Source organism: Streptomyces sp. NPDC052109, from assembly GCF_040680195.1.
Lineage (GTDB): Bacteria > Actinomycetota > Actinomycetes > Streptomycetales > Streptomycetaceae > Streptomyces.
This window is the reverse complement of sequence record NZ_JBFAWF010000039.1, coordinates 1-47,501: the sequence shown is the minus strand read 5'-3', so window position 1 is coordinate 47,501 and position 47,501 is coordinate 1. Positions and strand designations below refer to the sequence as shown.

21 protein-coding genes are annotated in these 47,501 nt (G+C 73.4%); 16 read left to right on the top strand and 5 right to left on the bottom strand.

Annotation, left to right across the window (positions count from 1 at the left end; genetic code table 11):
* Positions 1 to 85: 85 nt before the first annotated feature.
* The 4 genes from AB0L59_RS40530 to AB0L59_RS40515 are packed head-to-tail and all read right to left on the bottom strand — an operon-like array spanning position 86 to position 6,973.
* A complete protein-coding gene (locus AB0L59_RS40530) occupies positions 86 to 3,241 on the bottom strand; it encodes an amino acid adenylation domain-containing protein (RefSeq protein WP_365592754.1) in 3,156 nt (1,051 codons plus the stop codon).
* Positions 3,238 to 4,461: an ATP-grasp domain-containing protein gene (locus AB0L59_RS40525; protein ID WP_365592751.1), complete on the bottom strand. Its 1,224-nt coding sequence runs from the start codon at positions 4,459 to 4,461 to the stop codon at positions 3,238 to 3,240. The genes AB0L59_RS40530 and AB0L59_RS40525 overlap by 4 nt, the downstream gene beginning before the upstream one ends.
* On the bottom strand, positions 4,458 to 5,927 hold the full coding sequence (locus AB0L59_RS40520; RefSeq protein ID WP_365592748.1) for an argininosuccinate lyase: 1,470 nt from the start codon (positions 5,925 to 5,927) through the stop codon (positions 4,458 to 4,460). The genes AB0L59_RS40525 and AB0L59_RS40520 overlap by 4 nt, the downstream gene beginning before the upstream one ends.
* Positions 5,924 to 6,973: a cysteine synthase family protein gene (locus AB0L59_RS40515; protein WP_365592746.1), complete on the bottom strand. Its 1,050-nt coding sequence runs from the start codon at positions 6,971 to 6,973 to the stop codon at positions 5,924 to 5,926. The genes AB0L59_RS40520 and AB0L59_RS40515 overlap by 4 nt, the downstream gene beginning before the upstream one ends.
* A 129-nt stretch (positions 6,974 to 7,102) precedes the next feature.
* On the opposite strand from AB0L59_RS40515, the gene AB0L59_RS40510 reads away from it, so the two are divergent.
* From AB0L59_RS40510 to AB0L59_RS40465, 10 genes are all read left to right on the top strand, one after another.
* Entirely contained in the window at positions 7,103 to 7,342 is a 240-nt protein-coding gene (locus AB0L59_RS40510) for an acyl carrier protein (RefSeq protein ID WP_365592743.1), read from the top strand.
* A gap of 11 nt (positions 7,343 to 7,353) precedes the next feature.
* The gene (locus AB0L59_RS40505) at positions 7,354 to 8,307 is read left to right on the top strand and encodes a chlorinating enzyme (protein WP_365592740.1); all 954 of its coding nucleotides are present in this window, start codon (positions 7,354 to 7,356) and stop codon (positions 8,305 to 8,307) included.
* A 96-nt stretch (positions 8,308 to 8,403) separates the two neighbouring features.
* On the top strand, positions 8,404 to 9,258 hold the full coding sequence (locus AB0L59_RS40500; RefSeq protein WP_365592737.1) for an alpha/beta hydrolase: 855 nt from the start codon (positions 8,404 to 8,406) through the stop codon (positions 9,256 to 9,258).
* Between the two features lie 38 nt (positions 9,259 to 9,296).
* Positions 9,297 to 30,590, top strand: coding sequence for an SDR family NAD(P)-dependent oxidoreductase (locus AB0L59_RS40495; RefSeq protein WP_365592734.1), 21,294 nt, complete (start codon positions 9,297 to 9,299; stop codon positions 30,588 to 30,590).
* Entirely contained in the window at positions 30,587 to 31,486 is a 900-nt protein-coding gene (locus AB0L59_RS40490) for an LnmK family bifunctional acyltransferase/decarboxylase (protein WP_365592731.1), read from the top strand. Before AB0L59_RS40495 ends, AB0L59_RS40490 begins: the two co-directional genes overlap by 4 nt.
* Entirely contained in the window at positions 31,483 to 31,743 is a 261-nt protein-coding gene (locus AB0L59_RS40485; RefSeq protein WP_365592728.1) for a phosphopantetheine-binding protein, read from the top strand. The genes AB0L59_RS40490 and AB0L59_RS40485 overlap by 4 nt, the downstream gene beginning before the upstream one ends.
* A gap of 1 nt (position 31,744) precedes the next feature.
* Entirely contained in the window at positions 31,745 to 32,965 is a 1,221-nt protein-coding gene (locus AB0L59_RS40480; RefSeq protein ID WP_365592725.1) for a hydroxymethylglutaryl-CoA synthase, read from the top strand.
* 24 nt (positions 32,966 to 32,989) lie between these two features.
* On the top strand, positions 32,990 to 33,229 hold the full coding sequence (locus AB0L59_RS40475; protein ID WP_365592723.1) for a phosphopantetheine-binding protein: 240 nt from the start codon (positions 32,990 to 32,992) through the stop codon (positions 33,227 to 33,229).
* On the top strand, positions 33,226 to 34,488 hold the full coding sequence (locus tag AB0L59_RS40470; RefSeq protein ID WP_365592720.1) for a beta-ketoacyl synthase N-terminal-like domain-containing protein: 1,263 nt from the start codon (positions 33,226 to 33,228) through the stop codon (positions 34,486 to 34,488). The genes AB0L59_RS40475 and AB0L59_RS40470 overlap by 4 nt, the downstream gene beginning before the upstream one ends.
* Before the next feature lie 5 nt (positions 34,489 to 34,493).
* Entirely contained in the window at positions 34,494 to 35,357 is an 864-nt protein-coding gene (locus AB0L59_RS40465; protein WP_365592717.1) for an alpha/beta fold hydrolase, read from the top strand.
* A gap of 362 nt (positions 35,358 to 35,719) precedes the next feature.
* On the opposite strand, the gene AB0L59_RS40460 is transcribed toward AB0L59_RS40465, so the two are convergent.
* On the bottom strand, positions 35,720 to 36,016 hold the full coding sequence (locus AB0L59_RS40460; RefSeq protein ID WP_365592715.1) for a hypothetical protein: 297 nt from the start codon (positions 36,014 to 36,016) through the stop codon (positions 35,720 to 35,722).
* Positions 36,017 to 36,479: 463 nt separating this feature from the next.
* On the opposite strand from AB0L59_RS40460, the gene AB0L59_RS40455 reads away from it, so the two are divergent.
* The 6 genes from AB0L59_RS40455 to AB0L59_RS40430 all read left to right on the top strand — a co-directional run.
* Positions 36,480 to 37,460, top strand: a complete 981-nt coding sequence (locus tag AB0L59_RS40455; protein ID WP_365592713.1) for a LuxR C-terminal-related transcriptional regulator — start codon at positions 36,480 to 36,482, stop codon at positions 37,458 to 37,460.
* A gap of 84 nt (positions 37,461 to 37,544) precedes the next feature.
* Positions 37,545 to 37,952 carry a DUF3224 domain-containing protein gene (locus tag AB0L59_RS40450; protein WP_365592710.1) on the top strand — a complete coding sequence of 136 codons (408 nt, stop codon included), beginning with the start codon at positions 37,545 to 37,547 and terminating at the stop codon, positions 37,950 to 37,952.
* A 928-nt stretch (positions 37,953 to 38,880) separates the two neighbouring features.
* The gene (locus AB0L59_RS40445; RefSeq protein WP_365592708.1) at positions 38,881 to 40,101 is read left to right on the top strand and encodes a peptidase S8; all 1,221 of its coding nucleotides are present in this window, start codon (positions 38,881 to 38,883) and stop codon (positions 40,099 to 40,101) included.
* Positions 40,102 to 40,239: 138 nt separating this feature from the next.
* Complete coding sequence (locus AB0L59_RS40440; protein ID WP_365592705.1) at positions 40,240 to 40,950, top strand: DUF429 domain-containing protein; 711 nt, start codon at positions 40,240 to 40,242, stop codon at positions 40,948 to 40,950.
* A 209-nt stretch (positions 40,951 to 41,159) separates the two neighbouring features.
* Positions 41,160 to 42,464 (top strand): cytochrome P450, encoded by a 1,305-nt coding sequence (locus AB0L59_RS40435; RefSeq protein WP_365592702.1) that lies wholly within the window; start codon positions 41,160 to 41,162, stop codon positions 42,462 to 42,464.
* Between the two features lie 346 nt (positions 42,465 to 42,810).
* Positions 42,811 to 47,501, top strand: a 4,691-nt coding sequence (locus AB0L59_RS40430; RefSeq protein WP_365592699.1) for a type I polyketide synthase, incomplete at its 3' end; no start/stop codon positions are given.

The following is a 47,501-nucleotide window of genomic DNA, read 5'->3' as shown; positions in this document are numbered from 1 at the left end:
GCCATGCCCTTGCCCTCGGGCAGCGTGCTGTCGAGAGTGAGCACTCCGCCGACGGGAGCGGTGGTGCGGCTGGGACCCACGCGCGTCACCGCCGCGGGCAGCGGGCGGCGATCAGCGAGGCCACCTCCGCCGCACGGGTCCGGGCGAAGTAGTGGCCCCCACCGTCGAGGGCGACCAGGGACACCGTGGCGGCGACCCGTTCCCACAGCTTGTACCGCTGTGCGTGCTCCGCGGTCCGGGTGTCGTCGGCGGCCACCACGACGTCCACCGGAGTGCCGAGCAGACCTTCCCGCGGAGTGCTCTGGAGACCGGTCAGATACGCGTTGGTCGAGCACACGTCGTGCCGGTAGGCCCGGCCGACCAGGTCGGAGCGCTCCGCGCGCATGCGGTCCAGCTCCACGTACGCACTGTCCTCCGCGAGCAGGGCGGTGACCTGCCGGTCGTCCAGAGCGGACACCTGCGCGCTCTCCTCGGCCAACTCCGAGGGATCATCAAGGAGTTGAGCCGCGAGAAAGAGACGCTCGGCCGGCCGGCCTGCCTGCTGCAGCAGCCGCGCCAGCTCCACCGCGTAGGCGGTGCCTGCGCAGTGCCCCCACAGCAGGACAGGACCGTCCGGCAGCTCCTTCAGCACCCTGCGCGCGACGTCGGCCACGTCGGCGAGTGGCTCGTCCGGCCGGCTGATGTCGTGCCCGGGCAACTCCACGCCGAGCACCCGGACCCCCGAGGGGGCGAGCTCGCGGGCGAGGGCCTGGAAGTTGAGGGCGTTTCCGCCGGCGTAGGGGAAGCAGACCAGGGTGCTCCGGGCGCCGTCGGAGGGAGTGCCCAGGCGCTGCAGCAGTTCCTCCGACCCGGTCGGCGCGGCCGCGTCGAGCACCGTGGCCAGGTCGCGCAGTACCGGGTGGGCGGTGATGTCCCGCAGCGAGATCCGACGGTCCAGCCGCACCACCAGCCGTACCGCCGCCAGGGAGGTGCCGCCGAGCGCGAAGAAGTCGTCGTCCCGCCCGATCCGGCCGACCAGGACGCCCAGCACCTCGGCCCACGTGAGGGCCAGGCGGCGCTCGGTGTCGGTGGCGGGCGGCACGTACGCGCTGGTGCCCTGCGCCAGTTCGGCGGCGAGCCCGGCCAGGTACTTCTTGTCGGTCTTGCCGTTCTCGGTCAGCGGCAGGGCGTCGAGCCGGTGGAAGTACGACGGCACCATGTATTCGGGCAGCGCGGCCGAGAGGAAGTCGCGCAGATCGGCCGACTGCAGGCTGTCCGATCCGGTGTGGAACGCGACCAGGTGCTTGGTCGCGTCACCGCTGCCGACGATCACCACGGCGGTCTCGGCGACGCCCGGCATCTGCAGCAGGCGGTTCTCGATCTCGCCGATCTCGATCCGGTAGCCGCGGACCTTCACCTGCTCGTCGCGTCGTCCCAGGAACTCGATGGTGCCCTCCGGCAGCCAGCGTCCGTAGTCGCCCGTCCGGTACAGCCGGGTGTCCGGCAGATACGGATCGGAGGTGAACGCCTGCGCCGTCCGCTCCGGATCGTTGATGTAGCCACGGCCCACGCACACCCCGGAGAAGGCGATCTCGCCGGGTGCGCCGAGCGGCACGATCTGCAGCCGTTCGTCGAGGATGTAGGTGTTCACGTTGCGCAGGGACCGGCCGACGTGGACCACGGGCAGGTCCCGCTCGGCCCTGCCCCGCAGCACCGCGTGCATGGTGTCGTCCGACACCTCCGTGGCGCCGTAGGCGTTGACCAGGGCGATGTCCGGAAAGAGCGCGAACCACCGTTCCACGAGGCGCGGTTTGAGCGCTTCCCCGGTCACCGAAAGCGAGCGCAGTTCGCCGAGCGCGCGCGGACCGCTCTCCAGACGGGAGAGCATCACGTCGAGAAAGGCGGGGACGACCTGGGCGACCTGGACGCCGCCGTCGGCCAGCAGCTCGATGAACCGGTCGACGTCGAGCTGGTCCGCGGTGTCGACGATGAGGGTGGAGCCGCCGACCAGCAGCGGTGCCAGAAGCTGCCACAGCGAGATGTCGAAGCACTGCGAGGCGGTCTGGGTGACCGTGTCCCCGGCCCTCAGCTCCAGGTCGTCGATCTTGGCGTACAGATGGTTGAGCATGCCCGCGTGCTCGCACATCGCGCCCTTGGGCGCGCCCGTGGAGCCGGAGGTGAAGTAGATGTAGGCGAGCTGTCCCGGCGCGATGGGCCGCCCCGGTGCGGCGGTCCGTCCGGTCCGGTAGGCGTCCTCGACGAGCAGGGCACGGCACTCCTGCCCGCTCTCGGCGATGGCCGAGGTGAGCAACGCCCGGCCGCCGGGCCCGGCCAGGGCGTGCCGGCAAGCGCTGCGCCGCAGTTGATCGGCGACCCGTGCGGCCGGGAAGTCGGGACGCACCGGCAGATAGACGCCGCCCGCCTTGAGCACGCCGAGCGTGGCGGCGAGCCAGTCCAGGGTGCGGTCCGTGACGACGGCCACCACGTCCTCGGTGTCCAGGCCGCCGTCCAGCAGGGCGTGCGCGATCCGGTTGGACCGCTCGTCGAGTTCGCGGTACGTCCACCGCCGCTCGCCGTGCGCGGCGGCGACCGACACCGGACGACGGCGCACCTGCTCCTCGAACAGCTCCACGAACAGCGCGTCCGGCAGCGGTGTGTGCGGACCGCACAGCGTGTCGCGCTGGAAGGCCAGCTCCTCGGCGGACAGCAGGGACTGGCTGTGGTGGTCGGCGCCGGGATCGGCGGCGAGCAGTTCCAGGGCGGTCAGGTGGTAGCCGGTCAGGCGCTCGGCGTGCTCCAGGGTGAGCACGTCCTGGCGGTATGTCAGGGTCATGGTGAGGTCGGCATCGTAGTGCAGCGAGGCCGCCGTGGTGGGGTCGAGTGCGCCGTCCCGGCCGGGGCGCAGGTCGAGCATCGTCTCGGCCGGGGCGGTGACCGGGGCGGCCAGCGCGCGGGCCGCCTCGGCGACCAGCTCCCGCCACGGTCCGTCGGACACGGTCGCGGCGTGTGTGCTCTGCCCGGTGTTGGTGTGGCGGCCGGTCACGAGGCTGCGCTCGGAGGTGACGGCGGCCAGCACCTTCAGATGGACGGCGAACAGCAGGGCCGCCAGGTCGACGCCGAGTTCGTCCGCCCGCCCGCACAGCGCGGCCGACAGCCCGGGCGGGACGGCCCTGCGGTGCTGCACGAAACGGGGCTCGACGACGGCGCCGGCGATCGTCCATCGGGGAAGCCGAGTGCCGGTGGGCCGGTGCGGGTCGCTCATCGGGTCTCCTGGGGTTCGGCGGTGAGTATCTGCAGGTGTGCCGCCGCGCGCTCGGCGCGGGCGGTGGCCGTGGCGGCGTCGGGGCCGGTGGCGACGGCGTAGCCGAAGCGGTCCCGGAACGAGTGGGTGATCTCCAGCTCGGACGTTCCCGGGGACACGGTGATCTCGGCCAGCTCCACACCGGGCACAGCACGCGCGGCCCCGGTCCCGCGGACCTCGGTGACGGCGCCCGCCCGGGCGGCCAGCGCGAAACGGATCGCGGCATGGCCGGACCGCGCCGCCCGGGTGCGGGCCCGGCGGCCGGCCGCCCGGGCCACGGTGGCGGCCACCAGGTCCACCCCCGTGGCCAGCCGCACCAGGGTCGGGATCATGCCTCCGGCCAGTCTGGGATTCACCTCGATCACGACCGGCCCGTCCGGGCTCTGGCGCAGCTCGGTGTGCGCGGGTCCCCAGCCCAGCCCCAGAGCGGACAGCGCGCGCAGTGCGGTGTCCGTGACACCGTCGGGCACATCGGGTGCCGGGAAGTCGTGTCCTGTCTCCACGAAATACGGGGCCGGGCCGAGGTGCTTGGCGACCACGCCGACCACCGTGTCGTCGAACGTCTCGACCGACAGCTCCGGCCCGGTCACGTACTGCTCGACGAGCACCAGCCGTGGAGTCGCCTGGCCCCGCTCGTTGACCGGCGCGTCGAGCAGCGCCGCGGCGTGTTCGCCCACCTCCTCGGGGGTGGCGCACAGCCGGACGCCCACGGAGCCGGAGCCGGTGGTCGGTTTCACCACGACGGGGAGGCCGATGCGCGCGGCGGCCGCGACCGCGCCGGCCGCCTCGACCGCCGTTCGGAACCGCGGCACCGCAACGCCGGCGGCGGCCAGCGCGGCCCGCTGCAGGTCCTTGTTCCGGCAGCGGACGAGCGCGTCCGGGACGGGCGCCGCAAGCCCCAGCCGGGCGGCGGCGGCGGCCGCCGTCGCGACGAAGTACTCCGAGCTGGACGTGACACCGGCGAGGCCCGCGCCGTCGGCCAGACGCCGGCAGACCGCCAGCACCGCCGCGGCGTCGCCGGTGTCCACCGCCAGGTGGTCCACACCGTCTTCGGCCAGGTAGGGATAGCGCTCGGGGGCGGCGGTCAGCACGACGGGCCGCAGCCCCAGTTCCCGCGCCGCCGAGCAGAACTGGCGTCCGGAGCCCGTGGTGTTGCTCTCCACCAGCGCGAACCAGGTCATCGGGCCTCCTCCTGCGGGGCCCGCGCCTCGGTCGCCGTCCGTCCGACGATCGAAGCGGTGGCCGCGGCGAGTCGGGTCCGGGCGGCCGCCTCGCGCCGCTCGGCGCGCGCCAGCCAGTCACGATGGGCGACCAGATCGTCGTACGCGGCGGCGAACACGGCGTCGAAGTCGCCCGGGCCGCCCCCGCTCACCTGTGCGGCCACCAGCGCCGGCAGGGAGACGTCGGCGTCCCGCAGACCGGCGGGCAGATCCTCGGCCGACAGCCGGGTCGCACCCCGCTCGACGGCACGCCGCACGGCACCGCCCACCAGCTGGTGCGCGGTCCGGAACGGCACGTCCTGCCGGACCAGCCGGTTGGCCAGCGCGGTCGCGCCCACGAAGCCCTCCTCCGCGCGCGCGAGCATGCGGTCCGGCACGGGGCGTGCGCCGCTCACCAGCGCCCGCACCAGGATGGCCCCGTCGCGCACGGCGTCGAGGCCCGGGCGGACGGCCGCCACCGCCTCGGTCCCCACCTCGATCGAGTTCGTGAACGGTGTCGATCGGGTCATCGCGGCCGCGGCCGTCCAGGCCCCGATGGCCGTGCCGGCCTTGGCCCTGACGTGTTCGAGGAGAAAGGCGTTGCGCTTCTGCGGCATGGCCGAGCTGCCGCCCACCAGCCGGTCCGGGAAGCCGATGAAGCCGAACTCGGCGCTGCTCCACAGCTGCAGGTCGGTGCCCAGCCGGCTGATCGTCAGCGCGGCGCCCGTGGCAGCCGCCAGGGCGTGCAGGGCGCCGTCCCGGCTCGCCACGGTGTCCAGCGCATGCCGGGCCGGGGCGGCGAAGCCGAGCAGCTGCGCGGTGCGGGCCGGGTCGATGGGCAGGTCCGAGCCCGCGGCCGCCCCCGCCCCCATCGGGCAGCGGTCCAGCGCGTCGACGGCCTGTCGCAGCGCCGTGACGTCCCGCCCCAGCGCGACGGCCACGCCGGTCAGGTAGTAGCCGTAGGTGATGGGCAGAGCCGCCTGATAGTGCGTGTGCACCGGCATCACCACGTCCCGGTGGGCGCGGGCGCGTGCCAGCAGCACCGCCAGCAGCCGGGTCAGCTCGCCGAGCAGAGCCCGCAGTTCGGCACGCAGGCGCAGCGCGGTGACCGTGGCCTTGAGGTCGTTGCGGGACCGTCCGGTGTGCAGCCGGCCTCCCGTGTCCGGCCCGAGCGTCGCGCTCAGCTGCTGTTCGTAGGCCAGGTACAGGCCGCGCGGCACCGGAACGCCGTACAGTGCGCGGAAGTTCTCGGCGCGCAGCTGCTCGATCCGGCGGATCAGGGCCGCCGCGTCGACCGGCGACAGCAGATCGCGCTCGACCAGCATCACCAGGTGAGCGAGGTCGATCTCGGTCGTCAGGGACAGCTCGCCCGCGATCTCGGCCGGAGTGAGGGTGCCGTACACCAGGCGCTGGATCTGGCGGCCGACGGTGGCGGTGAGGCGGCTCATGCGATCAGCTCCCCGGCAGCCGCGCCGACCACCTGGCCGAGGGAACGGCGGCCCCAGGCGTAGCGGGACCACACGTCGCTCGGCCGGGTCGGGTCCACGACCTCGACAGGCTGCTCGGGAGGCGCGCCGGCCAGGCCTCGCGCCGCCAGCCAGGCGTCGTCGTAGACGGTGTCCTGGTAGCGGTGTCCCTCGTCGGGCAGCATGACCACCACTCGGGCGTCGGGATGGCGCCGGGCCCACCAGCGGGCCACCAGATACGCGGCGCCGCTGGTCGGCCCCTGGAACAGTGCCGTCGAGCGGTGCAGCAGGCGGGTGGCGGCGAACGCCTCGGCGGCGGTGCACCAGTGGATCTCGTCGAACTCCCGGTGGTCGAGGTTGCCCGGCATCAGGCTGTTGCCGAGACCGCGCAGCACCCGGCTGCCATCCGGGTGACCGAACAGCACGCTGTGCGGGGTGTCGACGCCGATCGCGCGCAGCCCGGGCCGTGTGGCCCGCAGTGCCCGAGCCGTGCCGCACATCGAACCTCCCGAGCCCACCGGGCCGACCAGGCAGTCGAGTTCGCCGAGCGTGCTTTCCAGATGCTCGGCGACGACGGTGTACGAGGCGGGATTGTCCGGATTGGTGTACTGCTCCGGGCAGAAGGTGTCCGGGCGTTCCGCCCGGATCCGGTCCAGCCGGTCCAGCCGGGCCTGCTGGAAGCCGCCGACGTCGGCGGGGTGCGCGCAGATCTCCACCCGTGCGCCCAGATCCACCAGCCGGCGGTGCAGGGCGGGATCGATCACCGGATCGCTGACGAGCGTGAGCCGGCGCTTCATGAGGGCCGCCTGCATGGCCAACGCCAGCCCGAAGGTCCCGGAGGTGGTCTCCACCACCTCGGTGTTCGGGCCGAGCAGTCCCGACTCCTCGGCCTTCAGCAGGATGTGGCGCGCGGGTACCAGTTTCATCAGCGTGAAGGCCGCGCCGTAGAGGTTGTCGTCGAGCCGGATGATCCTCGGCAGCAGCAGTGATCCGGTCGCGTCACGGTACGTCTTCTCATGTCCACCCATCGCGCTCCCTGCGCAGTCGCCAGCTCGGCGACGGGTTCGCCGTGGCCCGACCACGATCCCCCAGGGCGTTGCCGGGGTCTGCTCAACAGTGAACAGACCGTTCTCGCACGGTTCCCTACGTTCGCTGACATGGAAGCCACACCGCAGGAGACGGTCCTGGAGATCGTCCGTGAAGTGCTCGGCCGGCCCCACATCGGCCTCGATGACGACCTGTTCGACCACGGCGGCACCTCGCTTTCCTTTGTGCGCGTGCTTGCAGGCATCAAGGAGAAGCTGCACGTCACCGTGCGCGCGGCGGACCTCGCCGGCGTCGCCACGCCGCGCCGCCTGACGGCGCGCGCCCTGGCCGCCCAGCCCACCAACCGCTAGGAGGACCCAAGATGACGCAGGACACCTCGGCGCGGGAGTTCGCGCTCACGCCGAAGGAGCTGGAGGAGTTCCAGCTCAACGGCTTCCACGGCCCCTTCAAGGTGTACGAGGTCGAGGAGATGCGCCGCATCTGGCGTACCGAACGTCTCGCGCTGATGGACCGCAGCACCGCGATCTACCAGGAGGAGGCCGCGCAGTCCGGCAACACCAACATCTCCAACTACGACCGGCACCTGGACAACGACTTCCTCGCCGACCACGTGTGCAACCCGCGGATCGTCGACAGGGTCGTCAGCGCGCTCGGCCCCGACGTCCTGTGCTGGCGCACCGAGTTCTTTCCCAAGTACCCCGGCGACGAGGGCACCGACTGGCACCAGGCCGACACCTTCGCCAACGCCTCCGGCACCCCGCAGATCGTGTGGTCCGGCGAGGAGAACGTGCACTTCGGGGGCACGCTGACGGTCTGGACGGCCTTCACCGAGGCCAATGAGGAGACCGGCTGCCTGCAGTTCATGCCGGGCACCCATCAGCAGATGCGCTACGACGAGACGAAGAAGATGCACTACGACCCCGACCGCATCAACAAGGAGGTCAAGGGCGGCATCACGCGCGGGTTCTTCGGCTACGACTACCGCGAGCTGCAGATCGACGAGGACTTCGTCCCGGACGAGTCGAAGGCCGTGCCGATGGTGATGCGCCCGGGTGAGGCGATCATGTTCTGGTCCACCCTGATGCACGCCTCGCTGCCGCACAGCGGCAGGACCGACGAGATGCGGCTGGGCTTCGCCAACCGCTACGTGCCCACGTCGGTGCGGGTCTACCCCGGCACCACCGAGATCATCGAGTACGGCGGCCGGGTCAGCCTCGACCGCTTCGGCTCCGTCCTCGTCTCGGGCGCCGACGAGTACGCACACAACGCGATCGCGACCACCACCACGACCGGGCACCCCTTCACCACGAGGTGACCTGCCCTCGCCGTACCGGAGGTGCCACGTCCCCGCACCGGTCGACGCGGCATTCCGAGCCAACTCCCACCACGAGGACTGGAAGGTGACGCCGTCATGGACACCATCGCCGCCATGGAGATCATCGACAGCGCCGGTGTCGCCGTGCGCGGTCACAGCGCCGGTGAACCGGGCGCGCCGGCCGTGGTGCTCGCCTCCGCATGCGGCATGCCGGTGCGGCTGTGCGAGCCGTGGATGCGGCGGCTCGCCACCGGCCATCATGTGGTCACCTGGGAAACCAGAGGCATGTTCGGCGAGCCGGACGACGCGTCCGCGTTCGACGCGTTGTCCCACGACGTCGCCGCACAGGCCGCCGACCTGGTGGCCGTCATGGACCACTACGGTATCGGCACCGCCCATGTCATGGGCCTGTGCGGCGGGGCCGTGATCGCGCTCCGCGCGGCCGCCGCGGCACCGGACCGGGTCGCCTCGCTGAGCCTGTGGCACGGCGACTTCTCCGGTACCCCCGGCCCCATGACCGACCATCAGCGCAATCTGCGCGGCCTTTTGGAACTGGCGGCACAGAGCCGTGCGGACGCCGCGATGATCAATGAGGCGATCGCGGACACCGCCGCGGCCCAGGTCCCCGCCGACGTCGCCGAGCTGGTCATGCATCCGTACACCACCGACGAACTGTTCCACCGCTACAGCCGGCTCACCCTCGCCACGATGACCGAGGACATCACACCGCACCTGCCGGCGGTCCGGGCACCCGCACTCGTCGTGACCAGCGAGGACGACCACACGGCCCATCCGGACGGCTCGCACCGGGTCGCCGCCGCGCTGCCCGGTGCCCAGTTGCGGGTCGAACCGCACGGCGACCACATCTCCGTCTTCGGCGCCGCTGCCCGGCTCCACCGGATCCTGGCCGACTTCCTCGCCGGCGACCCGTCACCGGCACCGCAGGCGTGAAGCCGACCAGCAGCACCCGTCCGAGGGGGGACCACGGCATGGCCGACCACGAGCAAGAGATCGATTGCCGCATCCGGCTGACCCATGACGACTTCATCATGGCCAACCACGTCGTCCACGGGGTCTCCGTGATGCCGGGCGTCACTTTCCTGGACCTCGTGTACCGGGTCCTCATCGCCCAGGGGCACGACCCCCGCGGCCTGGCCCTGCGGGACGTCCTCTTCTCGGAGCCGGTCGTCACGTGCGAGGGCCACGAGCGCGAACTGCGCGTCACCGTCGGCGCCGGGAACGCCGACGCCCCCCGCCCGGTGCGGGTCGACAGCCGCTGGCTGCGCCACGGGGAACCCTGCGCACCCTGGCGCGAGAACGCCCGCGCCGAACTCGTCCGCACCGAGGAACCGCTGCCGGCCCCGCTCGACGTCGAGCGGCTGCGCAGGGCGTCGGTGCACGAGGACGACATGGACGCGCTGTACGCGCGCACCCGGCGGGAGGGCATCCGGCACGGGGCCGCGATGACCTGCCTCGGCCGGCTGCACAAAGGCACGTCCGAGATGCTGGCCACGCTCCGGCTGGATCCGGCCGGCAGCGCGCGCGAGGCCGACTTCCACCTGCACCCCGCCAAGGCGGACGCCTCCACGCTGGTGGCGTTCGGCCAGAACGACGAGGTCGGGGCCGAACCGTTCGTCCCCTTCCACATCGGCTTCTTCCGCGCGCCGGCTGCGCTGGGGGAGACCTTCCACGTCCGCGTCCCCCACCCCGAGGAGCCCTCGGAGTCGGGCGACCTGGTCCACAACGACTACACACTGCACGACGACGAGGGGCGGCTCGTCGCCGAGTTCCGCGCCATGTCCTGCAAGCGGATCCGGCACCCCGAGCTGATCACCCGGCTGCTCGACGAGGTCGCGGGCACCCCGCCCGCCGCCGCGCACGCGGCCGCCGGCGCCGTGGCGCTCGGCACGGCCTCCGCGGCGGCCGTCCAGGGACCCGCCACCGACGGAAGTGATCCCGAGGCCGTGGCGGTGGCCCGGCTCCGGGAACTGGTGGCCCGAGAACTGGGCCGCCCGGCTGAGGACGTCCCGATCGACGTCGGCTTCTACGACCTGGGCCTGGACTCCGTGGCCCTGCTGCGCATGGGCGAGGCACTGGAGGAGCTGGTCGGCACCACGCTCTACCCGACCCTCCTTTTCGAGTACGGCTCGGTGGGAAGCCTGGCCTGCCATCTCGCCGACACCTGTGCGCAGGCCCTCACGGCCGCCGCCACCGCGGGACCCGACGCGCCCGGCGAAACCGACGCGCCGCGCGGCGCGGACGACGTGGCGCAGGCCGTGACCCTCTGCCGTGCCGAGCGCTGGACCGACGCGGCGGCGCCCGGGCGCGGCGCGGACGGCGACCTGATCGTGTTCGGCGCACCGGACGACCAGGCCGAGCTGCTCAGGGCCGCGACGGGACGACGGGTCGTCCAGGCCGAACGCGGGCCGGACTTCGTACGGCTGGGAAGCGACCGCTTCCGGCTCGATCTGCGCGCACCCGACCAGCTCGGGCGGCTGCTCGCCGAACTCGCCGCCGAAGGGACCCGCCCAGCGGTCCACATCCTGCATCCGGCCCACGACGCGGCGGCCGAACTGTGGGCCCTGGCCGCCGCGCTGGTCGAGGAGCACCCGAAAACCGCTGGGTTCGCCGGTGCGACCGTCCTGCTGCCGGTACGCCACCCCGCGCCGCCGCAGCACGCGGCGCTGGCCGCGCTCGCCGCGACCATCGGCGCCGAAGTACCCGCGCTGCGCTGCAAGGTCGTCGAACACGACGGCGGGGCCGAGGACGCGGAAACGCTGCTCGCCGAGACCGGTCAGGACGGGGAACCCTGGGTACGTCACCGCTTCGGCCGCAGACAGGTGCGGCGCTGGGTGCCCACCGAAACCGGCCCCGGGGACGACGGTTTCACCGACGAGGGCGTGTATCTCGTCACGGGCGGGGCCGGAGGCCTGGCCGGACTGCTCGCGGACCATCTCGTGGCACGTCACCGGGCCCGGCTGATGCTGGTCGGCCGCCGCCCGGCCGGACCCGGACTACGGCGGCGCATGGCCGCCTGGCGCGAGCGCGGCGGCGACGTCCGCTACACCCCCGCCGACATCTCCTCTCGGGCCGGGGCCCAGGCCGCGGCCGCCGCAGCACGCGAGGCCTTCGGACGCATCGACGGCGTCCTGCACTGCGCCGGCACGGTCCGTGACGGGCTGTTCTTCCGCAAGGAACCCGCCGACCTCGCGGCGGTGTGCGCCGCGAAGGTCGACGGCACTCTCCACCTGGACGCGGCGACGGCGCAGGACGCCCCGGCGCTCTTCGTTCTCTTCTCCTCGCTCTCCGCGGTTCTGCCCAACCCGGGGCAGGCGGACTACGCCTACGCCAACGCCTTCCAGCTGGCCTTCGCACACCGGCGCGCCGCCGAGCGCCCGGGCCGCACCCTGGCCGTGGCCTGGCCGCTGTGGGCCGACGGCGGCATGCGCGCCGCCGACAGCGCCGTACGGCGGTCGACCGAGACGACCGGCATGGTGCCGCTGCCGACCGGGGCCGGGCTGGAGCTGCTGGCCCGTGCCACGACGGGCGGCGAGAACAGCGTCGCCGTGGTGCACGGCGACACCGAGCGGGTCCCGCACCTCCTGCCACAGCCGGACGGCACCCCGGCTCGGGACGTGCCGCAGGTCCCCGGGGCACGCAAGCCGGTCCCCGCCCGGGCAGGCCCCGCGCGGCCCGCCTCGCCGCCGTCGTCACCGCACGGTGACGACACCACCGCCATAGCCGTGATCGGCCTGGCCGGCCGCTACCCCGGCGCGCCCGACCTCGACACCTTCTGGCGCAATCTCGCCGACGGCGTGGACAGCATCGTCGAGGTCCCCGCCGACCGCTGGGACCACGCCGCGTACTACTCGCCCGACCGGGACGCCGAGGGGCGTACCTACAGCCGCTGGGGCGGGTTCGTCGACGGCGTCGACCGCTTCCACCCGGCCTTCTTCGGTATCTCCCGGCGGGACGCCGAGCGGATGGACCCGCAGGAGCGGCTGTTCCTCACGGCCGGCTGGCAGGCCTTCGAGAACGCCGGCCGGCTGCCCCGCGACGCGACGACCCGCAATACCGGCGTCTTCGTCGGCGTCATGTGGAACCACTACCAGCTGCTGGCCGACGAGGCCGGCGGAGTGGCGCCCACCGCGATGCACGCGTCGATCGCGAACCGCGTGTCCTACACGCTCGATCTGCACGGTCCGAGCATCGCCGTCGACACGGCCTGCTCCTCCTCCCTGACCGCGCTGCACCTGGCCTGTGAGAGCCTCCGCCGCGGCGAGTGCGAGATGGCGCTGGCCGGCGGGGTCAACGTGTCCGTCCACCCGCAGAAGTACCTGCAACTGGCCCAGGGCCGGTTCCTCTCCGCCGACGGCCGGTGCCGCAGCTTCGGCGCCGACGGGGAGGGCTATGTGCCCGGCGAGGGTGTGGGCGCCGTGCTGCTCAAGCCGCTCGACCGGGCCACGGCGGACGGCGACCACATTCACGGCGTCATCCGGGCCACCGTCGTCAACCACACCGGGCAGACCAGCGGATTCACGGTGCCCAGCCCGGTCGCGCAGGGCGAGTTGATCCGGCGGGCGTTCGCGCGGGCGCACTGGGACCCGGCCACGGTCGGTTACGTGGAGGCCCACGGCACCGGCACCTCGCTGGGCGACCCCATCGAAGTGGACGGGCTGCGCCGGGCGTTCGCGGACGTCGAGCTGCCGGCCGGGGCGGTGGCTCTCGGATCGGTGAAGTCCAACATCGGCCACCTGGAGAGCGCCGCCGGCATCGCCGGCCTGACCAAGGTGCTGCTGCAGCTGCGGCACCGCGAACTCGTGCCGTCCCTGCACGCCGAACGCACCAACCCGCACATCGACTTCGACGCCTCGCCGTTCCGGGTCCAGCGGGAACGGCGTGCCTGGCCCGCCGGGGACACTCCCCGCCGGGCGGGCGTCAGCGCGTTCGGCGCCGGCGGTGCCAACGCCCATGTCCTGGTCGAGGAGGAGACCCAGACCGTGCCGCGCCCCTTCGCCCCCACAGGTCCGTGGCTGTTCGTGCTCTCCGCGCGGACAGGCGTGGAACTCCGCGCGTACGCCGTCCAGCACCTGGAGTTCCTGGAGGGCACCGGCCGGTCGGCGCGCTGGGTGGCGCAGCGGGCCGCCGAGGTGCTCGGGGTGCCGGCGGAGGGGATCGGACCGGACGAGTGCCTGGCCGACCTCGGATTCGACGCGCTCGCGCTCCGGGAGCTCGGCGAGGCCATCGGCGTCACCGTGAGCCCGGAGAGCACGATCGCCGGGCTGGCCGGTCCGGGCGGCGCCGACGACCCGTGGCTGCTCGCCGACCTGGCGTACACCTCGCAGGTCGGACGCCGTCCGATGCCCCACCGCCTCGCCGTGGTCACGGCAGACGTCGCGGAGCTGCGCAAGGCGCTGCGGCGGTACGTCGACGGGGAGGATCCCGGCGACCACGCCTTCTGGGGTACCGCCGAGGCGGCGGCGCCCCCGGACGAGGTGGCCGCGTTCCGCGCCGGCCGGCTGGACGAGGTGGCCGCGCACTGGGTGGCCGGAGGGCAGGTGCGCTGGGCCGACTGCCACACCGAGGACTCGGGTGCCCGGCGCCGCCCGATGCCCGGCTATCCGTTCCAGGAGGAGGTGACGTGGGTGGGCCGTTGGAAAGGCGCGCCGGACGCCGCCGCGCCGGCATCGCCCGCCGCGCAGCAGCCCGCCCTCGAACTCCCGGACCCGCGGGTCGGGCCGTCGGACGGCGAAGCCGTGGAGTTCCGGCTCCTCGAACCGGGCATCGCGCTGCTGGTGATGCGCGACGGCGGCGGCAGCAACATGTTCACGGACGCCATGATGCGCGGCCTGGAAAGCGCCTTCGCCCGGGTGGAACAGGACGACGGCGTACGTGCGGTGGTGCTCACCGGCACCGACACCGTCTTCAGCATGGGCGCCACGCCCGAGGGACTGCGGACGCTCGCCGGCGGCGGCAGCCGGTTCACCGACGTACCGTTCGTCTACGAGGGCCTGCTGCGGTGCAGCCGCCCGGTGATCGCAGCCCTGGGCGGGCACGCCTCCGGCGGCGGACTCGCCTTCGGTCTGTACGCGGACCTGGTCGTGATGGCCCGTGAGAGCGTGTACCGCGCCAACTTCCTGACCTACGGCTTCACTCCCGGCATGGGGGCGACGCACATCCTCGCCGAGCGCTTCGGCCGGGTCATGGCCGCGGAGATGATGTACACCGGCCGTCCCGTTCAGGGGGAGGAGCTGGAGCGTCGCGGTGCGAACGTCGCCTTCGCCGACCGGTCCGACGTCCTGGCCACGGCGCTCGGCCTGGCCAGGTCGATCGCGGAGAAACCCGTGGAGGCCGTCCGGGTGCTCAAGCAGGACCTCGCCGACCGGGCCCTGCGCCGGCTGGCCCCGGTGATCGAGCGGGAATCGGCCATGCACGAGCGGGTGTTCGGCGCGGAGTCGCTCGGCCGTATCCAGGAGTACTTCGCCAAGGTCGACGGATTCCGCACCGCCCAGCCGGCGGCGGAGCCGGTGCGCCCGGTCACCCTCGCCCCCGCGGCTCCGGCGGCCCCCGCGGCTCCGGCTCAGGCACCGGCCGTGGCCGTCGCCCGGGATCCGCTGCCCCAGGGGCCGGGCGAGGAACGGATCAGCGAGGTGCTGTACCGCGCGCTCGGCGAGAGCCTGTACCTGACGCCCGGGGAAGTCGACGAGGCGCTGAGCTTCAGCGAGATGGGCCTGGACTCCATCGGAGCGGTGGAACTGGTCCGCGCCGTGAACAGGGCCTTCGGCCTCGACATCGACTCGGTCGCCGTCTACGACCACCCCACGGTGCCCCGGCTCGTCGCACACGTCCGCGAGACGATCGAACGCGACCGGAGCCTGCTGGCGTCCGCGACCGCGTCCGCGTCCGCTGCCACGCCGGACCCCGCCGCGACCGCGCCCGGCGCGCCGGACCCCGCCGAGCCGGACCCCGCCGTGGTCGAACTGCCGCCGCTGCCGACGACGTCACCGTCCCCGGCCGAACCCACCACTTGGCCGCCCGGCCCGGGCAGGGTCACCCTCGACCTGCCTGCCGTCACCGCCGAGCCGTCCTCCTCCCCGGCGCCCGCCCCCGGCCCCGCGACGCCGGCCGGGGCGGAGCGGACGACCGGGGCCGGGGCCGTGTCGCTCGCGGCGACAGGACCGGCGGCCGTGGCGTCCGTCCGCGCCGGATCGACGGGTGCGACGGCGGCCGGTTCCGCATCGCCGGCGGTGGCTCCTGCCGAGTCCGGGGCGCCTGCCGTGGCGCCGGCTGGCTCCGGGGCGCCTGCCGTGGCGCTCGAAGGATCCGGGGCATCGGCTTTCCACGGCTCGGCGGGGCCCGGCGACATCGCGGTGATCGGCATGGCCGGGCGCTTCCCGGACGCCCCCGACCTGGACGCGTTCTGGGCCAACCTGGCGGCCGGACACAGCAGCGTTCGCGAGGTCCCGTCGGAGCGCTGGGACACCGGGGCGTTCTACGACCCCGACCGGCGCGCTCCGGGCCGTACCTACAGCAAGTGGGCCGCCCTCCTGGACGGCATCGACCGTTTCGACCCGCAGTTCTTCCGGATGTCGCCGCTCGAGGCGGAATCCATGGACCCCCAGCAGCGGCTCTTCCTGCAGACGGCCTGGTCGGCGCTGGAGGACGCCGGACACGCGGTGAGCACCACGCCCAAGCGGCCTTGGGGCGTGTTCGTCGGCTGCGCCGTCGGCGAGTACCTGGATCTGCTGGCCGAGCGAGGGGAGAGCACCACCGCCCACGCCTTTCTCGGCAACTCCGCCTCGGTGCTGGCCGCCAGGATCGCCTACCATCTGGACCTGACCGGCCCCGCCCTGGCCGTCGACACCGCCTGCTCCTCGTCCCTGGTCGCCGTGCACCTCGCCTGCGAGAGCATCCGCTCAGGGGAGTGCGAGGCCGCGGTCGCCGGCGGCGTGGCCCTGATGCTCACGCCGCGCATGCACGTCCTGACCAGCAAGACGGGCATGCTCTCGCCGACCGGACGCAGCGCCCCGTTCGACGCCTCGGCCGACGGCATCGTGCTCGGCGAGGGCGTCGGCGTGGTCGTACTGAAGTCCCTGGAACGGGCTCTGGCCGACGGCGACTGCGTCCACGGTGTGATCCGTGCCAGCGGCGTCAACGGCGACGGCCGCACCAACGGCCTCACTGCGCCCAGCGCAGCGAGCCAGGCCGCGCTCATCGAGCGTGTGCACGGCCGGGCCCGGGTCCGGCCCGAGGACGTGACCTACGTCGAGGCCCACGGCACGGGCACGCCCCTCGGCGACCCGATCGAGACCAAGGCCCTCGACCAGGTGCTCGGCCGGGCGGCCGTCGCCCCCGGCCACTGCGCTCTCGGTTCCGTGAAGGCCAACATCGGGCACACGACGATGTCCGCCGGCATAGCCGGGCTGCTCAAGGTGCTCCTGGCGCTGCGGCACCGCCGGCTGCCGCCCCTGGTCAACTTCTCCACGGCCAACCCGGAGATCGACTTCGCCGGCGGCCCGCTGCGGCCGGTCACCGTGCTGGAGCCCTGGCGCCCCGGACCGTCCGGCGAACTCGTCGGCGCGGTCAGCAGTTTCGGCTTCAGCGGGACCAACGCGCACCTGGTGGTCGCGGAGTCGCCGCGGGGGGCAGCCGCCCCGGTACCTCGAACCGCGCTGGCGATCCCGGTGTCCGCACAGACCCGGCCGGCGCTGCACCATGTCCTCGGTGCCCTCGCCGACCGACTGGAGACCGACCGGCCCGCACTGGCGGACGTGGCCGTGACGCTCGGGGCGGGACGCACGCACCACGCGGTCCGGGCCGCCTTCGTCGCCACCGACAGCGCCGACCTGGCGGCCCAGCTGCGGGCCGAGGTCGCCGGACTCCCGCGCCGCCCCGGCGCGGGCGAGCCCGAACACACCGTCCAGCGCTACCTGGCCGGGGAGACGCTCGACTGGGCGTCCTTGACCCGGCACGCGGGTGCCCGCAGGATCTCCCTGCCCGGCCACCCCTTCGAGGACCAGTCGTACGGGGCCACCCGCCCGGTCGCCGGGAGGACACCGCCCGGCGCCGCCGACGCGGTCGTTGCGTCGGCGGCCGGTTCCGCCCCCTTCGTCCCGGCTCCGGTCGGCCCTGTCGCGTCCGGGCCTGCTGCGCCGGTCACTGTCCCGGCCCGTTCTGGAGAGGCCCCGGCCGCCCCCGCGGACGCGGACGCGGCCAGTCCCGTCACGTCCGGGCCCGCCCCGGCCGTCCCCGTCCCCGTCGGCCCGCACGACTGGGTCGCCGCCGAGCACGTCGTCGCGGGCACCCGGCTGCTCCCCGGCGTCGCCCTGTTCGAACTGGCCGCGCGGGCCGCCGGTCGTGGCACACCGGTCGGCATCCAGGGCGTCCAGTGGCTACGCCCCTTCGCGGTGCGGGACGCGAACGCGGCACAACTGCGCCTCGAAGCAGAGCGGTTCACGCTGACCGACGGACCCGGCAGCAGGGTATGCGCCCGGGGCCGGATCACGGACGTCGCGGACGTCGAGCCCCGGACGCTGGACGTGGAGGCGATCGCGGCGAGGTGCCCGCGACACCGCACGGGCGCCGACCTGTACGACGCCTTCGCCACGGCCGGCATCGCCTACGGGCCGTCCTTCAGGGCGCTGCAGGAGGTGCGGTACGGCACCGACGAGGCTCTCGGCAGACTGCTCGTGCCGCCCGCACGAGCCGCCGAACTGCCCGGCCGGCCCCTGCACCCCGTGCCGCTCGACGCCGCACTCCAGACCGTCGCCGTCCTGTGCGCCGCCGAGGACTCCACCCCCCTGATCCCCTTCGCGCTCGGCCGCTTCGACTCCTTCGCCGCGGTTCCGGCCGACGGGTACGCCCACGTCCGCCGCGAGGGCGCCGGCATCACCGTCCGACTGGCCGATCGCGACGGCCGCGTCGTCGCCCGCTTCACCGACCTTGTGCTGCGCCCCGCGGCGCCCGGGGACCCCGGTGGGGTCCCTTCTCAGGACGGCGCCCTCATCCATCTGCCCGAGTGGCACCCGGCCGGCCCCGCACCGGCCACCCCGGGCACCGGAGGGACAAAGGTGCGGGTGGTGCACGGCCCAGGCACCGCGGAACTGGCCGCCGCGCTGGTCGCCGAGCACCGGTCCGCCGGCGACCACGCCACGGCGTCCGCCGAGCGGATGTCCGCCGAGCCGGCGTCCGAAGACGCCCCGGACGTCGTCTACGTACTCGCCTGCGAGCCGTATCGAGGCGGCGCGCCGGACGCCGACCCCTCGCCCTTCGAGCTGCTGCGCACTCTGCGCTCCCTCATCGACTCCGGAACCGGGCGGCCGGTCCAGGTCAAGGTCGTGCTCGCCGGTACGGCGGACGTCGGCGACGGCCCGGTGCGGCCGCACACCGCCGGCCTGGTGGGCATGGCCGCGTCCGCGGCCGCCGAGTATCCCGCCTGGACGGTCGGCTGCGTCGACATCGGGACCCGCTCCTGGGACACCGCGCGCCTGGCCGCTCTGCTGCGGCGCGAACCGGCGGCCGAACGCCTTGTCGTCCTGCGGCCCGGCCGGCGTCTGGTCCGTGCGGTCCGCGCCGCCACAGGACCCGTCACCGGCCCTGACGCCGGCCACCCCTACCGGGACGGCGGCAGCTATCTGATCGTCGGCGGCACCGGCGGCATCGGCCAGGAACTCGCCCGTCACCTGGCCCGCACCGTGGGAGCGCGGCTGACGCTGGTCGGCCGCGGGGCCCCCGGCCCGCGCGTCCGCGCGTTGCTGACCGACCTCGAACGGCTCGGCGGCGGGGCGGTCTACGAGCAGGCCGACGTCACCGACCCGGCGGCCCTGCGCGCCGTGGTACGCCGCGCCCGGAGCAGGTTCGGCGCCCTGCACGGCGCCTTCCACGCGGCGATGGTGCTGGACGACCGCACCCTCGCGCGGCTGGACGAGCCGGGGCTCGCCCGGGTGCTCGCCCCCAAGACGGCCGGTGCCGTCGTCTTCGGCGAGACCCTGCGCACCGAACGCCTGGACTTCATGGCGTTCTTCTCCTCGGCGGTGTCGTTCACCGGATCGGCCGGCCAGGCCAACTACGCGGCCGCGAGCACCTTCGAGGACGCCTGCGCGGCACAGCTGCGCGAGCGGTGCCCGTTCCCGGTGACCGTCGTCAACTGGGGTTACTGGGGCAGCGTCGGCCGGGTGGCCGACGAGCGGTACGCGCGTCGGCTGGCCGGCTTCGGCGTCAGCCCGATCGAGCCGTCCGAGGGCCTCGCCGCCCTGGATGCGCTGCTTCGGCACGCCGTCCCGCAGGCACTGGTGGTTCGTGCCTCCGCCGCCGGACTGGCGCGCCTGGGCGCCGTGTCCGGCACGGACGACGCCGCCTCCCACGTGGCCGACACCGAGGCGGTGGCCCGGTCCCGGGAGGGCTTCGCGGCCCTCGAACGCCTCGCCCCGGAGCTCCTGGAGCGCCGGCTGTGCCGCGCGCTCGGCTCACTCGACGGCACCGTCGAGCAGCTCGCCGGCCGGCTGGGCGTCCAGCCCGCGGCCAGGCGGCTGTTCGACGCTCTGCTCGACGTCCTCGTCGCCGACGGCCGGCTCCGCCGCACCGGCGAGCTGCTGGAATCCGTCCCGGGCGCCCCCGGGCCCGACGATGCTCCGGAGGTCCGCCACCCCGACCTGGCCCCGCACGTGACACTGCTGCGCCGCTGTGTCGAGGCCGTTCCCGGCATCCTGGACGGCACCGTCCGGGCGACCGAGGTGCTCTTCCCGAAGGGGTCGGCGGACCTCGTGGAGCAGGTGTACCGGGGCCAGGCGTCCGCCGACTTCTACCACCGCCTCCTCGCCGAGGAGACCGCCGCCGCCGTCACCCGCAGCCATGCCGAGCACGGCGGCCCCGCAAGGATCGTCGAGGTGGGCGCCGGCACCGGGGCGAGCAGCGACTTCGTGCTGCGGGCCTGCGCGTCCGCCGGCGTGCCGGTGGAGTACTGGTACACCGACCTGTCCACCGCCTTCCTGCGGCGCGGCGAGGACGCCTTCTCGAGGTATCCCTTCGTGCGTTTCCGGCAGCTGGACATCGAACGGGCCCCGCACGAGCAGGGATTCGAGCCGCACAGCGCCGACGTGGTGCTGGCCACCAACGTGCTGCACGCCACGGCCCGCCTGGACCGCACGCTGGGCCACGTGCGCGAGCTGCTGCGGCCCGGTGGCCGACTGCTCGTCAACGAGGTGACCCGGGCGGCCCACTTCCTCACCCTCACCTTCGGACTCACCTCCGGCTGGTGGCGGTACGAGGACGCGGAACTGCGCCTGCCGCACGCCCCGTTGCTCGGACCGGCGGCATGGCGGGAGCAGCTGCGCCGCTGCGGTTTCGGACCGGTGACCGTGCGCGGATTCGCCGGCACCCCCGTGGCGGACCTCGAACAGTGCCTCTTCGTCGCCGACGCCGCACGGACCGCTGACACGGCGTCCGCCCCGCCGGCCGGCGAGCCCACTCAGCAGGACGTCCGGGCCTATGTGCGCGAGGTGTTCGCCGAGGTGCTCCGTTTCGACGAGAGCGTCCTCGACGACCGGGTGACGTTCGAGAACTACGGTGTCGACTCTCTGGTCAGCCTCGACATCCTCGGCCGCTTCGAGCGCGACCTCGGCGCGCTGCCCGCCACGCTGCTGTTCGAGCATCTGACGATCGCGGACCTCGCCGGCCACTTCGCCCGGACCTGCCCCGACCGGCTCGGCGCGGTGCTGGCGCGGCAGGAGGGGGAGGGCGGTCCCGGTGTGCCGGAGCCGCCGGAACAGCCGGCGCCGGAGGCGCAACCCGCGCCGGAGCCGGTGCCGTACCTGTCCGGCGCGGAAGCGGACGACGACGCCGTCGCGATCGTCGCGGTGTCCGGACGCTATCCCGGCGCCGCCGACCTCGACGCGTTCTGGCGGCTGCTGGCCGAGGGCCGCAGCGGGATCACCGAGGTGCCGGCGGACCGCTGGGACTGGCGTACCCACTTCTCCCCGGACAAGGGCCGTGCCCACCACTCGTACAGCCGATGGGGCGGATTCCTCGACGGGATCGACCGGTTCGACCCTGCCTTCTTCGGCATCCTGCCCCGTGACGCGGCGGACATCGACCCCCAGGAACGGCTGTTCCTGGAGACGGTCTGGGACCTCCTGGACCGGGCCGGCCAGCTCGGCGAGCGCACCCGGGAACGCAACACCGGTGTGTTCGTGGGCACGATGTACGGCTCCTACGGCCAGCTCGCCGCCGCCGGATGGGCGCAGGGCCGCCTCGCCGGAGCCCACTCGGCCTACTGGTCGATCGCCAACCGGGTCTCCTACGTCCTGGACCTGGGCGGCCCGAGCTTCGCCGTCGACTCGGCCTGCTCGTCCTCGCTCCTCGCCGTCCACCTGGCCTGCGAGAGCATCCGGCGGGGCGAGTGCCGTGCGGCCATCGCCGGTGGCGTCAACCTGATCCTGCACCCCGCGCACCATGTGTCGCTCTGCTCGATGAACATGTTGTCCGCCGGGGACCGCTGCCGGGTCTTCGACGCCTCGGCCGACGGATTCGTGCCCGGTGAGGGTGTGGGCGCGGTCCTCCTCAAGCCGCTGCGCCAGGCCGTGGCGGACGGCGACGACATCTGGGGGGTCATCAGGTCGTCCCTCGCCAACGCGGGCGGCAAGACGGGCGGATACACCGTGCCCAATCCCAACGCCCAGGCGGCACTCGTCGCGGAGGCGATCCGCCGCGCGGGGGTCGATCCCGGCACCATCGGCTACATCGAGGCCCACGGCACCGGCACCGAGCTCGGGGATCCGATCGAGATGGCCGGCCTGAGCAGGGCCCTGGGCGCGCCCGAGCCAGGCGCGGTGCGGTGCGCGGTCGGCTCCGTGAAGGCCAACATCGGGCATCTCGAGGGCGCCGCGGGCATCGCCGGCCTGACCAAGGTGCTGCTCCAGCTGCGCCACGGTCGTATCGCTCCGTGCGCCGGACTCGAGACCGTCAACCCGAAGATCGACCTCGACCCGGAACGGTTCACCCTGCCCACCGAACTGTCGCCGTGGCCGCAGGCCGGCTCCGCACCGCGCCGGGCGGGAGTCAGCTCCTTCGGCGCCGGCGGTGCCAACGTGCACCTGGTGGTCGAGGAGTATCCCGACACGCGTGAACGCCCCGCGCCCCGCCCCGGCGCACACCTCTTCCTGCTGTCCGCGCGGACCCGCGAGCAACTGTCGTCCTACGCCGGGTCGGTCGCCGCGTTCCTGCGCGGCCGGGGCGCCGGATCCGCCCTCGACGCCGTCTGCTTCACCAGCCGGACCGGCCGCCGCGAGTTCGCCGAACGGCTGGCCGTGACCGCCGGCAGCACCGCCGAGCTGGCCGCCCGCCTCGATGCCGTGGCCGGCGGTACGGTCCCGGACGGCGTCCATGTCGGCACGGCGGGCCCGGCGCGGGACAGCGACCCGGCCGACGACGACGCGGTCCGCTGGGTGCGCGGCGCGGAGGTCGACTGGGAGTCGCGCTGGGCGCCCCCGCGCCCGCGGCGGGTGGCCCTGCCCGGCTACCCGTTCGAACGCGCCCGGTACTGGCTGACGGAGCCGGCCGCTGCCGCACCGGGCACGGATCCGTCCCCGAGGGCCGAGACGGTGCCGGAGGCCGGGCAGCCGGACCCCGCGACGACGGGCGAACGCACCGTCTTCCGGCGGCCCGAGTGGCGGGACGTGCCGGCCCGGCCCGGTCCGCAACTGCCGAACACGCTCCTGCTGGCGACGGACGACCCCGGTCTGGTCGCCGCCTTCACCCGTGCGCTGCGGGGCTCGGACACCCGGTGCGTGACGCTGCGGCCGGGCGACGTCCCCTCCGTACAGCCCGACGCCGTGGTCCACACCGGTGACGTCCTGTCCTGTGTGGAACTGGCGACGGCCCTGCTCAGGGCGCGTCCGGGCGTACCCCTGCGGATGCTGCACACGCACGTCGGCTCGGACCCCGGGCAGTCCGCCGTGGCCGGCGCCCTGCGTACCCTCGCCCTGGAGCACACCGGCTTCACCGGCTCCCGCGTGGAGTTCGCCTCCGGAACCGACGACGACCGGGCCGGGCTGCTGCTGCGCGAACTCGGCTGCGCCGACCCGGAGGTGCGGCACGCGGACGGCAGGCGTCTGGTCAAGGGGCTCGTGGAGTTCACGCCGCCGCCCGCGGATGGTCCGCTGGTCCGGCCCGGCGGCAGCTACCTGATCACGGGCGGCGCGGGTGCGCTGGCCCTGCATGTCGCGGAGCACCTGGCCGCCCAGGCGCCGGTCCGGCTCATCCTGGCCGGACGCTCCGAGCCCGGGCGCGAGGCGGCGGCGCGCATCGCCGCGCTGAACACGTCCGGGACGACGGCGGTCTTCCACCGCGCGGACGTGACCCGGCCGGAGGACGTCCGTGCGCTGGTCAGCGCCGTCGGGCAGCTGCGCGGGGTCGTCCACACCGCTGCCGTGACCCGTGACGCCCTCGCCGTGCACAAGACCCGGGCCGAGATGGCCGAGGTGATGGCGCCGAAGATCACCGGCACCCGGCTGCTCGACGATGCCACCGCCGGCCATGACCTGGACTTCTTCGTGCTGTTCTCCTCGGTGGCCGGGCAGAGCGGGAACCCCGGCCAGGTGGACTACGCGGCCGCCAACGCCTTCCTCGACGCCTTCGCCGCGCAGCGCGAGGAGCGCCGGGCCCGCGGTGAGCGGGGCGGGCAGACCGTGTCCGTCGGCTGGCCCCTGTGGGCCGACGGCGGGCTGGCCGTGGACGACGCCACCCGGGAACTCTTCGCCCGGCGCTGGCGGATGACCCCGATGCCCACCCGGACCGGCCTCGACGTCCTGCACCGCGCCGTGAGCGCCGGGGTGCCCAGCTTCACGGTCGTGCAGGAACTGCCCGCGCCCGCGTCGGCCGCGCCCGCCCCCGATCCGGCCGCCCTCGGCGACCTCGACGCGGTCAGGGCCCGGCTGCGTCGCATGGCGTCCGGCTTCCTGCTCGTCGGCGAGAACGACGTCGACCTGGACGACGAACTGATGGACGCGGGCTTCGACTCCATCTCCCTGACCGAGCTGATCAACCAGGTCAACGAGGAGTACGGGCTCGATCTGCTCCCGGTGGTCCTGTTCGAGTGCGCCACCCTGGAACTGTTCGCCCAGTACCTGATGCGCGAGCACGGCACGGCCCTGCAGCGGAGCGCGCCCGTCCCGCCGACCCCCGAGGCCGCCCCCGCGCCGGTCGCCGTACGCGTCGCACCGCACCCGCCCGAGGCGGGCCCGGCTCCCGCACGGCCGGCTGCCGCGGAGGCGTCCGGCGGGCCGTGCGCCTCAGCCGGTGCCGCCGGAGCGGCGGACGTCCCGGACGGTGTCGCCGTGATCGGTGTCGCGGGCATGCTGCCGGGCGCGGAGGATCTGGCCGGTCTGTGGCCCCGACTGGTGGCGGCGCAGGACCTGGTCGGCCCCGCCCCCGCCGACCGCCTCGAGCTGCACGCCGACCCGGAGACCGCCGGCGTCCGCGGCGGATTCGTGGCGGACGTCGGCCGCTTCGACGCCGCACTGTTCCGTGTCTCACCGGCCGAGGCCCGGCTGATGGACCCTCAGCAGCGGCTCTTCCTGCAGACGGTGTGGCGTGCCGTCGAGGACGCCGGCTACCGCCCGGACGCGCTCGCGGGCAGTGACACCGGCCTGTTCGCAGGAGTCTCCACCACGGACTACGCGGACCTGCTGCGGCTGCACGACATCCCGGTTCAGGCGCACACCGCCAGCGGCATCGCTCACTCGATCCTTGCCAACCGCGTCTCCCACATCCTCGACCTGCGCGGACCGAGCGAGGCCGTGGACACCGCCTGCTCCAGCTCCCTGGTGGCGCTGCACCGGGCCGTGCGCGCGCTGGCCGCCGGGGACTGCTCGCTCGCCGTCGCCGGCGGCGTGAACGTCCTGCTCAGTCCGGGACTGTTCACCGCCTTCCAGCAGTCGGGCATGCTCAGCCCGCAGGGCGCGTGCCGGACGTTCGACCGGCGGGCCGACGGATACGTGCGCGGCGAGGGAGTGGGCGCGGTCCTGCTCAAGCCGCTGGCCGCGGCGCAGGTGGACGGCGACCACGTGTACGCGGTGATCCGCGGCACGGCCGTCAACCACGGTGGCCGCTCCGCCTCGCTGACCGCGCCCAACCCGCAGGCACAGGCCGACGTGCTGGTGCGCGCGTACCGGGAGGCCGGCGTCGACCCCCGCGACATCGGGGCGATCGAACTGCACGGCACGGGGACCCCGCTCGGCGACCCGGTCGAGGCCGAGGGGCTCAAGAAGGCGTTCCACGTCCTGTACGAGGACCACGGCCTGCCCGCCCCGCCGGCCCCCCACGTGGCCCTCGGCTCCGTGAAGACGAACGTCGGTCACCTGGAGGCGGCCGCCGGTGTGGCGGGACTGCTGAAGATGCTGCTCGCGCTCCGGCACGAGGTCCTCCCGCCGAGCATCCACTACGCCGAGCCGAACCCGCACCTGCGCCTGGACGGCACGCCGTTCTTCGTCAACGACAGCGCCCGGGCCTGGACGGGGCCCCGCGTGGCGGGGGTCAGCTCCTTCGGCTTCGGGGGTACGAACGCGCACGTCGTGCTCGCCTCGCATCCGCGCCCGGTGCCCGCCCCGCCCGAGCCGCAGTTGCTCGTGGTGTCCGCCCGCAGCGAGGAGGCCCTGCGGACGTACGCGGAGGCGCTGGCCGCGGCGCTGACCGAGGGACCCGAGCCGGATCTCGCCCGCGTCGCCTACACCCTCCAGGTGGGCCGGACACCCTGGGCGTACCGTGCGGCGCTGGTCGCCGGTTCGGTGGCGGAAGCGGTGCGGGGGCTGCGGGCGATCGCCGACGGAACGCCGCCCGGCCCCCACGGGCGGGCCAGTACCGCCTCGGAGCCGGCCGCCCTGCCCGGCGAGACGCAGCTGCCGGCCGGGCTCTCGCTCGACGAGCTCGCCACCCGCTGGGTGTCCGGCGAGCACGTGCCGTGGGACCGCCTCTGGGACGGCCGTCACAAGCCCGGCCGTACGCCGCTGCCTGGTGCGCCCTTTGCCGGGGACACCCACTGGTTCGACGACCGCGCGGCCACCGCGGCACCCGTCCGGGCCGCGACCGTACAGCCCACCGAAAGCCGGTCCAGGAAGGAAGCAGATGTGACCGTTCAGACGTCCGGGCAGGCCCGGGAGCGGGAGGCCGCTCCGGCGCGCCGACGGGTGAAGATCACTCTTGCGCCCGTGCCGGTCGGCGCGTCCACACCGCCGTCGCAGACGATCCCCGAGCCGGCGGCACCGGCGCCGTCGGCCGTCGAACCCCCGCCGGTGCCAGGCGCGTCCGGTGCTCCCGCGAGCCGGGCGGCCTCGGTGCCGTCTGCCGCGCCTTCGCCCTCCGAACCGGACCGGACACCCGCCGTCGCCCAGGTGCCCGCCCATGAGCTGGCGGCGCGGATCGGCACGGAGGCCGCGGACATCCTGGGACTGTCGCCGCAGGACGTGTCCGGCGACCGCCCGTTCGCCGAACTGGGCCTCGACTCGATCTTCCGGATGGACCTGGCTCGCCGCCTCAACGAGGCGTTCGGCACCGAGCTGCAGGCCGCCGAGCTCTACGAGTACGACACCGCCCACCTCCTCGCCCAGTACATCGCCACGCTCTGCACGACCCCGCCCGAGCCCGTGTCGGCCGACCCCGATCCCGCCCCACGGCCCGACGACGCCGCGTCGCCGCCCGGCGCACCACGGGCCGACGACCTGTTGACGCGACTCGTGGAGCGGATCGCCGGGCGGCCCCTGGACCGCGCCCGTGACTTCACCGGCAACGGCCTCACCTCGTTCGACATGCTGCGCACCGTCAGCACGCTCGAGCGCCGGTTCGGCGCCCTTCCCAAGACCCTGCTCTTCGATCACCCCACGGTGCCCGACCTCGCCACCCACCTGGCCGAGTCCTTCGGCGCCACGCGCGCCGCCCGACTGCTCGATCAGGCGCTGGCCGCCGACGAGGCCGGACCCGCCGAGGCCCCTGTGGTGCTCCGGGCCGCCGAGTGCACCACGGCGGCGCCCCCCGCCACCGGCTCCGGCCGCGCCGGAGGGCCGCTGATCGTGCGCAAGCGGGGCCTCGACGCGCTGCCCGAGACGGCCGAGCTGCTCGCCCGGATCGACGCCGGTCACGGCAAGGAAGGCGGCCTGGCCGGACGGGACATCGCGCCCCTCGCCTTCATCGGTTCCACCCGGCGCGCCTACTTCAACTTCTCCCGAAGCGGCGACCACCTGTTCGCCTGGAGCTACGCGGGTCCCGAGGAGGAGTTCGCCGCGCTGGCCGCCGAGTGGATCGACTACGCCGCCCGGTACGGCATGCGGCCCAACTTCCTGTCCCTGATCCCGCTCGCGCAGGCCGGCGAGGTCCCGCTCACCGCCACTCCGTTCGGCGCCGTGCAGCGCTTGGAGGACCTTTCCTCCTTCAGCCTCTCGGGCGGCCGGATGAGCCGTCTGCGCAATCTCGTCGGGCGCTTCGAGCGCTCCGGCCGGGTCCGGCTCGACGAGTACGAGGTCGGCTCCGATCCCGCGACGGACCAGGAGATCACCGGCATGATCGACCGGTGGGGCGGCCGGAAGCAGATGGTCAACCCGTACGTGGCCGTGGTGAAACGGGAACTGGCTCACGGTCGGCTGCCCGAACGGCACCGCATGTTCCTCACCCGTGTCGACGGCGAGCTCGCCAACGCGGTGATCGTCACCAAGATCCCCTCAGAACCGGGATACCTGCTGGACCTGGAGTTCTACCCGGCCGACTCGCATCGCGGCGGCATGGAGTACGCGATCGTCAACATCATCGGCCGGCTCCGCGACGAAGGACACGAACTCTTCAGCTTCGGCGCCAGCTTCGGCGTCAGGCTGGCCAGTACGCCGAACGCTTCGCCGCAGGTCGAGCAGGGACTCGCGGAGCTGCGCTCGATCGGTGTGTTCGGTGAGGGAAACTTCCAGTTCAAGAACAAGTTCCGCCCCGTCAACCGGCCGATCTTCCTCTGCCAGCGCGCGGACGGGCCCGTGACACCGGTGTCCGAGGTGATCCTCATGATCGCCAACCCGGACATCGAGGCCACCGCCCCCGAGCTCGTGTCACCGGCCCCGGCCCACGGCCCCGACCTCGGCACCGGCACCGCGAGTCCCGTTTCCAGGCCCCCGATCCCGGCACCCGCGGCGCGTGCCCCCCACGACCCGCGCCCCGACGAGGCCGGTCGCCTGGCCGCCCTCGGACGCAGCGGCCACAACCCCCTGGCGCTCGTTCCGGCCGACGTCGACTTCGATCTCGTCACCGATTCCTGGGCGGAGTTCGACGACCCGGTCGTACGCCGGCGTGTGCGTGAGCTGCAGGACCGGATCGAGCTGGAGCAGGAGCCTGCCGACTTCACGCCGCCGGGCTGGCTCCCCTTCGACTACGCGCTGCCCACCCCGTCCGGCCGCGCGGCCGAGGCGTTGCTGTGCCGGAACTGGCCGGGTCCGCACGGCACAGTGATCCACAACGGTCTGTTCTTCACGTGGCTCATCGCCCTCGCCGACGAAGGCTTCTCCTCGATGCGGACGGACGCGGACACGGGCGGCGCCTTCCCCGGCGATCCGGACCTTCGCGCACTGCGGGAGTGCCTGACCGAGGCGGGTACCGACGCCTCCTTCGTCGCCGTCGAACTGAGCGGCAACGCGGCGGGCGGGCAGCCCGTCTCGCTGGCCGGCCTGAGGGCTGTACGCAACGAGGCGGACGCGCACGGCGTACCCCTGGTGGTCGATGCCACCCGGATCGTGGAGAACGCCGCGTTCATCGTCGCGCACGAGCCGGAGTGGCGCGGAGCCGACCTGTGGAAGGTGGTCGAGGAACTGCTGGCGCAGGCCTCAGCGGCAACGTTCAGCCTGTCCAAGGACTTCACCGTCACCGGCGGCGGACTGCTGGCGAGCGGGCTGCCGGAGCTCTCCGCCCGGCTGAGTGAACGCCTCGCGCTACGAGGCGCGGAGGTGGGGCTGGCCGACCGGCGCGTCTTCGCCCGGGCGCTGGCCGAGCGGGAGGAGGTCGCCGGGCTCGTCCGGGAGCGGATGGCGGCGGTGCGGGCGCTGGGAGAGCGACTCCGGGACGCCGGCCTTCCCGTCGTCGAACCCGTCGGCGCCCACTGCGTCCTGCTGGACGTGGGCCGCATGCCCGCCTTCGCGGATCTGGCGTACCCGGTCGAATCGTGCCTGGCCTGGATGTACCAGGGCGCCGGCGTCCGCGCGGCGGCCCATCTGGCCGCCCCGCGGCGGATTCGGCTCGCCGTCCCGGTCGGCTTCGGCGTCGAGCGCGCCACCGCGGTCGCGGGGAGGCTGGCCGAGCTGTGGCGGTCGGGGCGGCCGGTACCGGACCTGCTGCCCGTGGACGGCACGGGCGGCGCGGCCGGACCCCGGCGCTTCCATCCGGCCGACGCCCTGCCCGAGGACATCGGGCAGGCCATGCGCGAAGGCCACCGGGCCCGCGACGACAACACGGCCGTGCTCGCCGAGCACGCGCCCCACGCGGTGCGCTCGCTGGTGGAACTGCCCGACGGCACGGCCGAGGTGTTCACCGCCGGATCAGGCCCCGCCCTGTTGCTGATGACCCCCTTCAACATCGGCGCCGGGGTCTTCGCCCGGCAGTTCGCCGGCCTCGCCGACCGCTACCGGCTGATCACCGTGCACCATCCGGGAGTCGGGGGGACCACGGCCGCCCGCGACCTCACCCTGGACGGGATCGCCGACCTGTACCGCAGGGTGCTCGACGCACTGGGCGTGACCGGGCCGGCGCATGTGCTGGGTTCCTCGTTCGGGGGACTGGTGGCGCAGAGCTTCGCGCTGCGCCACCCGGGCCGCACCGCCTCCCTCACCCTGGTCGGCAGCTCCTACAAGGTCGGCAACCGCAACGGCGAGGTCAACCGGCTCTCCGTCGTGGCCGCCGAGGACTTCGACCGCATCGAGGCGCACGGCGGCCGGATCCGGGGCGGACGGGCGGCGCTGGAGGAACTGCTGCTGCGCTGCGAGAGCATGGACCCGAAACTGGGGCTGAGCTATCTGGACGTGTTCGCCACCCAGCCCACGCTCTTCGCGCGGTTGCCGGAGATCTCCGTACCCACCCTGATCCTGTGGGGCCGGCACGACACCGTCATCCCGATGAAGGCGACCCACCTGCTGCACGGTGCGATCCCCACCTCGCGCCTGGTGGAACTGGACGAGGCGGGCCACTTCCCGTGCCTCACCCATGCCGACGAGGTGCACCGAGAACTGCTGCCGTTCCTGGCCGCCCACGAGCAGTCCGGGGGCGAGCGGTGAGCACGCTGCGGCGCACGGTTCGCGTCCGGCCCGGGATGTGCGGGCACAACTCGCTGTTCGCCGGGCAGATCGGCGACTGGACCTGGGACGCGGTGGCGGAGGTCTGCGGCACCGACGTACTGCGCGCCCGCGACGCGTCGGGAGCACCCACCTATCTGTCCTTCTACTACTACCGGGTGCGCGGCAGCCGCCGGTTCCACCTGCGTTCCCCCGCGTTCGGTGACGAACTGCACGTCACCACACGGCTGTTCGGCTTCGGCAGCGAGTCGGTGCTGACCCTGCACCGGATCAGCGGGGACCCGCGCGCGGCCGCCGCGCCGCTGGAACCCGAGGACTTCTACGCCTTCGGTGACCCCGACAGCCTCTACGTGGAGAACTTCAACCGCTGGGTGGCCCGGGGCACGCAGGGCACCAACGCCTCGCTGGTGCGCTCCTCGCCACCGGACTTCACCCACGAGCACCTGCCCACCCTGCCGGAGAAGTTCTCGCCCCGGCACGCCTACGGCCGTGCCCGCACCGAGCTGACCTTCCTCGACCACGGCACCGGCCGCCCGGGAGCCGAGCTGGTCGTCGACTACGACGTCGACCCGTCACGCGACCTCAACGGGGCGGGCCTGCTGTACTTCGCCTCCTACTTCTCCATCGTGGACTGGGCGTTGTTGCGCCTGTGGCGCCGCCTCGGCCGCGACGACCGGTCCTTTCTCGACCGCGTGGCCGTCGACCAGCAGCTGTGCTACCTCGGCAACGCCGACGCCGGCCGCCCCCTGACCGTCACGCTGCGCCACTGGCCCGGGCCCGACGGCGAGGAGGCCGTCGACGTGGTGCTGCGCGACCGCGACGGCGGCAGGGTCCTGGCCGTGTGTTCACTCCGATTCGACACAGGAGTATCCGGATGACGACGTCGACCGACGCCCGGAAGCGGATGACCGCTCTGGTCCACGAGGTGGTGGCGCAGATCCTGCCCGGCCTGCCCGCGGACCGGATCACCGGGGACAAACACCTGAAGGACCTGGGAGCCGACTCGGTGGACCGGGTGGAGATCATCCTCGGCCTCCTGCAGCGGCTCGGCCTGGACGCCCCCATGTCCCGCTTCAGCGACGTACGGGACATCGACGCCCTGGTCGAGGTCCTGCTGCACAGTGAGCGGAGCTGACATGGGATACGGCATCGAGGCGCTCAACGTGTACGCGGGTGTCGCGCAGATTCCCGTCGCGGCGCTCTTCACCGGCCGGGGACTGGACGAGGCACGGCTCGCCAACCTCGACATGCGCCGGCGATCGATCGGCCTGCCCTTCGAGGATCCGGTGACCAACGCCGTCAACGCGGCCAAGCCGATCGTCGACGCGCTCCCGCCCGCCGAGCGGGACGCCATCGAGGTGCTGGTCACCTCGACCGAGTCGGGACTCGACCTGAGCAAGTCGGTGACCTCCTACGTCCACGAGTACCTGGGACTCGGCAGGCACTGCCGGATGCTGGAGGTGAAGCAGGCGTGCTACGCGGCCACGGGCACGCTGCAACTGGCCGCGGGCTACCTGGCCTCCGGAGCGTCACCGGGAGCCAAAGCGCTGATCATCGCCACCGACGTGGCCCTGGTCGACGAGCGGGCCGGGTACGCCGAGCCCGCGACCGGGCACGGCGCCGCCGCGATCCTGCTCGGCGACCGGCCGACCGTCCTGGAGCTGGACCTCGGCGCCTTCGGTCTGTACGGCTACGAGACGCTCGACTCGGCCCGCCCCACACCGGAGTTCGACATCGCGGACGTGGACCGCTCGCTCTTCGCGTACCTGGACTGCCTCACGCACTCCTTCGCCGACTACCGCTCCCGCGTCGACGGCGTCGACTTCCGCACCGCCTTCGACCACCTGGCGATGCACACGCCGTTCAGCGGTCTGGTCCGGGCGGCCCACCGCAAGCTCATGCGCGAGGCGGCCGTGCCCGCGCGGGAGATCGACGCGGACTTCGAACGCCGCGTGCGCCCCTCGCTCCGCTTTCCGTCCGAGGTCGGCAATCTCTGCTCCGGATCGGTCTATCTGGCGCTGGCCAGCCTGCTGTCGACCGCCGACATCCCGGGGGGCGCCCGGGTGGGCCTGTACTCGTACGGCTCCGGGTGCGCCGCGGAGTTCTTCAGCGGCGTCGTCGACCACGGGTCGGCGGCCGCGGTCCGGGCCATGGACATCGACGGGCGGCTGGCCCGCCGGCGGGAGCTCACCTTCGAGGAGTACGCCACGCTGCTGCCCGAGAGCCTCAAGGCCCTGGTACCGGCGCAGCACCGGGTGATCGACGTCGACCGGTACGCCGCCTATCTGCCGGCCGGGGAAGCGCTGCTGGTGCACACCGGCACCAAGGACTTCCACCGCACCTACGAGTGGCACTGACAGCCCCGAACGAGAGAGACGACGATGAGCGATCGCGTGCTGACCACCATCCGCCGCAGTGTGCTGGCGGTCCTGCCGGACCTCGATCCGGCCCTGGTCACCGAGGAGGTGTCGCTGAGGGACCTCGGCGCCAACAGCGTCGACCGCGTGGACGTGGTGACGATGACGATGGACGCGCTGGGCGTCAGCCTGTCCGTCACCGAGCTCGCGGACGTCCATGACATCGGCTCCCTGGCCCGGCTGCTGCGGGAGTACATGCGGTGACCGAGGTCGTGATCACGGGGGCCGGCGCGCTCTGCGCGATCGCCTCCGACGTGACCTCCTTCACGGGGGCCCTGCGCGCGGGCGTCTGCGGCGTCGGCGCGCGCGGGGCCGAGGGCGCCTACGCGGAACTGCGTCCGACGCTCTGCGCGGACCTGGCCGGCTTCGACCTCGGTTCCGCGCTCGCCGGCCGCACGGAACGGCTCCGGCGGGCGGCGGTGCGACTCGCCGCCCGTTCGCCGCTGTCCGTGCAGGCGTCGGTGACCGTGGCGCTGGAGGGCTGGGAGCGGGCGGACCTGCACCGCCGGCCCGTGCCGGGCGACCGGATCGGACTGATCGTCGCCGGGCACAACCTGGGCGGCCGCCTCGCCGAGACGGTGCGACCGCGCTACGTCACCAGCCCCGTCCACCTTCCGGCCCGCTACCCGCTGCAGTTCATGGACACCGACCACGTCGGCACGGTGAGTCAGCTGCTCGGTCTGACGGGCGAGGGCTACACCGTCGGCGGGGCGTCCGCCAGCGGCAACGTCGCGCTCATCAACGCTGCCCGGCTGGTGGCCTCCGGGGTGGTCGACGTCTGCCTGGTGCTGGGCGCGCTCACCGATCTGTCGGACATGGAACGGCAGGCGTTCTACAACCTGGGGGCGATGGCCGGCGCTCGCGGCACCCCGGCGGCGCGGGCCGGACGGCCCTTCGACGCCGACCGGGAGGGGTTCGTGCCGGGCCAGGGCGCGGCCTGCCTGGTCCTGGAGTCGGCCGCCTCGGCGGTACGGCGGCGGGCCGAGGTGTGGAGCAGTCTCGCCGGCTATGCCCTGCGCCTGGACGGCAACGGGCTCGCCGACCCCAGCCTGGCCGGTGAGACGGAGGTGATGCGCAGGGCGCTCGCGCTGGCCGGCCTCACCCCCGACCGCATCGACTACGTCAACGCCCACGGCACCGGCGCCCCGCTCGGTGACGAGGTGGAACTGACGGCCCTGCGCGAGGTGTTCGGCTCCGGTGCCGACGGCCCGTGGGTGAACTCGACCAAGGGCCTGATCGGGCACTGCCTGTGCGCCGCCGGCGTGATCGAGGCGGTGGCCACCGTGGTGCAGATGCGCGAGGGGTTCGTCCACGCCAACGTCAATCTCGAACGGCCACTGGACCCCGGGGCCCGGCTGGTCGGGGCCACGGCGCGGCCGGCCGTCATCGGCCACGCGCTGTCGAACGGGTTCGGGTTCGGGGGCTTCAACACCAGCGTCGTCTTCGGGCGCACGGGAAAGTGATGGGCATGCCGAGCACACACAACGGCACGGCGCCGGCGGGCGGCTGGCTCGGCGGCGACGCGGGGGTGGCCGCCGACCCGGCCGCCCCGCGGCTGTTCTGCTTCGCCCACGCGGGCGGCGGCGCGAGCGCCTACCGGCCCTGGCGGCTCTCCATGGCGCCGGACGTCGACGTGCGCCCGGTGGTTCTGCCCGGCCGCGAGTCCCGGATGCGGGAACTGCCCTACCGCAGGGTCGAGCAGGTCATCGATCCGCTGTGCGAGGCGCTGGAGCCACATCTGGACCGCCCCTATGCCCTGTTCGGCCACAGCCTCGGCTCGATCCTCGCCTACGAGGTGGCCCGCCGCTTCACGGGCCGGGCCGGCCGTGAGCCGAGGCTGCTGATCGTGTCGGGACGGCGGGCCGCCCGGCTGCCCGCTCGGCGGCGGCCGTACTCGGCGCTGGGGGACGACGCATTCCTGGGCGCCGTGGGCGCGCTCGGCGGAACCCCGCCCGAGCTTCTGCACGAAGGGCAGTTGCTGCGGCTGATGCTGCCGACGCTGCGGGCCGACTTCGAACTCAACGAGACGTACCGGACCCTGCCCGGTCCCCGGCTGCGCTGCCCGGTCGCCGCGTACATGGGGACGGCCGATCCCGAGGTGGACCGGGCCGGCCTGCTGGCCTGGGGAGAGGAGACGACGGCGGAGTTCACGATGCGGGTTTTCGCCGGCGGTCATTTCTACCTCAAGGACGAGGCCGACGAGGTACGGGCCGCGTTGCGGCAGGATCTGGCGCGGGTCATGCGCCGGGACAGCGCACCGGAAAAGCGATTGAGGGGTAATACCCGGCTGGGACAGGAAAACGGCGAATTCCCGGTGAGCGCTCGGCAATAATGACACCCGGTCGATATGGTGCACCGCGACCGCCACCGCGTCCGGTCGGTCCGGTGAATCGCCATGGCCGTTGCGTAAAACGTTCGATGCCTCATGGATGAGCTGCCGGCAATTCGGCGTACAGTCAGGTGTGTGACACCGTCGACTCCGCATGAGGGGCGGACGTATACGCGGGAGAGGTCGTCCGGATTCTTTCGGGTGTGGGCAGGCTGATGTGCCCGAGTGCGGCAGAGCACTCGGGCACATGGCCGGGTCTTCCGGTTCTCCGGCGGGCGGGAGACCGGTCGTCCCCAATCGGACGGCCAGGCTCTCCGCCGCCTTCCGCGCAGTTCAGGCGATCTGCCGTCGGCACAGCCGTGTGGTCATCCGGCGCTTTCCCCGCCGTCGTGCAGCACGGCGACGCAGGCTTCCCACCCGGCCAGTTGCCCGGTGGTCTCCAGGGCGCGGCGACAGACCTCCTCGGCCACCGCGCAGGCCGTGTCCAGGCTGTCCACGGCGCAGAAGAACACCAGGTCAGCACGGTCGCCATGGCAGCGAACCGTGATGTGCTCCAGGGCGTCGAGGTCCGTGGACGCATTGCGCAGCCAGGCGTGGAGAGCGACAGGGTCCAGATTTCGCCAGGCGGCCCGGCCGCCGGGCCGCAGTGTCGCGACGGACATGTGCACCTGGTGCCCCGGTCTCAGACGACGTGGAGGGGAGGCAGCGCTCCTGCCTCTCCCCGCAGCTGCTCGGGAATGGAACGGATGAAATCCCAATTCAGATTGTCGTCGGTGGACATTGTCCTTTGCGAGGGTGCCTCCTGAGAGGCCATGGCGACTGCGGGTGCGGCGGAGAAGGAGGCGCAGAAGAAGACGGCCGAAGCGACGGCGCGGCTGACGCAGTGTGCAGCGGAATTCACGAAACCCCCCGGACATAACGTGATCGACGGGCTGCCCGGCAGTCGGGCTGGCCTTCTGATCCACAGTCTGTACCCGGCGCGGAGCGAATGGCAGGTTTTCGGCTGGCAGCAAGATGCCCTTGGCCGCTCGGTGCCACGCGGCGTTCCTCGGGGTTATCAGGAGGGTGGAGCGAACGCTGGTCGTAAGGCATGATGACTGCGTCGCTGCGACGGGGGAGGCGAACATGCTGAAGTTGTTGGGGCTCGATGCGACGGCTGAGATCGTCTATCGCACGATGCTGACCAACCATCGCTGGGGGATCCGTGAGCTGACGCAGCACCTGGGGATGTCGGAGCAGACGCTCCGCGAGGCACTCGACCGGCTTGCCGACCTCAAGCTGTTGATCGAGTCCGCGGGACCGGGAGTGGTCATTCCGGTGAGCCCGAGGATAGGGCTGCAGTCGCTGCTGCGCCGTCAGGAGGAGGAACTGCGCCGGCATCAGGAGGAGTTCGAACGATGTCAGGCGGCCATCGCGACCGTATTCGACGAGTACGACGCCCTCTACCACGCCGGCAGCCGGTGCGCGGTGGAAGAGCTCGTCGGCATGGAGGCGATTCAGTCCCGCATCAGGGACCTGGCCGGGCGGGCCACCAATGAATGCCTCACCTTCAACCCGGGCGGTGCCCAGTCGGCCGAGAGCCTGGAGGCGAGCAAACCGCTGGACCAGGCGGTCATCTCGCGCGGCGTCAACATGCGCACGGTGTATCTGGACAGTGTCCGCAACGACGCGGTGAGCACCGACTACGCGGCCTGGCTGACCAGCCTGGGCGGACAGGTGCGGACCGTCCCGGCGCTTCCGCTGCGGATGCTGGTGATCGACCGGAGCGTGGCACTGGTGCCGGTCAACCCGGAGAACACCCGCGAGGGCGCCATCCAGATCACCAATCCCGGTGTGATGGCGGCGCTGGTGGCGTTGTTCGAGTCCGTGTGGGACAGGGCGACGCCTCTGGGCGCCTGCCCCGAGCGGGACGACCAGGGGCTCACCCGCCAGGAGCGCGAGCTGCTGCGCCTGCTCGCCGACGGCTCCACGGACGCGTCCGCCGCGTCGCGGCTCGGGCTGTCGCTGCGCACGGTCCGCCGCATGATGGCCGAGCTGATGGACCGCCTGGGGGCGCGCGGCCGGTTCGCGGCCGGCCTGGAAGCGGGTCGTCGCGGCTGGGTGTGACGGCGTCGGCACGGCGGACCCGGCACGGCCGGCGACGCGGCCGGAAACAGCCCGTCGCTGCTCGACGAGCCGTAGGATCGCGGCATGCGAGCTTCAGGAACATTCAAGGTCGCCGACTTCTCCGCGGCCGCGGTGGACGGTCCGGCGGTTCGAACCGCGTTGCCGGTCGGGGTCGCCACGATGGAGAAGCAGTACGAAGGCGATGTCGTGGGGCGCTCCGCCACCTTGTTCACCGCCGCGTTCGACCAGGCCTCGGGCAAGGGCACCTACGTGGCGATGGAGTCGTTCGAGGGGACGCTGCTCGGGCAGCCGGGCACCTTCAACTTCGCGCACTCCGCGACGACCCTGGGAGAAGACAGGGGAGACGAGTTCTTCGTCATCGTTCCCGAGAGCGGAACCGGCGCGCTGGCGGGCATCACCGGCACGGGCGGTATCGCGGTGGACACGGATGGCACGCACCGGATCTGGTTCGACTACGAACTGACCCGCTAGGCCCGTCCTCCGGGCGCACGGCCGGAGTTTGACGATCTGACGGTGCTGAGTGTCGCCGTGCAGAAGCGGCCGGTCCCGAGCCGGGCACCCACGGTCGACTGGACGTCGTCGAGGAGTACCTCGACCGGGAGCACGCATCGACTGGATGACGGAGCCCGGCTCCTGGTTCCGGGGCGATCTGGGGCCGCGGATCGCGGGGTACGGCCACTCGGCGGGCCCGTCCGTGCTCTGGGACTCATCGCCGCATCCGAGCCCCGACCCGTCCTGCTCGCGGCGCTGCACGACACCGCGGAGGCGGAACGCCTGCGGGCAGCGGGGGCACTCGGCGCCCACCCCACCTGGGAGGCGGCCGGCCGGCTGGCGAGCTGGTCATGGCCGACGGCTGCGACGACGTCGCACGGGCCGCGATCCGCCCTGGGCGGGACGGGGCCCATCGCCGCCCCGACGCTCAACGGACTGGCACATCATCTGGCGGGCCGATCCGCCTGGCCCGATCGTCCGTCTCGGACGCTTCCCTCGGCACCTGCTCGACCGCGACCGAGGCCCTCGCCGATCGCCGGTGCCGGCGTGCGTAGCGCACCTTGCCCGGCTGCTCGCCGACGACCGGAGATCCTTCCGCCACCCTGCCGCGCTCCGGGCCCTCGCAGCCGTCGGCAGCGAACAGGCCGTCGACGCCGTCGTGACGCGACCGACCGTCACCGGGCCGGTCAAGCCATGGCCGGTCCCGTTTTCGGTCATGGCTCGGCCATGGGCGGCACATGAAGGTCTCAGGAAAGGCAAAGGAACGTTCCCGCTTCAACGTTCATCTTGTTGACGTGGTCCCGACATCCGTACGTTCTGCGCGGCTACGGCGCACACCCCGCGCCGAGGTCGTACCGCGCACCCCCCACAGCTCTTCCCGGTTCACCCACCATGTGGAGGACGTACGTTGCGCAGAACCGTTTCCCTCACCGCCGTGGCCACGCTCGCCACGGCCGCCCTCGCCCTGGCCGCCCCCGTCGGCCAGGCGGCCCAGACCACCGCCTCCCCGTCCCATGGCGTCACCGTCGCCCACGCCTGCGCCGCCCCGACGAAGAAGGGCGAGATGGCCTGCAACGCCCTGCAGGTCACCGCGGGCACCCCGAAGTCGGCGCACGCCGAGAGCGGGCTGACCGCGGCCGCCGCGCCCTCCGGCTACGGCCCCGCCTCGCTCCAGGCGGCGTACAACCTGCCCTCGGCCACGGGCGGTTCGGGACAGACGGTGGCCATCGTCGACGCCTACGACGACCCGAACGCCGAGGCCGATCTCGGGGTCTACCGCTCCCAGTACGGCCTGTCCGCCTGCACCACGGCCAACGGCTGCTTCAAGAAGGTCGACCAGAACGGCGGCAGCAGCTACCCGCGCGGTGACTCGGGCTGGGCCGAGGAGATATCCCTCGACCTCGACATGGTCAGCGCGGCCTGCCCGAACTGCAAGATCCTGCTGGTGGAGGCAGGTTCGTCGAGCATGACCAACCTGGGGACGGCGGTGAACACCGCGGTGCGGCTGGGTGCGAAGTTCGTCTCCAACAGCTACGGCGGCTCCGAGTCCTCCAGCGACTCGACGTACGACTCCTCGTACTTCAACCACCCGGGTGTCGCCATCACCGTCTCCTCCGGTGACAACGGCTACGGCGTCGAGTACCCGGCGGCCTCCAGATACGTGACGGCCGTCGGCGGTACGTCCCTGAAGACCGCGTCCAACTCGCGCGGCTGGACCGACACGGTGTGGAGCGGCGCGGGCTCCGGCTGCTCCAAGTACGACGCCAAGCCCAGCTGGCAGAAGGACACCGGCTGTGCCAACCGCACGGTGGCGGACGTGTCGGCGGTCGCCGACCCGAACACCGGGGTCGCGGTCTACGACAGCTACCGCTCGGCCACCGGCTGGATGGTCTTCGGCGGCACCAGCGCCTCCTCCCCGCTGATCGCGGCGACCTACGCGCTGGGCGGTGCCCCGTCCTCCGGCTCCTCCCCGGCGTCCTTCCCGTACGCGCACACCTCGGCGCTGTACGACGTCACCAGCGGTTCGAACGGCAGCTGCGGCGGCTCCTACCTGTGCACCGGCACCACCGGGTACGACGGCCCGTCCGGGCTCGGTGTCCCGAACGGCACCGCCGCCTTCACCGGCTGAACGTTCCCATTCGGCAGGCGATCCGCCACCAGGCCGGAGCCGGCGACACCGCCGGCTCCGGCCTTCGCGCCGTGTCGCGCCGGGCCGTACGGCTCGCCGCAACCGTATCGTCAGGCACCGTCAGCGGTCGGCGTCGGCGTGGGTGATGAGGTCGGTGAGGTGGCGGTGGGCGCGGATGTCCTGGGGATCGACGCGTGCGGCAGGCACGGGTGGGTGGGGATCCGGCTCGCGGACGGCGCGTACGCGGGGAGCCTGGTCGCGGCGTCCCTCGGGGCGCTGATCCAGCGTGCCGGTGCGGTACGGGCGATCGCCGTGGACATGCCGCTGGGGCTCGTCGAGCGGGGCCCGCGTGCCGCTGATCTCGCGGCCCGCGCGCTGCTGGGAGCGCGCCGCAGCAGCGTTTTCCTCATCGCGCCGAGGCCCGCATGGCAGGAGACCGATTACCCGGCGGCCGCACACCGGTGCCGGGAGCTCACCGGGAGCGGGCTGAGCCGGCAGGCGTGGGCGCTGGCGCCGAGACTTCTCGAGGCTCGGGCCTGCTGGCTCGCCGATGAGCGCATCCACGAGACCCACCCCGAGCTCTCCTTCCGTGCCCTGGCCGGCGGAGTCCCGCCGGCGTACGCCAAGAAGACCTGGCGCGGCCAGAATCTGCGCCGCGCACTGCTGGCCGAGGCCGGAGTCGTCCTCTCGGACGAGCTCGGAGAGGCCGATCGTGTCCCGGTGGACGATGTCCTCGACGCCGCTGCCGCGGCTTGGTCGGCGCACCGGATCGCGCTCGGGATCGCGGAGCGGATTCCCGCGGTGCCGGAGCGGGACGCGGAGGGCCGCCTCGTCGAGATTCGGTATTGACCTTTCGTCAACTGCCCGTTCGGCGTGGCGACTTGACGTTGTGCTCCACTGAACGACGCGGCATGGAAACGGCAAAGAACGTCCAGCTGAAACGTCCGTTACCTCACACTGGTTGGGCCCGGCAATCACTTGACGGCTTTTCCACGATCGGGTGACACTGCTGATGCTTTTGGCGTCCCTTGATGCGTCAGTGCAAAATGGAGAGTTTCATGTCTTTGGAACAACCCGCCATCCCGCTGTTAAGAAGCGCCACAGAGGTTCGCCAAAGCGAATTACCCGCCGTTCTCGGCGGGTTCGATCTGAGCGACCAGGACCGCTTCGGCGACGGTTTCCCGCACGAGGTCTTCGCCCGGCTCCGCCGGGAAGCGCCCGTCCTGCTGCACCCGCCCGGCCGCACCCGCGACGGTGAGAACTTCTGGGTGCTCTCCCGCTACGCCGACGTGGTCGAGGCCGCTGCGCATCCGCTGCTGTCCTCCCAGGGCGGCGGCGACCGCGAGGGCGGCGGCACCCACCTGGACGACCTGCCCGCCGGCACCTACTCCGGCGCGATGCTGAACATGATGGACGACCCGCGGCACCGGCTGCTGCGCGACCTCGTCACCCCCTCGGTCACCGGCCCCGTGCTGGACGCGCTGACCCCCACCGTCACCGAGCGCGCCGAGGCGATCGTCTCCGAGGTCGTGGAGCAGGGCTCCTGCGACTTCCAGAACGACGTCGCCGGCCGGTTCTCCGTCGAGGTCATGGCCGCGCTGATGGGCGTGCCGCGCGCGGACTGGCCGCAGTTCGTGGGCTGGACCGAGGTGGTGATGGGCTACGAGGACCGCGAGTCCGGCGAGTCCTCCTCGCGCAGCCAGGACGCGCTGCTGGCCATGTACCACTACGGCGTCAAGCTGATCGCCGAGAAGCGGGCCGCCCCGGCACAGGACTTCCTGTCCGTGATCGCCGCCGCCGACCTGCCCGAAGGCCATGACGAGCCGCCGCTGCGCGAGTACGAGCGCGAGGTGTTCGTCAACCTGCTGTCCCTGGCCGGCAGCGAGCCCACCCGGAACGTGATCGCCGTAGGCCTGCTCGCCCTGGCCGAACGACCGGACCAGTGGCAGGCGCTGCGCGGCGACCGGTCCCTGCTGGACAGCGCGATCGAGGAGATGATGCGCTGGTCCACGCCGACGCCGTACAACCGGCGGACGGCCACCGAGGACTTCACCTTCCAGGGCGCGCGGTTCCGCCGCGGGGACAAGGTGACCCTGTGGTGGTCGTCGGCCAACCGGGACGAGAGCGTGTTCACCGACGCCATGTCCTTCGACGTGCGCCGCGACCCCAACCCGCACCTGGCCTTCGGCCACGGGCCGCACAGCTGCCTCGCGGTGGATCTGGCCCGTGTCGAACTGCGCGCGCTGTTCGGCGCGTTGCTCGACCGGGTCGCCGAGGTACGGCTGACCGGCCCGGTGCCCTGGGCCAACAACAACAAGCACACCGTGGCGCTGAGAGTGCCGGTGGAGTTCGTCCGGGCCTGAGCGGCCCGCTTCCCGCGGCTCGCGGCCGGCGCCGTGACCCGGACCGCCGTGGCGGTCCGGGACCGGTGGTCACAGTGCGGTGACCACGACAGGTCCCTGAGCACCGGAGCCGGACCGCCCGTCCGCGATCGACGAACGGACAACCCCGATGTTCATGTCGGCCTGCCGCCGTCGCAGGCCGGGCCGGCGGCGCGCCCGCCGGCCGAAGGTGCCGGGTGCGCCCACATGGCCGTCCCGGCCTGTCCGCTGTGTCGCGAACGCTGTCCGTCCGGAGTGAGTCCCGGACAGATCTGACATGCCCTCGTTGAGAGGCGACGTGGAAGGGGAAACCCGGGTGGGTGACCGAGTGGGTAACGCTGCCGACCGGGGACCGGTCGCGGTCGTCGGTCTGGCGTGCCGACTGCCGGGGGCGGCGAACCCCGCCGAGTTCTGGCGGCTGCTGCGCGAGGGGCGGGACGCGCTCGGCGAACCCGGTCCGCGGCGCTGCCACCCGGAGGGCCCGGCCGTGCCCGTGCTGCCCTCCGGTGAGCCGGTGCGGGCGGGTTTCCTGGACCAGGTCGACTCCTTCGACGCCGGGTTCTTCGGTATCCCGCCCGGTGAGGCGGCCGTACTGGACCCGCAGCAGCGGCTGGTGCTGGAGCTGTCCTGGGAGGCGTTCGAGGACGCCGGGATCGTCCCGGGCGACGGCGGCTCGGCGGACGGCACCGGGGTGTACGTCGGCGCCACCTACGACGACTACGCCGGGCTGCGCGGTACGCGGCTGAGCCCGTACTCGGCCACCGGCCGCAACCGGGCGATGATCGCCAACCGGGTGTCGTACGCGCTGGGGCTGCGCGGGCCCAGTCTGGTGGTGGACAGCGCGCAGTCCTCCGCGCTGGTGGCGGTGCACCTGGCATGCCGGGCGCTGGCGGCGGGGGAGTGCTCGGTGGCGCTGGCCGGGGGCGTCAACCTGAACATCGCCCAGGACGGCTACGACGTCACCCGGGCGCTCGGCGCCATCTCCCCGGACGGCCGCTGCTACACCTTCGACGAGCGGGCCGACGGGTTCGTGCGCGGCGAGGGCGGCGCGGTGCTGGTGCTCAAGCCGCTGTCGGCGGCGCTGGCCGACGGTGACACCGTGCACGCGGTGATCCGGGGCAGCGCCACCAACAACGACGGCGGCGGCGCGACGCTCACCGCCCCGCGCCCGGAGGCGCAGGAGGAGGTCCTGCGCCTGGCCTGCGCGTCGGCCGGGGTGTCCCCGGCCGAGCTGAGCTATGTGGAACTGCACGGCACCGGGACGCCGCTCGGCGACCCGGTCGAGGCCGCCGCGCTGGGCGCGGTGGCGCGGCGCGAACGTGAGCGGCCCCTGCTGGTCGGCTCGGTGAAGACGAACATCGGGCACCTGGAGGGCGCGGCCGGGATCGCCGGCCTGGTCAAGACGGTCCTGTGCCTCTCGCGCCGGGAACTGGTGCCCAGCCTGAACTTCCGCACCCCGAACCCCCGGATCCCGCTGGCGGAGCTGGGGCTGCGGGTGGTCACCGAGACCGGGCCGTGGCCCGCCGTTCCGGGCCCGTTGCTGGCCGGGGTGAGCGCGTTCGGCATGGGCGGGGCCAACTGCCATGTGGTGCTGGCCGAGCCGCCCGCCCCCGGCGCGGCGCCGGACCGCGACGCCGGGCGGTACGAGGGCCCGGTGCTGGTGCCGCTGTCCGCGCGAGCCCCAGCGGCCCTGGCGGAACTTGCGGGCCGAGTGGGGGAGTTGGACGCTCCACCGGCGGACCTGGCCTATTCGCTGGCCACCACGCGCCGCCCGCTGGAGCGGCGGGCGGTGCTCGTGGCCGAGTCGGCCGGGGAGGTGCCCGGCCTGCTGGAGGCGCTGGCCGGGGACACGGCGCACGCGCGGGTGGTGCGCGGCACGGCCGTCGAGGGGCGGGCGGTGTTCCTGTTCGCCGGACAGGGCAACCAGCGGCCCGGGATGGGCCGGGAGATCTACCGGCGCCACCCGGTGTTCGCCGCGGCGGTGGACGACATCTGCGAGCGGATGCGCCCGCACCTGCCGCGGCCACTGCTGGAGGTGATGTTCGCCGAGCCGGGTTCGGCCGACGCGGCACTGCTGGACGAACCGACGTACACACAGCCGGCGTTGTTCGCCGTCCAGGTCGGGCTGTTCCGGCTGGTGGAGAGCTGGGGGATCGTCCCGGACGCGGTCCTCGGCCACTCCTTCGGCGAGCTGGCCGCGCTGCACGTGGCCGGGGCGATGTCGCCGGCCGACGCCTGCGCGCTGGTGGCCACCCGCGGCCGGCTGATGCAGGAGATCCCGCCCGGCGGGGCGATGGTGCTGGTGGAGGCGTCCGAGGCGGAGCTGCTGCCGGACGTCGCGGGGACCGGCGGGCTGGTGTCGGTCGCCGCGCTCAACAGCCCGAACGCCACGGTGATCTCGGGCGACGAGGACGCCACGCAGGCGATCGCCGCCCGCTGGTCCGCCAGGGGCAGACGCACGCGGCGCATCCAGGTCCCGATGGCCAGTCACTCGTCGCACGTGGACGGCATCCTGGCCGGGATGCGCGCGGCCGCGGCCCGCATCGACTGGCGGCGGCCGGACCTGCCGGTCATCTCCTCGCTGACCGGTGCGGAGCTGGACGTGACCGGCCTCGACTGGCCGGAGTTCTGGGCGCGGCACACCCGCGACACGGTGCGGTTCGCCGACGCGATCGCCACGGCCTGCGCGGGCGGCGCGCGCACCTTCCTGGAGCTGGGTCCGGACGGCACGCTGTCCGCGATGGGCCCGGGCAGCGCGCCGCCGGAGGTGGCGTTCGTGTCCGCGATGACCGGCGGGGAGCGACCGGACCTGCGGTCGCTGCTCACCGCGGTGGCCCGGGTGCACGCCCGTGGTGTGCCGGTGGACTGGGCACGGTTCTACGCCGGCTCCGGGGCGCGGCGGATCCCGCTGCCCACCTACCCGTTCCAGCGGCGGCGGCACTGGATCGCCGGGGTCACGGCCACCGGCGCCGCGATGCCCGCCGTACCGGACGCGCCGGCGGCGGAGACACCCGCCCGGCCGGCCTCGCCACTCGCCGGACTGCCCCCGGCCGAGCGGGAGCAGGCGGTGCGCGCGCTGGTGCGCGCCGAGGTGGCGGCGGCCCTGGAGCTGGAGTCCGCCGACGAACTGGACGCACGGCGCCCGTTCAGGGACCTGGGTTTCAGCTCCCTGATGACGGTGGAGCTGGGGCAGCGGCTGGCGGAGGTGGCCGGGTTACGGCTGCCCGCCACGGTCGTACTGGACCATCCGACCCCGGAACGCATCGCCGAGCGCCTGGTCGCCGAGCTGGCGGCGGAGACACCGGTGCGCGTCGCGCCCGCCGTGGCGGCGCCCGCCGCCGAGCCGATCGCGATCGTCGGGATGGCCTGCCGGTTCCCCGGCGGGGCCGGCTCGCCGGAGGAGCTGTGGGACCTGGTGGCCTCGGGCCGCGACGCGATCGGCGCCTTCCCCACCGACCGAGGCTGGGACCTGGACGGGCTGTTCGACCCGGACCCGGACCGGCCGGGCCACAGCTACGCGCGTACCGGCGGATTCCTGTACGAGGCGGCCGAGTTCGACGCCGGGCTGTTCGGGATCTCGCCGCGCGAGGCGCTGGCCATGGACCCGCAGCAGCGGCTGCTGCTGGAGACCTCCTGGGAGGCGCTGGAACGGGCCGGGATCGACCCGCTGTCGTTGCGGGACAGCACGACCGGGGTGTTCGCCGGGGTGATGGCCCAGGACTACGGCCCGCGGATGCACGAGGGCGCGGCCGGCCTGGACGGCTACGTGCTGACCGGGACCACGGCAAGCGTCGCCTCCGGCCGGATCGCCTACACCCTGGGGCTGCGCGGCCCGGCGGTCACCGTGGACACGGCGTGCTCCTCGTCGCTGGTGGCGGTGCACCTGGCGGCGCAGGCGCTGCGCGCGGGTGAGTGCTCGCTGGCGCTGGCCGGCGGAGTGACCGTGATGTCCACGCCGGGCATCTTCGTGGAGTTCTCCCGGCAGCGCGGGCTCGCGCCGGACGGCCGGTGCAAGTCGTTCGCGGCGGCGGCCGACGGCACCGGCTGGGCGGAGGGAGCCGGGCAGCTCGTCCTGGAGCGGTTGTCCGACGCACGGGCCAACGGCCACCGTGTGCTGGCGGTGCTGCGCGGCTCGGCGGTGAACCAGGACGGCGCGTCCAACGGGCTGACCGCGCCCAACGGCCCCGCACAGGAGCGGGTGATCCGCACCGCGCTGACCGCCGCCGGTCTGTCCCCGGCGGACGTCGACCTGGTGGAGGCGCACGGCACCGGCACCACGCTGGGCGATCCGATCGAGGCGCAGGCGCTGCTGGCCACCTACGGCCAGGGCCGCGAGGGCGACCCGCTGTGGCTCGGCTCGCTGAAGTCCAACATCGGACACACCCAGGCGGCGGCCGGGGTCGCGGGTGTGATCAAGGTGGTCCAGGCGCTGCGGCACGGGCTGCTGCCGCGCACGCTGCACGTGGACGAACCCTCGCCCTACATCGACTGGTCGGCGGGCGGAGTGCGGCTGCTCACCGAGGAGCGGCCCTGGCCCGAGCGCGGCCGGCCGCGCCGGGCCGGTGTGTCCTCGTTCGGGATCAGCGGCACCAACGCCCACGTCATCGTCGAGCAGGCGGCCGAGGCGGCCGCGGAAGCGGCGGCGGAGCCGAACCCGGGATTGCGGTCCGGTCCCGTGCCGGTCGTCGTGTCCGGGCGGACCGCGGCCGCGTTGCGCGCCCAGGCGGAGCGGCTCGCCGCGCACCTGGAGGCCGAGCCGGCACTGACGCCGGAGGCGGTCGCGCGTGCGGCCGCCACCACACGGGCCCCGCTGGCGCACCGCGCCCTGCTCACCGCCACCGACCGCACGGACCTGATACGGGGCCTGCGCACCCTGGCCGCCGACGGGGAGTCGCCCGGGCTGGTGCGCGGCGTGGCCGACGTGGCCGGCCGGACGGTGTTCGTGTTTCCCGGTCAGGGTGCGCAGTGGGCGGGGATGGCGGTGGAACTGCTGGATTCCTCGCCGGTGTTCGCTGCGCG

What these genes read in the sequence shown, in the direction of transcription:
- AB0L59_RS40530 (WP_365592754.1), bottom strand. Translation starts at nt 3,241, where the DNA reads ATGAGCGACCCGCACCGGCCCACCGGCACTCGGCTTCCCCGATGGACG.
- AB0L59_RS40525 (WP_365592751.1), bottom strand. Translation starts at nt 4,461, where the DNA reads ATGACCTGGTTCGCGCTGGTGGAGAGCAACACCACGGGCTCCGGACGC.
- AB0L59_RS40520 (WP_365592748.1), bottom strand. Translation starts at nt 5,927, where the DNA reads ATGAGCCGCCTCACCGCCACCGTCGGCCGCCAGATCCAGCGCCTGGTG.
- AB0L59_RS40515 (WP_365592746.1), bottom strand. Translation starts at nt 6,973, where the DNA reads ATGGGTGGACATGAGAAGACGTACCGTGACGCGACCGGATCACTGCTG.
- AB0L59_RS40510 (WP_365592743.1), top strand. Translation starts at nt 7,103, where the DNA reads ATGGAAGCCACACCGCAGGAGACGGTCCTGGAGATCGTCCGTGAAGTG.
- AB0L59_RS40505 (WP_365592740.1), top strand. Translation starts at nt 7,354, where the DNA reads ATGACGCAGGACACCTCGGCGCGGGAGTTCGCGCTCACGCCGAAGGAG.
- AB0L59_RS40500 (WP_365592737.1), top strand. Translation starts at nt 8,404, where the DNA reads ATGGACACCATCGCCGCCATGGAGATCATCGACAGCGCCGGTGTCGCC.
- AB0L59_RS40495 (WP_365592734.1), top strand. Translation starts at nt 9,297, where the DNA reads ATGGCCGACCACGAGCAAGAGATCGATTGCCGCATCCGGCTGACCCAT.
- AB0L59_RS40485 (WP_365592728.1), top strand. Translation starts at nt 31,483, where the DNA reads ATGACGACGTCGACCGACGCCCGGAAGCGGATGACCGCTCTGGTCCAC.
- AB0L59_RS40480 (WP_365592725.1), top strand. Translation starts at nt 31,745, where the DNA reads ATGGGATACGGCATCGAGGCGCTCAACGTGTACGCGGGTGTCGCGCAG.
- AB0L59_RS40475 (WP_365592723.1), top strand. Translation starts at nt 32,990, where the DNA reads ATGAGCGATCGCGTGCTGACCACCATCCGCCGCAGTGTGCTGGCGGTC.
- AB0L59_RS40465 (WP_365592717.1), top strand. Translation starts at nt 34,494, where the DNA reads ATGCCGAGCACACACAACGGCACGGCGCCGGCGGGCGGCTGGCTCGGC.
- AB0L59_RS40460 (WP_365592715.1), bottom strand. Translation starts at nt 36,016, where the DNA reads ATGTCCGTCGCGACACTGCGGCCCGGCGGCCGGGCCGCCTGGCGAAAT.
- AB0L59_RS40455 (WP_365592713.1), top strand. Translation starts at nt 36,480, where the DNA reads ATGCTGAAGTTGTTGGGGCTCGATGCGACGGCTGAGATCGTCTATCGC.
- AB0L59_RS40450 (WP_365592710.1), top strand. Translation starts at nt 37,545, where the DNA reads ATGCGAGCTTCAGGAACATTCAAGGTCGCCGACTTCTCCGCGGCCGCG.
- AB0L59_RS40435 (WP_365592702.1), top strand. Translation starts at nt 41,160, where the DNA reads ATGTCTTTGGAACAACCCGCCATCCCGCTGTTAAGAAGCGCCACAGAG.